Annotated in this window: 49 protein-coding genes and 1 pseudogene (2 of these 50 running past the window's edge); 25 read left to right on the plus strand and 25 right to left on the minus strand. The window is 65.6% G+C overall.

The genetic code is table 11. From position 1 onward, the window contains the following. Both FHT08_RS11875 and FHT08_RS11880 read right to left on the minus strand, forming a co-directional pair. Window positions 1–12 carry the 5' portion of a CoA-transferase subunit beta gene (locus FHT08_RS11875; protein ID WP_166775170.1) on the minus strand. 777 nt of this gene lie to the left of the window's left edge, so 12 of the gene's 789 nt are visible here — the first part of the coding sequence; its start codon is at window positions 10–12; its stop codon lies beyond the left edge, outside the window. Then, entirely contained in the window at window positions 9–872 is an 864-nt protein-coding gene (locus tag FHT08_RS11880; RefSeq protein ID WP_104538768.1) for a CoA-transferase, read from the minus strand. Before FHT08_RS11880 ends, FHT08_RS11875 begins: the two co-directional genes overlap by 4 nt. Window positions 873–1,128: 256 nt before the next feature. Between FHT08_RS11880 and FHT08_RS11885 the strand changes: the two genes are divergently transcribed. The 7 genes from FHT08_RS11885 (at window position 1,129) to glpK (ending at window position 8,929) form a co-directional block, all read left to right on the plus strand. Beyond that, window positions 1,129–2,205: an aromatic ring-hydroxylating dioxygenase subunit alpha gene (locus FHT08_RS11885; protein ID WP_166775171.1), complete on the plus strand. Its 1,077-nt coding sequence runs from the start codon at window positions 1,129–1,131 to the stop codon at window positions 2,203–2,205. A 269-nt stretch (window positions 2,206–2,474) separates the two neighbouring features. Then, on the plus strand, window positions 2,475–2,699 hold the full coding sequence (locus tag FHT08_RS20030; RefSeq protein ID WP_243849017.1) for a hypothetical protein: 225 nt from the start codon (window positions 2,475–2,477) through the stop codon (window positions 2,697–2,699). Further along, entirely contained in the window at window positions 2,692–3,675 is a 984-nt protein-coding gene (locus tag FHT08_RS11895; protein WP_104538770.1) for a PDR/VanB family oxidoreductase, read from the plus strand. Before FHT08_RS20030 ends, FHT08_RS11895 begins: the two co-directional genes overlap by 8 nt. Before the next feature lie 55 nt (window positions 3,676–3,730). Next, window positions 3,731–4,558: a DeoR family transcriptional regulator gene (locus FHT08_RS11900; RefSeq protein WP_104538771.1), complete on the plus strand. Its 828-nt coding sequence runs from the start codon at window positions 3,731–3,733 to the stop codon at window positions 4,556–4,558. A gap of 224 nt (window positions 4,559–4,782) precedes the next feature. Continuing rightward, window positions 4,783–6,297 (plus strand): glycerol-3-phosphate dehydrogenase, encoded by a 1,515-nt coding sequence (gene glpD, locus FHT08_RS11905; RefSeq protein WP_166775172.1) that lies wholly within the window; start codon window positions 4,783–4,785, stop codon window positions 6,295–6,297. Window positions 6,298–6,474: 177 nt separating this feature from the next. Continuing rightward, window positions 6,475–7,296: an MIP/aquaporin family protein gene (locus FHT08_RS11910; RefSeq protein WP_104538773.1), complete on the plus strand. Its 822-nt coding sequence runs from the start codon at window positions 6,475–6,477 to the stop codon at window positions 7,294–7,296. A gap of 133 nt (window positions 7,297–7,429) precedes the next feature. Next, on the plus strand, window positions 7,430–8,929 hold the full coding sequence (gene glpK, locus FHT08_RS11915; protein WP_104607501.1) for a glycerol kinase GlpK: 1,500 nt from the start codon (window positions 7,430–7,432) through the stop codon (window positions 8,927–8,929). A gap of 137 nt (window positions 8,930–9,066) precedes the next feature. Here glpK and FHT08_RS11920 read toward each other — a convergent pair whose 3' ends face one another. Together FHT08_RS11920 and pobA are read right to left on the minus strand one after the other, a co-directional pair. Continuing rightward, a complete protein-coding gene (locus FHT08_RS11920) occupies window positions 9,067–9,579 on the minus strand; it encodes a nuclear transport factor 2 family protein (protein ID WP_166775173.1) in 513 nt (170 codons plus the stop codon). A gap of 259 nt (window positions 9,580–9,838) precedes the next feature. Next, on the minus strand, window positions 9,839–11,023 hold the full coding sequence (pobA, locus tag FHT08_RS11925; RefSeq protein WP_166775174.1) for a 4-hydroxybenzoate 3-monooxygenase: 1,185 nt from the start codon (window positions 11,021–11,023) through the stop codon (window positions 9,839–9,841). Window positions 11,024–11,121: 98 nt separating this feature from the next. On the opposite strand from pobA, the pseudogene FHT08_RS11930 reads away from it, so the two are divergent. Beyond that, window positions 11,122–12,017, plus strand: a pseudogene (locus FHT08_RS11930) (helix-turn-helix domain-containing protein). Window positions 12,018–12,652: 635 nt separating this feature from the next. Here FHT08_RS11930 and FHT08_RS11935 read toward each other — a convergent pair. From FHT08_RS11935 to FHT08_RS11955, 5 genes are all read right to left on the minus strand, one after another. After that, window positions 12,653–14,134, minus strand: a complete 1,482-nt coding sequence (locus FHT08_RS11935) for a benzaldehyde dehydrogenase (RefSeq protein ID WP_166775175.1) — start codon at window positions 14,132–14,134, stop codon at window positions 12,653–12,655. A 28-nt stretch (window positions 14,135–14,162) separates the two neighbouring features. Next, window positions 14,163–14,930, minus strand: a complete 768-nt coding sequence (locus FHT08_RS11940; RefSeq protein ID WP_104538780.1) for a coniferyl-alcohol dehydrogenase — start codon at window positions 14,928–14,930, stop codon at window positions 14,163–14,165. A 33-nt stretch (window positions 14,931–14,963) separates the two neighbouring features. Further along, the gene (locus tag FHT08_RS11945) at window positions 14,964–15,905 is read right to left on the minus strand and encodes a transporter (RefSeq protein WP_166775176.1); all 942 of its coding nucleotides are present in this window, start codon (window positions 15,903–15,905) and stop codon (window positions 14,964–14,966) included. A 208-nt stretch (window positions 15,906–16,113) separates the two neighbouring features. Further along, window positions 16,114–16,590 carry a MarR family transcriptional regulator gene (locus tag FHT08_RS11950; protein WP_166775177.1) on the minus strand — a complete coding sequence of 159 codons (477 nt, stop codon included), beginning with the start codon at window positions 16,588–16,590 and terminating at the stop codon, window positions 16,114–16,116. Window positions 16,591–17,177: 587 nt separating this feature from the next. Continuing rightward, window positions 17,178–18,422 (minus strand): HD-GYP domain-containing protein, encoded by a 1,245-nt coding sequence (locus FHT08_RS11955; RefSeq protein WP_166775178.1) that lies wholly within the window; start codon window positions 18,420–18,422, stop codon window positions 17,178–17,180. Between the two features lie 1,007 nt (window positions 18,423–19,429). Here FHT08_RS11955 and FHT08_RS11960 point away from each other — a divergent pair. After that, entirely contained in the window at window positions 19,430–19,975 is a 546-nt protein-coding gene (locus FHT08_RS11960; protein WP_166775179.1) for a gamma carbonic anhydrase family protein, read from the plus strand. A 224-nt stretch (window positions 19,976–20,199) separates the two neighbouring features. Here the strand turns inward: FHT08_RS11960 and FHT08_RS20035 are convergent, their stop codons facing one another. Both FHT08_RS20035 and FHT08_RS11970 read right to left on the minus strand, forming a co-directional pair. Next, window positions 20,200–20,364, minus strand: a complete 165-nt coding sequence (locus tag FHT08_RS20035; RefSeq protein ID WP_343204152.1) for a proteinase inhibitor — start codon at window positions 20,362–20,364, stop codon at window positions 20,200–20,202. A 143-nt stretch (window positions 20,365–20,507) separates the two neighbouring features. Further along, window positions 20,508–21,875, minus strand: coding sequence for a cellulase family glycosylhydrolase (locus tag FHT08_RS11970; RefSeq protein ID WP_104607476.1), 1,368 nt, complete (start codon window positions 21,873–21,875; stop codon window positions 20,508–20,510). A 405-nt stretch (window positions 21,876–22,280) separates the two neighbouring features. Here FHT08_RS11970 and ilvD point away from each other — a divergent pair, with 405 nt between their 5' ends. Continuing rightward, window positions 22,281–24,119, plus strand: a complete 1,839-nt coding sequence (gene ilvD, locus FHT08_RS11975) for a dihydroxy-acid dehydratase (RefSeq protein WP_166775180.1) — start codon at window positions 22,281–22,283, stop codon at window positions 24,117–24,119. Window positions 24,120–24,247: 128 nt separating this feature from the next. On the opposite strand, the gene FHT08_RS11980 is transcribed toward ilvD, so the two are convergent. Beyond that, on the minus strand, window positions 24,248–24,715 hold the full coding sequence (locus tag FHT08_RS11980) for a phage integrase N-terminal SAM-like domain-containing protein (RefSeq protein WP_166775181.1): 468 nt from the start codon (window positions 24,713–24,715) through the stop codon (window positions 24,248–24,250). Between the two features lie 701 nt (window positions 24,716–25,416). On the opposite strand from FHT08_RS11980, the gene FHT08_RS11985 reads away from it, so the two are divergent. The 7 genes from FHT08_RS11985 (at window position 25,417) to FHT08_RS12015 (ending at window position 29,731) form a co-directional block, all read left to right on the plus strand. Next, window positions 25,417–25,800, plus strand: coding sequence for a hypothetical protein (locus tag FHT08_RS11985; RefSeq protein ID WP_166775182.1), 384 nt, complete (start codon window positions 25,417–25,419; stop codon window positions 25,798–25,800). Between the two features lie 56 nt (window positions 25,801–25,856). Continuing rightward, window positions 25,857–26,123 carry a hypothetical protein gene (locus FHT08_RS11990; RefSeq protein WP_166775183.1) on the plus strand — a complete coding sequence of 89 codons (267 nt, stop codon included), beginning with the start codon at window positions 25,857–25,859 and terminating at the stop codon, window positions 26,121–26,123. Window positions 26,124–26,343: 220 nt separating this feature from the next. Continuing rightward, the gene (locus tag FHT08_RS11995) at window positions 26,344–26,652 is read left to right on the plus strand and encodes a hypothetical protein (protein ID WP_166775184.1); all 309 of its coding nucleotides are present in this window, start codon (window positions 26,344–26,346) and stop codon (window positions 26,650–26,652) included. Window positions 26,653–27,132: 480 nt separating this feature from the next. Then, window positions 27,133–27,525, plus strand: coding sequence for a hypothetical protein (locus tag FHT08_RS12000; RefSeq protein ID WP_166775185.1), 393 nt, complete (start codon window positions 27,133–27,135; stop codon window positions 27,523–27,525). Window positions 27,526–27,918: 393 nt separating this feature from the next. Beyond that, complete coding sequence (locus tag FHT08_RS12005; RefSeq protein ID WP_243849018.1) at window positions 27,919–28,731, plus strand: hypothetical protein; 813 nt, start codon at window positions 27,919–27,921, stop codon at window positions 28,729–28,731. A gap of 280 nt (window positions 28,732–29,011) precedes the next feature. Further along, the gene (locus FHT08_RS12010; RefSeq protein WP_166775186.1) at window positions 29,012–29,194 is read left to right on the plus strand and encodes a hypothetical protein; all 183 of its coding nucleotides are present in this window, start codon (window positions 29,012–29,014) and stop codon (window positions 29,192–29,194) included. Window positions 29,195–29,392: 198 nt separating this feature from the next. After that, window positions 29,393–29,731, plus strand: a complete 339-nt coding sequence (locus FHT08_RS12015) for a DUF5329 domain-containing protein (RefSeq protein WP_343204145.1) — start codon at window positions 29,393–29,395, stop codon at window positions 29,729–29,731. Between the two features lie 213 nt (window positions 29,732–29,944). Here FHT08_RS12015 and FHT08_RS12020 read toward each other — a convergent pair whose 3' ends face one another. The 3 genes from FHT08_RS12020 to FHT08_RS12030 form a co-directional block, all read right to left on the minus strand. Then, window positions 29,945–32,044 carry a methyl-accepting chemotaxis protein gene (locus FHT08_RS12020; protein WP_243849019.1) on the minus strand — a complete coding sequence of 700 codons (2,100 nt, stop codon included), beginning with the start codon at window positions 32,042–32,044 and terminating at the stop codon, window positions 29,945–29,947. Then, entirely contained in the window at window positions 32,041–32,538 is a 498-nt protein-coding gene (locus tag FHT08_RS12025) for a hypothetical protein (RefSeq protein WP_166775187.1), read from the minus strand. The genes FHT08_RS12020 and FHT08_RS12025 overlap by 4 nt, the downstream gene beginning before the upstream one ends. A gap of 498 nt (window positions 32,539–33,036) precedes the next feature. After that, window positions 33,037–33,471 (minus strand): helix-turn-helix domain-containing protein, encoded by a 435-nt coding sequence (locus FHT08_RS12030; protein WP_046345376.1) that lies wholly within the window; start codon window positions 33,469–33,471, stop codon window positions 33,037–33,039. A gap of 134 nt (window positions 33,472–33,605) precedes the next feature. On the opposite strand from FHT08_RS12030, the gene FHT08_RS12035 reads away from it, so the two are divergent. Further along, complete coding sequence (locus tag FHT08_RS12035; protein ID WP_166775188.1) at window positions 33,606–34,493, plus strand: SDR family oxidoreductase; 888 nt, start codon at window positions 33,606–33,608, stop codon at window positions 34,491–34,493. A gap of 539 nt (window positions 34,494–35,032) precedes the next feature. Next, window positions 35,033–36,478: an OprO/OprP family phosphate-selective porin gene (locus FHT08_RS12040; protein ID WP_166775189.1), complete on the plus strand. Its 1,446-nt coding sequence runs from the start codon at window positions 35,033–35,035 to the stop codon at window positions 36,476–36,478. A gap of 152 nt (window positions 36,479–36,630) precedes the next feature. Here the strand turns inward: FHT08_RS12040 and FHT08_RS12045 are convergent, their stop codons facing one another. From FHT08_RS12045 to msuE, 3 genes are all read right to left on the minus strand, one after another. After that, the gene (locus tag FHT08_RS12045; RefSeq protein WP_166775190.1) at window positions 36,631–37,662 is read right to left on the minus strand and encodes a methionine synthase; all 1,032 of its coding nucleotides are present in this window, start codon (window positions 37,660–37,662) and stop codon (window positions 36,631–36,633) included. 28 nt (window positions 37,663–37,690) lie between these two features. Continuing rightward, on the minus strand, window positions 37,691–38,674 hold the full coding sequence (locus FHT08_RS12050; RefSeq protein WP_166775191.1) for a DUF1852 domain-containing protein: 984 nt from the start codon (window positions 38,672–38,674) through the stop codon (window positions 37,691–37,693). Between the two features lie 165 nt (window positions 38,675–38,839). Beyond that, window positions 38,840–39,433: an FMN reductase gene (gene msuE, locus FHT08_RS12055; RefSeq protein WP_166775192.1), complete on the minus strand. Its 594-nt coding sequence runs from the start codon at window positions 39,431–39,433 to the stop codon at window positions 38,840–38,842. A 97-nt stretch (window positions 39,434–39,530) separates the two neighbouring features. Here msuE and FHT08_RS12060 point away from each other — a divergent pair, with 97 nt between their 5' ends. The 4 genes from FHT08_RS12060 (at window position 39,531) to FHT08_RS12075 (ending at window position 44,333) form a co-directional block, all read left to right on the plus strand. Further along, window positions 39,531–40,445, plus strand: coding sequence for a LysR family transcriptional regulator (locus FHT08_RS12060; protein ID WP_166775193.1), 915 nt, complete (start codon window positions 39,531–39,533; stop codon window positions 40,443–40,445). Beyond that, window positions 40,445–41,110: an epoxyqueuosine reductase QueH gene (locus FHT08_RS12065; protein WP_166775194.1), complete on the plus strand. Its 666-nt coding sequence runs from the start codon at window positions 40,445–40,447 to the stop codon at window positions 41,108–41,110. The genes FHT08_RS12060 and FHT08_RS12065 overlap by 1 nt, the downstream gene beginning before the upstream one ends. Before the next feature lie 113 nt (window positions 41,111–41,223). Then, window positions 41,224–42,099 carry a methylenetetrahydrofolate reductase gene (locus FHT08_RS12070; protein WP_208408973.1) on the plus strand — a complete coding sequence of 292 codons (876 nt, stop codon included), beginning with the start codon at window positions 41,224–41,226 and terminating at the stop codon, window positions 42,097–42,099. 275 nt (window positions 42,100–42,374) lie between these two features. Continuing rightward, window positions 42,375–44,333, plus strand: a complete 1,959-nt coding sequence (locus tag FHT08_RS12075; protein WP_166775195.1) for a choice-of-anchor X domain-containing protein — start codon at window positions 42,375–42,377, stop codon at window positions 44,331–44,333. Between the two features lie 1,239 nt (window positions 44,334–45,572). Here the strand turns inward: FHT08_RS12075 and FHT08_RS12085 are convergent. From FHT08_RS12085 to FHT08_RS12095, 3 genes are read right to left on the minus strand one after another with little or no spacing between them, the layout of a single operon-like run. Then, window positions 45,573–47,021, minus strand: a complete 1,449-nt coding sequence (locus FHT08_RS12085) for an efflux transporter outer membrane subunit (RefSeq protein WP_166775196.1) — start codon at window positions 47,019–47,021, stop codon at window positions 45,573–45,575. Further along, window positions 47,021–50,170: an efflux RND transporter permease subunit gene (locus tag FHT08_RS12090; RefSeq protein WP_166775197.1), complete on the minus strand. Its 3,150-nt coding sequence runs from the start codon at window positions 50,168–50,170 to the stop codon at window positions 47,021–47,023. Before FHT08_RS12090 ends, FHT08_RS12085 begins: the two co-directional genes overlap by 1 nt. Window positions 50,171–50,179: 9 nt before the next feature. Further along, window positions 50,180–51,424: an efflux RND transporter periplasmic adaptor subunit gene (locus tag FHT08_RS12095; protein WP_166775198.1), complete on the minus strand. Its 1,245-nt coding sequence runs from the start codon at window positions 51,422–51,424 to the stop codon at window positions 50,180–50,182. A 260-nt stretch (window positions 51,425–51,684) separates the two neighbouring features. Here FHT08_RS12095 and baeS point away from each other — a divergent pair, with 260 nt between their 5' ends. Beyond that, complete coding sequence (gene baeS / locus FHT08_RS12100; protein ID WP_166775199.1) at window positions 51,685–53,064, plus strand: sensor histidine kinase efflux regulator BaeS; 1,380 nt, start codon at window positions 51,685–51,687, stop codon at window positions 53,062–53,064. Next, complete coding sequence (locus FHT08_RS12105; RefSeq protein WP_166775200.1) at window positions 53,064–53,774, plus strand: response regulator; 711 nt, start codon at window positions 53,064–53,066, stop codon at window positions 53,772–53,774. Before baeS ends, FHT08_RS12105 begins: the two co-directional genes overlap by 1 nt. 85 nt (window positions 53,775–53,859) lie before the next feature. Here FHT08_RS12105 and FHT08_RS12110 read toward each other — a convergent pair whose 3' ends face one another. The 4 genes from FHT08_RS12110 to FHT08_RS12125 all read right to left on the minus strand — a co-directional run. Continuing rightward, the gene (locus tag FHT08_RS12110; protein ID WP_104607081.1) at window positions 53,860–54,999 is read right to left on the minus strand and encodes an MFS transporter; all 1,140 of its coding nucleotides are present in this window, start codon (window positions 54,997–54,999) and stop codon (window positions 53,860–53,862) included. Between the two features lie 133 nt (window positions 55,000–55,132). Then, window positions 55,133–55,984 carry a formyltetrahydrofolate deformylase gene (purU, locus tag FHT08_RS12115; RefSeq protein WP_166775473.1) on the minus strand — a complete coding sequence of 284 codons (852 nt, stop codon included), beginning with the start codon at window positions 55,982–55,984 and terminating at the stop codon, window positions 55,133–55,135. 68 nt (window positions 55,985–56,052) lie between these two features. Beyond that, window positions 56,053–56,445, minus strand: coding sequence for an XVIPCD domain-containing protein (locus tag FHT08_RS12120; RefSeq protein ID WP_166775201.1), 393 nt, complete (start codon window positions 56,443–56,445; stop codon window positions 56,053–56,055). 395 nt (window positions 56,446–56,840) lie between these two features. Next, window positions 56,841–57,671, minus strand: the 3' portion of a protein-coding gene (locus tag FHT08_RS12125) for an NAD(P)-dependent oxidoreductase (protein WP_166775202.1). It continues 45 nt past the right edge of the window; only the last 831 of its 876 coding nucleotides appear in the window; the start codon falls outside the window, past its right edge; it ends in the stop codon at window positions 56,841–56,843.

Consider the following 57,671-nt stretch of genomic DNA (forward strand, 5'->3'; position numbering starts at 1 on the left):
GACCTCGCTCATGCGGCCACCTGCAGCAGCGAGTGCGCGTACACGCGCTGGAACGCAGCAAAGTCCTCGGTGTCGAGGATGTGCGTCTGGATCCAGGCCTGGAAGCGTGCACGGTCGCGCGCGATCGCATCCCAGGCCAGGTAGAAGCGGTTGTCGCGGGCGTAATAGCCATGCGCGTACGACGGTGCCGCACCACCGGGCACGTGGCAGACCGCATCGACCACCCAGCGCGGCAGGATGCAGGCGTTGGGCGGCGCATCCAGCGTGTCGACGATCGCTTCCACCGTCACGATCACCTTGCGCGCTGCCAGCGCGGCTTCCTTCTGCACGCCCAGGATGCCCCACAGCAGCACGTTGCCGCGGCGGTCGGCCTGCTGCGCATGGATCACGGTGACATCGGGCCTGACCGCCGGCGTGGTGGCCAGCGTCTCGCCGGTGTACGGGCATTGCAGGAACCTGATGCTGTCGTTGACGCGCGGCAGGTCCGAGCCGACATAACCGCGCAGCACCGCGAACGGCAGGCCCGAGGCACCGGCCACGTACGCGTTGGCCATGTCGGCATGGCTGTGTTCGCGGATCTGCAGCGGCTGCGGCCACGCATGTTCGACCGCATCGCGCAGCCGGTGCAGCGAGCCGACACCGGGATTGCCGCCCCACGAGAACCGCAATGCCGATGCACAACCGGCACCGATCAGCTGGTCGTAGATCAGATCCGGGGTCATGCGCACCAGGTGCAGGTCGCGCTTGCGCTGGCGGATCACCTCGTGGCCGGCCGCATGCGGAATCAGATGGGTGAAGCCTTCCATCGCCACGCAGTCGCCGTCGGCGATCAGCTGGGACACCGCTTCTGAAAGGGGGACGATCTGGGCCATTGCTTCGGTCCTGCACAGCGAGCGTGTGGTCACGTTAGGCGCAGCTGCACGGCCCGGTCAATTCGATTATCGGTTCATCAATTCGATAATCGCACAATTTCGGCGAGCAACCGACGCCTCAACATTGTCTCCGGTGTATACATAACTCCACTTGCAGGCAGACGCCAGCGCCGGCATGCGCGTCAACTGGTCGCCAGCCGGCGCACCGCTGCCGATCCGCACCCCAGGTTGTCTACAAACCCCAGGAGCCACGGTCATGTCCCAGTCCAAGCAGCTGTTTCCCCGCAACGCGTGGTACGCCGTCGCCTGGGACCACGAGATCAGGCACGCGCTGACCCCGCGCAAGGTCTGCAACCTGGATGTGGTGGTCTATCGCACCACTGCCGGGGCGGTGATCGCACTCGAAGATGCGTGCTGGCATCGCCTGGTGCCGCTGTCGATGGGCAAGCTGCGCGGCGACGATGTGGTGTGCGGCTATCACGGGCTGGTCTACAACAGCCAGGGCCGCTGCGTGCACATGCCCTCGCAGGAGACCATCAATCCCTCCGCGTGCGTGCGCAGTTTTCCGGTGGCCGAAAAGCATCGCCATGTATGGATCTGGCCGGGCGACCCGGCGCAGGCCGATACCCGCCTGATTCCCGACCTGCACTGGGCGCACGATCCGGCCTGGGCCGGTGATGGCCGCACCATCTATGCCAAGTGCGACTACCGGCTGGTGCTGGACAACCTGATGGACCTGACCCACGAGACCTTCGTGCACGGCTCCAGCATCGGCCAGGACGAGATCGCCGAAGCGCCGTTCGAGGTGATGCATGGCGACCGCTCGGTGGTGGTGTCGCGCTGGATGCGCAACATCGACGCACCGCCGTTCTGGGCCAGCCAGATCGCGCGCCATCTGGACTACCGCGGCAAAGTCGACCGCTGGCAGATCATCCGCTTCGAAGCGCCCGGCACCATCGCCATCGACGTCGGCGTGGCCATCGCCGGCACCGGTGCGCCGGAGGGCGACCGCAGCCAGGGCGTCAACGGCTACGTACTCAACACCATCACGCCGGAAACCGACACCACCTGCCACTACTTCTGGGCGTTCATGCGCAACTACGCGCTGCACGATCAATCGCTGACCACGCTGACCCGTGCAGGCGTCACCGGCGTGTTCGGCGAGGACGAGGCGGTGCTGGAAGCGCAGCAGCGCGCCATCGACGCGCATCCGGATCACACCTTCTACAACCTCAACGTCGATGCCGGCGGCATGTGGGCGCGCCGCGTGATCGATCGGCTGATCGCCCAGGAGCAGCGCGCGCAGGAACTGTCGCTGCGCATGGTGGGCTGAGCACCGCATCGGAGGTGTCCATGTCACCCGCCACCCCGTTTCGCAGCAGTGCCGCGCAGACCACGCGCGCGCTGCTGTCGCTACGCGAACTGATCCGCGACGGCACCGCCGGCCGGAACGCGCTTGCCCGAGCTGGCGGTGGGGCAGCGGCGGGGCATGTCGCGCACTCGGTGGCACGGCGTTGCAGCGGCTGTGCGAACAGGGCCTGGCCAGCGCACTGCCGGGCGGCGGCTAGGCGGCGCAGGCCTTCGGCGAACGCGAGGTGCACGATGCGATCGAACTGCGCGGCACGCTCGATCGAAGACCGCCAGGGCGCGTGCGCCGAAGCGCTGATGCGCGAACACGCACGGCTGGCCCATCGCAATCTGCGCCACGTGCTGCAGACCCCGGCGGCGATCACCCAGGTGCGCGGCGGCGCGCTGATCGGCCGCGCCCATCCCGCCACTGCCGGCAGCACCCGGCCCACCCCTCTGCCTGGAGTTTCCCATGCGTAAAGACACCCGGTGGCACCGCGCCCATGTGGTCAGCATTGCCGACGCCTGCGAGGGCGTGCGCGAAATCGTGCTCGACCCGGGCACCGCGGCGCGCGGCTTCGAGGTCGGCAGCCATCTGGATTTTCGCGTGCAGCTGCACGGCCGCGCCGACGTGCGCTCGTACTCGCTGGTGGGCGAGCCGCGTGCCGATGGCTACTACCAGATCGCGGTACGGCAGATGCCCGACAGCCGCGGCGGCTCGCGGCACATGTGGACGCTGCAGCCCGGCGACGTGGTGGAGATCTCCCCGCCCAGCAACAACTTCGCGCTGGACGAGGGCGGCGAGGAGATCCTGCTGATCGCCGGCGGGATCGGCATCACCCCGATCATCGGCATGGCGCAGCGGCTGGCGCGCCGCCACCGCGCGTTTCGCCTGCTGTATGCCGGGCGCACGCGCCGTGCGATGGCCTATGTCGACGAACTGGAAGCGCTGCTCGGCGAGCGCCTGCAGCTGCAATGCGACGACGGCGCCGGCCCGGCGGATCTTGCCGCCGCGCTGGCGCGGCTGTCGGCCAATGCCGAGGTGTACGTGTGCGGCCCGCTCGGCATGCTCGAAGCGGTGCGCCAGCACTGGCATGGCGCCGGGCGTCCGCGCGCGCGGCTGCATTTCGAAACCTTCGGCAACAGCGGGCGGGTGCCGGCGCAGGCGTTCGTGGTCAAGCTGCCCGGGCTCGGCCTGGAAGTGCCGGTGGCCGAGAACGAATCGATGCTGGATGCGCTGGCCGCCGCCGGAGTCGAGCTGATCGCCGAATGCCGGCGTGGCGAATGCGGGCTGTGCGCGGTCGAGGTGCTGGACAGCGCGGCCGATATCGATCACCGCGATGTGTTCTTCAGCGACGAACAGCGCCGCGAGAACCGCAAGCTGTGCGCCTGCGTCTCGCGCGCGGTGGGCGGCAGCATCAGCATCGATACCGGCTACCGCGGCGCGCTGGGCTGAGCGCGGCCATCGACACGCCGACGCGCGTGCAGCGCGTGTTTGCATCCTCACGCGCATGCGCGATCATCTGCGCATGGAGTCGACTCACTACAGGACGGTCCCGGCGCCGGCACTCAACCCGCGCCAGGAACAATTGGTGGCATTGGTGCGGCAGCAGGGCTTTGCCGAGGTGGAAGGGCTGGCGACGCGCTTCGAGGTGACGCCGCAGACCATCCGTCGCGACCTGACCCTGCTGTGCGATGCCGGCGTGCTGCGCCGCTATCACGGTGGCGTCAGCATGCCCTCGAGCGTGGAAAACCTGGCCTACACCGCACGCAAGGCACTGCAGGCGCGCGAGAAGCAGCACATCGCCGCGCGGGTCGCCCGCTTCATTCCCGACGATGCCTCGTTGTTCATCAACCTGGGCACCACCAACGAAGAGGTCGCGCGCGCCTTGCTGCAGCACCGCGGCCTGCGCGTGATCACCAACAACCTCAACGTGGCGGTGATGCTCAGCGCCAACCCCAGCTTCGAGGTGATCGTGGCCGGTGGCGTGGTGCGCGGGCGCGACCAGGGCGTGACCGGCGAGGCGACGGTGGAGCTGATCCGGCAGTTCAAGGTGGACTTCGGGGTGATCGGCATTTCCGGCATCGATCTGGACGGCACCTTGCTGGACTTCGACTACCAGGAAGTGCGCGTGGCCCAGGCCATCATCGAACACTCGCGGCAGGTGCTGCTGGCGGCCGACCACAGCAAGTTCGGCCGCAACGCCATGGTGCGACTGGGCGCGATCGCCCAGGTGCACGACTGGTTCACCGACCGGCCGCCACCGCAGGAACTGGCTGCCGTGCTGGCCGAGGCCGGCACCCGCGTGCATCTGGCCGAGCCTGGCGACGCCGGCTGAGCCAATTGTTCGTTTTTGTGCGTTTGCGGCATGGGCATGTCGATCGGGCTGCTTTCATGATCCTCCTTGACTATCGAAATGCCGGCTTCGATAGGCACTTCTATTTCCCAAGTGCTTGATTCCCACGTCTAACGGCTCTTCACGCCCCGAAAAGGTTTGATGTTCGAATATGTTCGAACATGACAACTTGGGTTCGCTGCTGGCGCGCCCGGACGGAGACACCGATGGGCGAGACATACGATCTTCTGGTGATAGGCGGCGGCATCAACGGGGTCGGCATCGCCCGCGATGCGGCCGGGCGCGGCCTGTCGGTGTGCCTGTGCGAACAGGACGATCTGGCCGCGCATACTAGCAGCGCCAGCACCAAGCTCATCCACGGCGGCCTGCGCTACCTGGAGCAGTACGAGTTCGCGCTGGTCGGCAAGGCGCTGGCCGAGCGCGAGGTGCTGCTGCGGCTGGCCCCGCACATCATCTGGCCGCTGCGCTTCCTGCTGCCGCATCAACCGCATCTGCGCCCGGCCTGGATGATTCGCGCCGGGCTGTTCCTGTATGACCATCTCGGCGGCAGCAAGCGCAGCCTGCCGCGCTCGCGCCGGCTGTCGCTGCGCACGCACCCGGTTGGCCAGCCGCTGCAGGAATCGCTGCGCACCGGCTTCGTGTACTCCGATGCCTGGGTGCAGGATGCGCGGTTGGTGGTGCTCAATGCGATGGACGCCGCCAGACGTGGCGCACAGATCCACACGCGCACGCGCTGCGTCGGTGCCTGGCGCGATGCAGGCTTCTGGTACGCCGAGCTGGAAGACCGCGACGGCCGCCGCCGCACCGTGCAGGCGCGTGCGCTGGCCAATGCGGCCGGCCCATGGGCGGTGTCGTTCCTGGACACGGTCGCCGCAGTGCCGCACACGCACGCACTGCGCCTGGTCAAAGGCAGCCACATCGTGGTGCCCAAATTGTTCGACCACGACCATGCGTACATCTTCCAGCAACCGGATCGGCGCATCGTGTTCGCCATTCCGTACGAGCATGACTTCACCCTGATCGGCACCACCGACGTGGATTACCAGGCCGACCCCGCCGCGCCCAGGATCGATGCGGCCGAGGTGCAGTACCTGTGCGATGCGGTGAACCTGTATTTCCAGCAGCAGATCGCTCCCGGCGATGTGGTGTGGAGCTATAGCGGCGTGCGTCCGCTGCTCGACGATGCCGAGGACAACGCCGCCGAAGTCACCCGCGATTACCAGCTGGAAATGCTCACCGATGGCGCACCGTTGCTCAACGTCTTCGGCGGCAAGCTCACCACCTATCGCAAACTGGCCGAAGAAGCGGTCGACCGCCTCACCCAGGCGCTGGGTGCACGCAAGCCGGCATGGACCGCGCGCGGCGATGCATTGCCCGGCGGCGAACAACGCGATATCGCCAGCCTGCTCGAGCGCGTGCGCAACGCGTACCCGTGGCTGCCGGCGCCCACCGCGCAACGGCTGGTACGCAACTACGGCACCTGTGCGGAACAGCTGCTGGGCCAGGCGCAGGACATCGCCGCCCTGGGCACGCACTTCGGTGCCGACCTGTATCAGGCCGAGGTGGATTACCTGCGTGCCCACGAGTGGGCCGTGACCACCGACGACATCCTGTGGCGCCGCAGCAAACTCGGCCTGCGCATCGACGCAGCCGGGCGCGAACGCCTGGAGGCATATCTGCAGACACACTCGGTCCGGCAGGCGGACGGCGTGCCGGCCTGATCGAACCACGCTGCCGGCGAGGACGGGTCGCGCGGCAACGTATCCTGGCGCATTTGCCGGCATCATCCTGAGTCACGTGGAGGGCACCCTGATGAGCATCACCGAAGACCCCTGCGCGCCAATGCGCGCATCGCACCACCCTGGCTGCGTCATCGCCATCGGCACGAGGACGCGCGCATGAGCCGCCAACTCGTGGGTGAGTTGATTTCCGAGGCGGTGGCGATGTTCATCATCATCGCGCTCGGCGATTCGGTCGCGGCGATGTACGTCCTCTACGACCCCAGCCCGTACCAGAACGCCTACTGGGGCGTGTGCATCGCCTGGGGCCTGGCGGTGACGCTGGCGATCTATGTCACCGGCTCGGTGTCCGGCACGCATGCCAACCCGGCAGTAACGCTGGCGCTGGCGTTGTTCCGCGGTTTCTCATGGAAGAAGGTGCTGCCGTACTGGGGTGCGCAGGTGATCGGTGCATTCCTGGGCGCGGCCATCGTCTACCAGTTGTACGGCCCGGTCATCGACCACTACAACCAGGTGCAGCAACTCACCCGCGAAGCCGGTGGCGCCGCCGGGGTGTTCTTCACTGCACCCGGCCTAGCGGTGACGCCGATGCATGCGCTGGTCGACCAGATCATCATCACCGCGTTCCTGATCTTCGGCATCTTCGCCATCACCGAACAATTCAACGAAGCCGCGCCGACCGCCAACTCCGGCGCGCTGATGATCGGCCTGCTGGTGGCGACGCTGGGCGCGTCGATGGGCTATCTGGAAGCCTGGGCAATGAATCCGGCACGCGACTTCGGCCCGCGCCTGTTCGCCTACCTTGCCGGTTGGGGCGAGGCCGCGTTGCCGGCCAAGGACAACTACTGGTGGATTCCCATTGTCGGGCCGTTGATCGGCGGCCCGATCGGCGCGCTCGCCTACCAGTGGCTGATCCTGCCGTTCCTGCCGGCACGCGTGCGCCATCTGCAGGGCGGCAAACCGCCGCTCGATCCGCGCTGATCGTACTGCGGCACGACTGACAGCACGGCCCCGCTGCCGGGCAGGCCATGGGGTTATCGGCCTCTCCAGCAGCGGCGTGCACCGCCCACTTTCTCGCCGTGCGCCAGCGCCGGCATTGTTCGAGGAATCTCCGATGGAAAAGCAATACGTCCTTGCGATCGATCAAGGCACCACCAGTTCGCGCGCGATGCTGTTCGATCGCAACGGCAAGGTGGCCGGCGTGGCGCAGCGCGAGTTCGGCCAGATCTTTCCGCAGCCGGGCTGGGTGGAACACAACCCGCGCGAGATCATGACCAGCGTCTACACCACGATCACCGAGCTGCTCAACAACGCACAGATCGATGCGCGCTCGATCGCCGGTATCGGCATCACCAACCAGCGCGAGACCGCGGTGGTGTGGGACAAGGCCACCGGCCAGCCGATCTACAACGCCATCGTCTGGCAATCGCGGCAGACCAAGGACATCTGCACCCAGCTCAAGGAGGCCGGGCACGAGCAGATGGTGCGCGACAAGACCGGATTGCTGATCGATGCATATTTTTCCGGCACCAAGGTCAAGTGGATCCTCGACCACGTCGACGGCGCCCGCGAACGCGCGCGCAACGGCGAACTGGCCTTCGGCACCATCGACAGCTGGCTGATCTGGAATCTCACCGGCGGCAAGGTGCATGTCACCGACTACACCAATGCCTCGCGCACGCTGATGTACAACATCCACACGCTGGAGTGGGACGCCGAGCTGTTGGCCATGCTCGACGTGCCGAAGGAAATGCTGCCGGAGGTGCGCTCGTCCAGCGAAATCTACGGTATGACCCAGACCCAGTATTTCTACGGCGAGCAGGTGCCGATCGCCGGGATCGCCGGCGACCAGCAGGCGGCGCTGTTCGGCCAGGCCTGCTTCGAACCGGGCATGGCCAAGAACACCTATGGCACCGGCTGCTTTGCGCTGATGCATACCGGCGACAAGGCGGTTGCGTCCAAGGCCGGTCTGTTGACCACCATCGCCTGGGGCATCGACGGCAAGGTCGAGTACGCGCTGGAAGGTTCGATCTTCGTCGCCGGCTCGGTCGTGCAGTGGCTGCGCGACGGCCTGCGCATGCTCGGCAAGGCCAGCGACTCGCAGGCCTATGCCGAACGTGCCGGCGACAACGACGGGGTCTATCTGGTGCCGGCCTTCGTCGGTCTGGGCGCGCCGTATTGGCGCAGCGATATCCGCGGCGCGGTGTTCGGGCTGACCCGCGGCACCACCAAGGAGCACTTCGTGCGTGCGGCGGTGGAATCGATGGCGTACCAGACCCGCGACGTGCTGACTGCGATGCAGGCCGATTCGGGCATCGAGCTGAAGGAGCTGCGGGCCGACGGTGGCGCGATCGCCAACGACTTCATGGCGCAGTTCCAGAGCGACATGCTCAACGTGCCGGTCCTGCGCCCGGAAGTGGCCGAAACCACCGCGCTCGGTGCGGCGTATCTGGCCGGTCTGGCGACCGGCTTCTGGAGCAGCCGCGAAGAGATCGCCAAGCAGTGGGCGGTGGATCGCCGCTTCGAGCCGGCCATGGCCGACGACAAGCGCGAACAACTCTATGCCGGCTGGCAGCAGGCGGTGGAAGCGACGATGGGCTTCCGCATCAGCTGACCCCGCTGCCTCAAAAGACGACGCCCGCCACCACGCGGGCGCTGTCCTTTTTCGTCAACCGCTTGCATGGTTGCCGACGACCTGCATGGATCACGCATTGCAGGGCTGCACGCTGCAGCCCTGCAATGCAGCAGCGATTATTGTCCGCCGGTATTGGCGCGGCCGGCAATCGTGTCCGGATCCCAATGCTCCTTGATCAGGCCTTTTTCGATGCGAAACATGTCGAACCAGGTGGTGGTATAGGTCTTGCCGGGATCACGCGGATCCGGCAGCGTGCGCACCGACACCAGCGTGACCAGATCGCGATCTGCAGTGATGGCCACCAGCGGCAACTGCACACGTGCCTGTACCGGCGTCGGCGGCACGAACGCGGTCAGGAACGCGATGAAGGCGTCGCGACCGTTCGCCACGTTCGGGTTGTGCTGGATGTAGTTCTTGTCCATGTATTTCGGCGCTTCCTGCACCTGGCCAGCCTCGAATACGATGCGCCAGAAATCGTAGACCAACCGCTTGTTGACGGTTTCGGGCCAGGTGGATCCGAGCAGCATCTTCTGGTGGTCGGGATTTTCAGTCACTGCGGTCTGCGCGAAGGCAGCCACCGGCGCCACCAGCATGACCAGCAGCAAGGCGCGGGAAAACAGCTTATTCATGGAGGAATCCTTACGTGGAGACGGGCGCTGCGCCGGCCGGAATGCCAACACGGTGCACCGTTGATTGAGGGACGACGCGCCTTGCACACAGGGTTTTTCCACGCGTCGCCGCCAGCCTAACGGCCGCGTCCGCTCGCCCGCTAGCCGCCCTGGCGTGCACCAGGGCACCTGCAGTATTGATGGTAATCAGAAGATAACCACGGCAGTCGATTTTCTCTCCCGCACGCATGTGGCATCTCGACGGCGGCCAATGCTGCGCTCAATCCGGCAGCTCCACCAACGGCAACCCCGCATAGTTTTCCGCCAGGGTGGCGCGCCCGGCCTCGCTGCCCAGCAGATAATCCAGCTCTGCGGCATGAATGCGTGCGGTGAACGCGTCCTGGTCGTCGAAGGTATGCAGCAAGGTGGTCATCCACCATGAAAACCGTTCGGCCTTCCACACCCGCTGCAGCGCCAGCGCCGAATACTGCTGCAGCACCGTGGTATCGCCGTGCGCGTTCCAGCGCTCGAACAAGTGCGCCAGCAACCCGACATCGGCCAGCGCCAGATTCAGGCCCTTGGCGCCGGTGGGCGGCACGATATGCGCCGCATCGCCAGCCAGGAACAGGCGCCCGTACTGCATGGGTTCGGCGACGAAGCTACGCAACGGCGCGATGCTCTTTTCGATCGATGGAGCGGTGACCAGTTGCGCAGCCAGCGCCTCAGGCAACCGCGCACGCAACTCGTTCCAGAATGCCTGATCGCTCCATGCCTCCACCCGCGCATCGGCCGGTACCTGCACGTAGTAGCGTGAGCGCGTGGGCGAGCGCATCGAACACAAGGCAAAGCCGCGTGGGTGCTGCGCGTAGATCAACTCGTCGTGGACCGGCGGGGTGTCGGCAAGCACGCCAAGCCAGCCGAACGGATACACCCGCTCGAACAGGCGCAATCGCGCGGGCGGAATGCTGGCGCGGCTGATGCCATGGAAGCCGTCGCAGCCGACGATATAGTCGCAGTCGATACGCAGGCGCCGGCCGTCGTGGGTGAATTCCACTGCGGGCGCATCGCTGTCCACCGCGCGCAGCGTCACGTCCTGGGCGCTGTAATACGTCGGTGCAGCGCTGCGCGCACGGGCGTGCATCAGATCGGCGGTGACCTCGGTCTGACCGTAGACGGTGACACTACGCCCGCAGCCGCGCAGCAGATCGATGCGCTCCCGCCGGCCATCCAGCGACAGTTCGAAGCCGTGATGCGGCAAGCCTTCGCGCTGCACGCGTGCGCCAACGCCTGCTTGGTGCAACAGCTCCACACTGCCCTGTTCCAGCACGCCGGCGCGGATACGCCCCAACACATGCTCCGGGGTCTGTCGCTCGATTACCGCGGCATCGATACCGGCCCGCAGCAACAGCTCGCCCAGCAACAGGCCGGAGGGGCCGGCGCCAATGACCGCGATCTGGGTTCGCATGCAATGCTCCTGCCTCAGCCGACGGATGCAGGCCAGTGTGGGTAGCCAAGCACGTGCTTTGAAGGGATGATTGCGCGCAGTGCTTGGACTTTTCGACGATGCCCACACGCGCGCACGCCAACGCCGCAGCCACAGCGGTCCCCGCCTTCGGCCTGTATGGCGAGCAGCACGCCGACACCCGGAGTTGCTGCACTGGGAGTCGATTGCCGCACGCAGCCGGCTGCATGACTGGCGCATCGCTCCGCACCGGCACGAAGACCTGGCGCAACTGCTGTACGTGCAACGCGGGCCGGCGACGCTGCAGCTGGATGGCCGCAGCCAGCGCGTGCGTGGCGCACGCGTGATCTGGCTGCCACCGCTGTGCGTGCATGGTTTCAGATTCGATCCACAGGTACGTGGCCACATCATCACCTTGTGCATGCCGTTGGTACGTAGTGCGTTGAGTGCCGCGCCGCTATTGCAGCGTGCACTGACCATCCCCCAGGTCCTGCAGGCACAGCACGCACGCGGATTGCTCGACGCGCTGTTCGCCAGCATTGCCGACGATCACGCATACCGGCGCATCGGCCACGAGGCCGCATTGCACGCCGCCGCAGCGCAACTGTTGATCTGGACCGCCCGCACGGCGCTGGAGCACGCGCAGGATGCGGCTGCGGTGAGCCCGTACGCCGACCCGGCATTACGCCATCTCCGTGGCTATCAGGCGCTGATCGACCAGCACTACCGAGCGCATTGGCCGATCTCCCGCTATGCCGGGCAGCTGGGCCTGACTCCGGGTCATCTCAACGCGTTGTGCCAGCGGCTGGCCGGCGCCTCGGCGCTGCAATTACTGCAGCGCCGGATCATGCTCGAAGCACGCCGCAGCCTGCGCTACACCAGCCTGAGCGTGCAGCAGATCGCCGCCAGCCTAGGATTTTTCGACGCTGCATACTTCAGCCGCTACTTCGCACGCCATGCCGGCTGCTCGCCGACGCAATTCCGCGCTGGCGATTAAGAGCGGCTGACAAAAACCACTGAAGCGCGAGATCTCGATCGTCTTGAAAGATGATTGAACGATGGGGATGCGTTGGTTGAAGAGCGGCTGGTCTGGAGATTGGCTGCAGGGCCCGCCCGCCCACCATCGCGGGACACGCCGCAAGTACGTCCTTGTAGGCTCTGGCGCGGCATCCATGCCGCTCAAGGTCCTGCGACGGTGGGCGGGCAAGGACCCGTCAAGATGGTCGGTGCGCACAGTTAAGAACAGTAAGAGCAGTACGTGATGCGCGTTGTTTCGATAGTGATGCGCTGGCTCGAGGTCCGACACATGTTCGACAAGCGGCTTTTCACCCAGCCACCGACCAACTCTCTGGCGCGGTGTCCTTGCCGATTGCGGGACCCTTGGCGGCATGGATGCCGCCAAGGAGCCTCCACGGACGGATTCACGGCGTGTCCCGCAAGCGATAAGGGCACCGCGCCCTCGACCAACCAGGCTTTAGACGTAAACGTCTGACTGTCTCGAAACAATAAAGACACTCGAACGCTTGGTTGCTTTGCCTAAAAGTAATTGAACATTGCGGATAGATCGGCCCCGGAGCGGCTGATCCACGGCTCGCCTGCACCCCCACCGCCCAGTATGTTGCGCCGCACCGGTCAAAACGGGTACTGCGGTACTTCGTTCTTGATCGTCAGCCATTGCCAGTGGGTGTACTGCTCCCAATCGGCCGGTCCGCCGACACTGGTGCCGTTGCCCGACGCACCGGTCCCGCCGAAGGGATTAATGACTTCATCGGCCACGGTCTGATCGTTGATGTGCAACAGGCCGGTGTGAAGCTTGTCGCCCAGGCGCATCGCACGCGACACCGACGCCGACAGGATGCCCGCAGCCAGACCGTACTCGCCATGGTTGGCCAGGTCCGCGGCTTCTTCGTCGGTATCGAACACGGTGATGTTGATCACCGGCCCGAAGACTTCTTCGTCGAAGGCACGCATGCCCGGGCGCACGTTGGACAACACCGTCGGCGCATAGAACAGGCCTTCGTTGCTGGCACCGGCTTCCACCACCGCACCGGCGGCAACGCTGTCTTCCACGATATCGATCACGCGCTGCAGTTGGCGCTGGTCGATGATCGGCCCCAGTGCCACGGTGCCGCTAACCGGATCGCCGACCGGCAGATGCCTGGCTTTTTCGGCCAGCCGCTGCGTGAATGCATCGGCAATCCCGCGCTGGACCAGCACCCGGCCGGTGGCCATGCAGATCTGCCCCTGATGCAGGTAGGCGCCGAATGCCACTGCAGAGGCGGCCTTGTCCAGATCCGCGTCGTCGAGCACGATCACCGCGTTGTTGCCGCCTAATTCCAGCGACACCTTCTTCAAATGCCGGCCAGCGATCTCGCCGATGCGCCGGCCGGCCGCGGTGGAACCGGTGAAAGCAATCATCGGGACATCCGGCGACTCGACCAGCGCCTGTCCGATGGCTGCATCGCCGTGCAGTACATGCAGCAAACCCTTCGGCAAACCTGCTTCTTCCAGTACCTGCGCGATGACCACGCCACCGGTATACGGCGTGCGCGGGTCGGGCTTGAGCACCACCGCATTGCCCATCGCCAGCGCCGGGGCGACCGAGCGCAGCGACAGGATCAGCGGGAAATTGAACGGGGAAATCACTGCGATCACGCCCAGCGGCAGGTGCCGGGCCAGGCTGAGCTGGCCGGCGCCCGTCGGCAGCACCTGGCCAACCGCCTGCAGCGGCAGCGCCGCAGACTGCTGGTAGATCACCACCGACTCGTTCACTTCGCGCTGGGCCTTGGGCAGGATGCCGCCGGTTTCGCGCGCGATCAGCAGCGCCGCTTCGGCACTGCGCGCTTCCATCAGCTGCGCGGCCCGGTGAAACACCGCAGCGCGCTCGCGCGGCGCAGTGGCTGCCCAGGTACGTTGCGCTTTCTTGGCCAGCGCCACGGCAGCGGCGACATCGGCCAGGTCGGCCTTGCCGATTTCGTGCAGCAGCGTGCCGGTGGCCGGCTCGATGATCTGCACGGTGCCGCCGTTGCCGGGCACCCAGTCGCCATTGAAGATGCAGCCATGCCACGCCGGAGCGGCGCTTGCGGCAATCGCGGTATTGGGGAGAGCGTTCATGGTCTAGCCTCCTGCTGAGGGGGTGGTGTTACAGAGTGGTGGACGCCAGCCCGCCATCGACCGGCAGGGTGATGCCGTTGATCCAGCGCGCCGCATCGGAAGCGAGAAACACGATGGCCTCCGCCACTTCGTCGGCATACGCCGGCCGCGTCATGCGCCTGGCATCTTCCTTGACGCGCTCCTCGCCGAGCATGCTGACGAAGTCGCCAAGAATCGGCGTAAACACCGGCCCCGGCGAGACGTTGTTGACGCGTACGCCGTGCTCGGCGAACCAGGGCCGCGACTGCAGCAGCGTCCACACGATCAGCGCTTCCTTGAAGTACTGGTAGCAGGTGGCGTGCGCCACCGGATGCGCCTGCAGCCATGCATCGCCAGACGCAAAGCTGTCGGTGGCGGACAGTTGCTTGTGCAGTTCCAGGCGCTGCGGCCACTCGGCACCCAGGATGGAGGCCACATTGATGATGGAACCGCCGGGCGCCATGCGCGGCAGCAGCGCCTGGCTCAAATGGCGCAGGCCCAGATAGTTGACGCGCGCCACCGCCTCCAGCGGCGCGGTACCGGGAACGCCAGCCACATTGGCCAGCGCATCGACACGCGCCGGCAAGGCCTGCACCAGCGCATCGATGGACGCCGGGTCGCCGAGATCGGCCTGGTGGAACCCGTGCAGCGACATCTGCACCGGCGTGCGATCGACGCCGATCACCGTGGCGCCATGGAAGCGGGCCAGGCGCGCGACTTCGGCACCGATGCCCGATGCCACGCCGGTGACCACGATCGTCTTGTTCTGCAAATTCATTGCCACTCTCCGAAGAGGCCGGATGTACCGGCGCTAGAACACATGGACGTACTGCAGGTTGACGTTGTTGCCGGAGGCGGCGTTCTTGACCTCCACCGGCAGATACACATTGGCAAACAGCATGTTGTTGGCATCCATCCGCCACACGCCACCGGGCCCCGCATAGAACACGCTCTGGCGGGTGTCGGCCACGCGTTGCCCATTGGTGCGGTTATCGCGGAACTGGGTGAGGTAATAGGCATTCACGCCAAGCCGGATATTGGGTACCACTTCCCAGGAGGTGGCGACGTTGATCCAGCCCGCGTCGCCGGCCTGACCGTTGCGGAACTCGAAGCCCGGTGGCAGGTTCGGCCGCCGCTCGCTGCGAAAGTTGTAGATGTAGTTGATGCGTGCGCTGACTTCCCAGTTGGGCATCGGGAACACGGTGAACGCATATTGCGGCACCAGCGACCAGTAGCCGGCGCCCTGATTGAGGTCGCGATCGCGGTCGAACTTGCCGATCGGCGCGATCGCATCGATTTCGAAACGCTGCGAAAACACCGGCCTGCCATTGCGGATCACCGGCAGCATCTGCAGATACGGGCCGAAGGTCAGGTCGCCCACGCCGGCGCCGTTGTCGCGCAAGCTGGCAATGCTGTTGCGCCCGAACGAAGCATCCAGGTTGATCAGCGGCAGCAGCGTGTTGATGCCCAGTGCGCCCCGGAAGAGCTTGTACGGGGTGACATAGGCGACCTGGGTCAGCAGCAGCGTGGAATCGATGCGTGGGCGGTCGAACACCGGCACGTCGTTGCCGCGGGAATCCTTGATCGCGTCCAGTGAGCTCTGGCGCAGATAGGTGATCACCGCCCAGCCGGGCGTGGTGCGGGTGAAGCCGTCCAGATAGCTGGTGCCGCCGGTATTGATGCCGTTGGTCAGCGTCGTAATCTGGGGCAGGCTCTGTGCGCCGGCCGTGCCGGCAGCAAGCAGCGACAGCATGCCAAGCGCTGCACGGCGCAGCGCCGACGCGCGGGAAGACAACCCAGACAGGACCGATCGATAGCTCACTGCGAACATCTCCAGCATTGGGAGGGACAGCGGGAACTGCGGCGGAACAACGGTCAGGCAGGCGCGATCGACACGCCGGCAACGGCGCGTGCGCAGGTCAACAGGAAAGCTGGCCGTGCGCCTGCACGGCAGCGGCGGGTTACGCGGTGTCCAGACGGTCGAGCCGGTCGAGTGCGCGCAGCAACGGCGCCTCGCTGCTGCCAAGCACCGCGCTGAGTTGCTGTTCCATGCGCAGCACCTCGGCCTCGGCAGCGCACAGCAGGGCCACGCCGGCGCTGGTCAGCGACAGATGCTGCATGCGCCGGTCCTGGCGCCCCCGTACCTGCCGCAGCAGGCGGCGCTTGACCAGGCGTGCCACCACGATCGCCAGGTTGGGCGCCGACACGTGCAGCACGTCGCCGATCTGGCGCTGGTTGATGCCCGGGTTGCCGTCCACCAGCATCAGCAGCGAGAAGTCGACCGGCTTGAGATCGAACGCAGCCACGCAGTCCTGAAACATCCGCCGTACCAGCAACTCGGTGCGGGTGATGCGGTAGCCCAGCAGCCGCAGCAGGCGTGCCTGATCCACCGTGGTGACGGCATCCTGCAGCGATGCGGCAGTGGCAGTGACGGACATGACGGTTCTCGCAACGAAGACAACGGACGAACCGGTGCGCGCAACGCTCGCCGCCCGCAACGCCGATCCGCGGCATGAGCTGCATTGTAGACGCGCGCAGGCATGCCGATGTGGGCGTGGCCGCCAACCGCGTGGCACCGCCGTGCAGGCAGGCCGCCACAGGCTGACGCCAGTCCGGCGCTTGCACATGGCGGCCGCATGCGACGGCAGGCAGGTGTGAGAAGCGACGGTCATCCAGGCAGAGCTGAGGCATGGGGTCCGGGGCCGGCAGGTGATTGCGTTGCACAATAGTTATGGATCATAACTATATTGCCAAGCTGCAGCGCAGCATGGTCGTGCTCGCCAGGTTGACCAGGTGGGCCGATGGGCCTGGCGGGCGTGGCGGCAACCGCCTGTGACCGGCGAGCCTGGCGCAGGTGCGCGCGGGGTATGCCGGGCCTGGCAGCGATGGTGGCAATTACGACGGCAAGGCTGCCGCCGTCGCCAGACGACGCCTGCGGACCCAGCCCACTCGCCCAGCGCATCTCCGCGCCAGGTAGGCCGCGTGCATGCGCGCGGCCTGTGGCCAGCGGATTACGGACTACGGATTACGGCAGCCAGAGCTTCTCAAGATCGCGGAAACCCCAGTCGGTGGGGCTTTCCATCTGCGCGATGCGGTCCTGGCAGTCCGGGCGCGACAGGTCGATGTCCTGCACCAGCACATGGCTGCGCAGCTTGGCCGAATAGAACACGCGCACCCTGGGCTTGAGCAGCGCATCGGGGGTCTGCTCGATCACCACTGCCAGTTTCTGCGACTCCAGCCGCACCAACGAGCCGACCGGATAAATCCCCAGCCGGCGCACGAAGGCCTGGAACACTGCCGGATCGAAATGTCCCTGCCACGACGCCATGCGCTTGAGCGATTCGGCCGGATCCCAACCGCGCTTGTAGGGACGGTCCGAACTGATGGCGTCGTACACATCGCACACCGCGCCCATCCGCGACATCAGCGCGATGTTCTCGCCCGCCAACCGGTTCGGATAGCCGCTGCCGTCCATTTTTTCGTGATGGTGCAGCGCGATCTCCAGCACCACCGCGTTCTGCACGCCGCCGGCCAACAGCAGGCGATGACCGTCCAGCGGGTGCTGGCGCATGATCTCCATTTCTTCGTCGGTGAGCTTGCCGGGCTTGTTGAGGATGTCCAGCGGCGTCACCGCCTTGCCCATGTCGTGCAGCAGGCCGCCCATGGCCGCCTCGACGACCTGCCCTTCGGGCAGACCGAGCTGACGCGCCAGCCCGCTCATCAGGCCGGCCACGGCCATCGAATGCAGATAGGTGTAGTCGTCGGCGGTCTTGAGCCTTGCCACGCTGATCAAGGCCTGCGGATGCCGCAGGACCGAATCGTTGATGGCTTCCACCAGCGGCATCGCCGCCTCGGTGTCGACGGTGCGTCCCAGCCGCACATCGCGGAACATCGCCTCGACCATGTCGCGGCCGTCTTCGAAGATCTTGCGCGCGCGCACCACTTCGGACTCGATACCGACCTGTGCGGTGACGCTATTGGTTCGCGCGGTGCGCGCGGTGGTGGCCGGCTCGGGGGGTTCCGGTGCCGGCGGCGGCGGTTGCTCCGGCTCAGGCTGCGGATCGAGTGCGCCCGGCGCTGCCGTGTCCAGGTCCAGCCCACGCGCGGTGTCGATCACCAGTTGCTCGATCCGGCTGCCATGGATCTTCTCCACGTCGTCCGAATCGACCAGGAACGAGGTCTTCCAGAACGGATGGTGCACCCACGCGCCCAGCAGCTTGTAGACATACATGCCGGGGCGGAGTTGATCTGAGTCGATGGTTCTGAGCATGCCGGCGCTGATCTGCAAAGGGTCCGCGGAAGAGCCCGCCATGACGATGGAGGGTCTGTCGGGTTATCGGCAGTGCGCGGGATTTCTTTGGTAAGGTCGACTTCGCTAGCGCCATGCGACGACCGCCGGCCGAGCAGTTCAGCGCACCGGCTGGCGCATACCCAGCACGGCGATGGCCGCACGCATCGGCGACACACTGCAGGCCAGATCCGGGGCCGCCGGCAACCGGCCAGCGTCCACCAGTACGCCCCCCGCACAGCGGCGAGGCGATCGCGCCGAAGCGGCCCACCCCGATCTCCCATTCTCTACTTGAAACGGCGTGATGCACTCCAGCACGAACTTGCAGGTGTCATGGCGCGCTGGGTCAACGGATGATGCTGGTGCAGGAAGCGCAACGGCATTGGCAGCCTCACGCGTGACCACGCGACCACGCAGCGCCACCACGATCAAGACGCAAGCACGCTCGCAACTGCGACGGCCTTCGACAGTGCATCGGCACTGCAACACAACAACGACCACCGTCCTGCAAAAACGCACCGGCACGCTAGGCCGATCGCAGGGGCGTTCAAGACAGCGGCATGCATGGCTGTGCGCTTGTCGGGCAAGGCGGCAGAGCGCTTCGCCCGGCTCTCCAGGCATTCGTTGGCCTGTCTGCACAACGGCATTTGCGGTGTGCGCATTGCCTGCGCGGAAGCGATCAACCTTGCGCGTCGTTCAACAGCATATAACTGTTGGTGGCAGTGCGTTGAACGCCGCTGGATGCGTATGACTGCAAATCGCCACGCGCAGTGCTGCAACGCGATCCATTCGAAGCTGCAGCAAGAGTGCCGGCGTAGCCTCACAGATTCTGGCGCCGGCTGTTCCAACACGCTGGGCCGCTGCGTCATGCAGGGCCACAGCCAGATGGTTCCACTGCCACGCCAGCGCCTCCCGCGTGCCGGCGCTCGCCCGCTATCATGCAGGCAGTGCCCCGCACCGGGCGGCCCGCCGACATGCCGGAGATCATCGTGACCCCGATTCGCTCGTTCCTGGAACATACCCCGCAACTGGGCGCACGCGTCTATGTCGATCCTGCCTGCACCATCATCGGCAAGGTGAGCCTGGGCGATGACGTGTCGGTGTGGCCGGGCACGGTGATTCGCGGCGACGTCAATCATGTGCAGATCGGCGCACGCACCAACGTGCAGGACGGCACCATCATCCACGTCAGCCACCACAGCCCGTTCAATAAGGCCGGCTACCCGACCGTGATCGGCGCCGACGTCACGGTCGGCCACGGCACCATCCTGCATGCCTGCACCATCGAAGACCTGTGCCTGATCGGCATGGGCGCGTGCGTGCTCGACGGCGCCACCGTCAAGCGCTACGGCTTTGTCGGCGCCGGGGCGGTCGTCGGCCCGGGCAAGATCGTCGGCGAAGGCGAGTTGTGGCTGGGCAATCCCGCACGGCTGGCCCGCACGCTCAGCGACAAGGAAATCGAGAGCCTGCATTATTCGGCGCAGCATTATGTGCGGCTCAAGGACCAGTATCTGGGCCTCTCCAGCACCGACTGAATCCTTGTCCCTGCGCTACGGCTGCAGACCGGCACCGGCATCGTGCGATGCGGATGCGCCGTCATGCGCCTGCTGCATACACTCTTGTCTGACGCGGCCGGCATGCCGGCGCGCAGAGGTGACGGCAGGAACACGCGGCAGGCCGCGCCGCCCTGGCAGCGCGGACCCGCAGCCAGGCGCAATTCACGTGGCGCCAGTCAGGGGCGCCGGTGACCTGCCGCGGCTCACGGCCGCGTGGCGTGCTCCAGTGCCGTCAACGTGATCAGCACCTGGGCGCGCGATGCGCCGCACATGTCCTCGGACGGACGCAGGCTGGCGCACACCGCCGGCCGCGTCGGCAACCCGAACAGGCGGCAACGGCCCTGGCCGTCGAGCTGCACGCAGGGCACGCCGGCTTGCCCTGCGGCATGCCGGGGATGGCCGAGCTGATCGACGGCGCGATGCAGCAGGCCGCGCAGCCGGCGCGGCACGGGATGTTCTTGCGCATGCCACCAGTGTAAACCGCCGCCACCTGCCGGCAGCGGCAGCGTGGCTAGCGCGGAGGGATGTAGCTGGACAGGCGCACGTCGAAAAAGGCCTGAACGGCAGCGAGATTGCTCTTGGCCTGGATGTCCGCGCCCACGTCGCGGCTCATGCCGAGCACGTCGTCATCCGGCCAACCGGGGCCGAAGCACCATTGCGTGCTGGGGATATTGTTCGCCTGCAGATGGGCCAGCATGCGCGTGGTGGCGACCTCCGCGCTGCGGTTGCCGGCCGGGTAGCCGTGCTCGCCGAGATAACCGCGCTTGCCGGCATCCCGCAGGGCGTCGATGAAGGGCGTCACCATCGTGATGCCGGTATCGGGCTGGATCACTTCGTTGCGCCCGCCCGGTCCGACCCAGTTGCCGCCGCCAGCCCCGTTGTTGTCCAGATAGTTGTGCGCTTCGTAGACGATGCGGTTGTAGGGATCGGGGATGTCGAACAGGCCCATCGAATCCTTCTGCCAGAGCCGGGCACTGGCATAGCCGTTGCCGCACACGAACACGAAGTGGTCGCGGTCGCGATCGATGATGGTCTTGCAGCACGCGGTGGCGGTGTTCTGCCAGTGCGCCGCCATCGACAGCACGCTGCCGTCGGCGGCGCGCTCGTCGCCCTGATAGGGCTCGTTCATCACGCCCCAGCCGAACACCGCCGGGTGCTGCCGGAACCGGTTGACGATGCGTGCCCACAGGTCGGGCAGGCCGGACGCGTTGTAGAGCGTGCACCCCGGCGTGCCGATCACGCGGTACTCGTACAGCTTGAGCAGCCCGTCGCGGCGATCGAAATAGCCCTGGTAGCCGAAGTTGCGCAGCGGATAGGTGTCGGCCCAGACCGCGGCGGCCGCCGCATCGTCGATGCGGTTGCCGCGCGCATCCACAAGCGCGCCGCTGGCGTCGCGCCGATAGCCCGACTTGACGGCCACCCGCTGCGGCAGGCGCATGGAGTCGTGCAGCTCCACGATGGCGCGCTTGCCGCGGGCGGCGATGTGGTCCAGCGCATCCTGGACCTGGCTGCAGTAGGTCTCGTTCAAGGCCAGGCCCTGCCCCCGCGTGAAGCGCGCGGCGGTGGTCGGCAGCCGGAACAGCGGGCAGGCGCCGGCGGCAGCCACGTGCTGTGCGGTAATGGCGCGGTAGTGCGTGCCGATCTCCGCATTCTCCACATAGCTGTTGGAGGCCAGGCCCGACAGGTTCAGGCCCGCGAACGGCAGGGTGGCGCTCTGCGCAGCCGCGCGGCCGCCCCACCCGAGGCCAGCCAGTGCCACCGCGCCGGCTGCGCCCTGCAGCACGCGACGGCGGGTGATGCCGGCTATTGCTGCCGGCGTCTGGTCGATGGGGTGCGAGGCTGCCGGTGCCGTGCGGCGTGGGTGTGGATGGTCGGACATGGGCGCCTCCTGCGGTGCCGTTGGTGGAGATCCTTGGCGGTGGTGCTCCCCTCTGCCGCACCGGTCTGACGGCGATGGTGCAGGTGTGGCAGCGGCGCGATCTGCGCTCCGGTTTGCACTCCGGGCACTGCATGCAACCCCGCATACGTTTACATCGCATTACATGCCACGCCGACGAGCGGGCGCCGCGTGCGGGAGGCGCGTGTTCGAGCGCCGTGCCGGCGAACGCTCCGGCGCTGCCTGTGCAATGCGCGCCCTGCCCGCGCCCTCCCCACCGGCACGGCGTGCCATCGCTCGCGTGCTACCGTGCCGGATCACCGGAGCGCGCCGCGACCGTTGCAGCAGCAACAGTCACGACGCGGTCTAATTGCCAGCCACCGCTCGCCGATCACCGCTGAATTCGCCATGCCCGAGTACCGCTCCAAGACCTCCACCCACGGCCGCAACATGGCCGGCGCCCGCGCACTGTGGCGCGCCACCGGCATGCGCGATGGCGACTTCCACAAGCCCATCATCGCCATCGCCAACTCGTTTACGCAGTTCGTGCCCGGGCACGTGCACCTGAAGGATCTCGGCCAGCTGGTCGCGCGCGAGATCGAACGCGTCGGCGGCGTGGCCAAGGAGTTCGACACCATCGCCGTGGACGACGGCATCGCCATGGGTCACGACGGCATGCTGTATTCGCTGCCCAGCCGCGAGATCATCGCCGACTCGGTCGAATACATGGTCAACGCGCATTGCGCCGACGCGCTGGTGTGCATTTCCAATTGCGACAAGATCACCCCCGGCATGTTGATGGCCGCGCTGCGGCTCAACATCCCCACCGTGTTCGTCTCCGGCGGGCCGATGGAAGCCGGCAAGACCAAGCTGGCCGAACACAAGCTCGACCTGATCGACGCGATGGTGATCGCCGCCGACGACAGCGCCTCCGACGAAAAGGTGGCCGAGTTCGAGCGCAGTGCCTGCCCCACCTGCGGCTCGTGCTCGGGCATGTTCACCGCCAACTCGATGAACTGCCTGACCGAGGCATTGGGCCTGTCGCTGCCGGGCAACGGCACTGTGGTAGCCACGCACGCCGACCGCGAGCAATTGTTTTTGCGCGCCGGACGCGTGGCGGTGGAGCTGTGCCATCGCTGGTACGGCGGCGAAGACCCCACGGCGCTGCCGCGCGGCATCGCCACCTTTGAGGCCTTCGAGAATGCGATGACGCTGGATATCGCGATGGGCGGCTCGACCAACACCATCCTGCATCTGCTCGCCGCCGCGCAGGAAGGCGACGTGCCGTTCGGCATGCGCGATATCGACCGCCTGTCCAAGCGCGTGCCGCAGCTGTGCAAGGTCGCGCCGAACACGCCCAAGTACCACATCGAAGACGTGCACCGCGCCGGCGGCATCATGGCCATCCTCGGCGAGCTGGCACGCGGCGGGCTGCTGCATACCAACGCGGCCACGGTGCACGCACGCACGCTGGCCGATGCCATCGCGCAGTGGGATGTCACCCAGACCGACGCGGAAACCGTGCACACGTTCTACAAAGCCGGCCCGGCCGGCATCCCCACGCAGATTGCCTTCAGCCAGGCCACCCGCTGGGACAGCCTGGACACCGATCGCAGCGAAGGCTGCATCCGCGATGTCGCGCATGCGTTCTCGCAGGAGGGCGGCCTGGCCGTGCTGTACGGCAATATCGCCCGCGACGGCTGCGTGGTGAAGACCGCGGGCGTGGACGAATCCATCCACGTCTTCGAAGGCAATGTGCGCGTCTTTGAGAGCCAGGATTCGGCGGTCAAGGGCATCCTGGCCGACGAAGTGAAAGCCGGCGACATCGTGGTGATCCGCTACGAGGGCCCCAAGGGCGGCCCCGGCATGCAGGAAATGCTCTACCCCACCAGCTATCTCAAATCCAAGGGCCTGGGCAAGCAATGCGCCCTGCTCACCGACGGCCGTTTTTCCGGCGGCACCTCGGGCCTGTCGATCGGCCACGCCTCGCCGGAAGCCGCCGCAGGCGGCGCGATCGGCCTGGTACGCGACGGCGACAAGATCCTGATCGACATCCCCAATCGTTCGATCAATCTGCTGATCTCGGACGAGGAACTTGCTCTTCGTCGCGCAGAGCAAGATGCCAATGGCTGGAAGCCGGTCGAGGTGCGCCCACGCAAGGTCACCACCGCGTTGAAGGCGTATGCGTTGCTGGCGACCAGTGCGGATAAGGGTGCGGTGCGCGACAAGGCGTTGTTGGACGGCTGAGGCGTTGCGATGAAGACTGCGGATTCTCAGCGGTCTTCATCGCATCCGGGCATCGGACTGTGGAAGGCCTTCAGTCCCGACGCCTGACCGCAACCGCCACAGCGGGTTGGCTTTGCTTGCCCGCAGCGTCATCCACCGCCGATGCGCAGCCCATCCACTGGGCTGCGCATCGCCGACGCCCCGCGCCCCAGCACATGCGTGTGGATCTGCGTGGTCGCCACATCCTGGTGGCCCAACAGCTCCTGCATGGTGCGCGCGACATCCTTGGCCGAGAGCACCACCGGAATGGGCCGCGCTCGCTTGGCGCGCTGCAGTTTCTCCATCCAGGGCAACTCCGCCCCCAAGACCTCGCGATACAGGAACAGCAGCGCCGCCAGCGCCTGATGTTGCGTGCCGGCCGACACCTTGCCCTGCGTCGCCAGTTCGGTGAGAAACGCCTCGACCTCTAACCGCCGCATCTGTCCTGGATTCCGTTTGCCGTTTTCCAGAATGAAGCGTCGGATCCAGCCCACAGACGCCTGCTCGGTACGCAGGCTGTAGTGAAGCCGCAGCCGAACACGGACCTGATCCAACAGCTTCGGAGTCAGATGCGTCATTGCGCTTGCATCGCCACGGGTGTAACGCATACGCCTGCGCAAACGTCGGATCACGCTACCAGCATCGGCGCAAGGACTGCCGGTGGCCATCCGGCAAGTTATTGCCGCGGAATAGGAATCCTCCTTCCCAGACCTCCGGCCTTAGTCGATACTTGGCGCAACACCGCTCTCAGGCGGTCCAATCGTGGTTAGGCACCGCATGCAGCTAATTGGCTTTTCAATTGCTGAAGACTTTATCGCGCTTGAGCGCGGGCTTGACCGTTTTGACCTACACAACAACTTTGACTTTCAGGGCATGTCATACGCCCCAGCGCAACAGACGTTAGAGCTACATTGGCACCGTGGCACCGGCGATTGGGTAAAGCCATCAGACCCGCCTGAGCTCTCACTCAGCTTTGCGGGGGTGTACTTGTTCAAAGCCCAGGAGCGAGACCCGACAGTTCCATTCTCCGAGGATAACTGCTTGGACTCCCTTGGATTCATGTGGGACGACGTATTGGCTGAGATGCGTGCATTCGCCTCAAGTAGACCGTCTGAGGGCTGCAACCACCTTACGGCCAACTTCATGAGCGGCTTTAGCATCAAAGTGGGCGCCGTATCAGCGACTCTGCGTGTTTCGGGAGGTGCCTAACAATTCATTCAAGCTGACGCCGCTTCGCGGCGCGGCTTAACTCAGGTGTTAGGCCTCACAGGGGACTCTCTTGCAAGCTCTCAAATTCTTCGCGCTATCGTGTTTGGCAGTGATCGTGTTTGATGCGATCGCATCTCTCGCGTCCCTCGTCCTCGGCTTTCCTTACACCTACGCAGCGTTGGGATCCGCTATCCTCTACATCGCATTTTCATTCTTCGCTGCTCGTAAGTTTGGGTTCTGGGCTGCAGTTTTTCTCGGTGTAGCTATGGGCATGACTGATGCAACGCTTGGCTGGGCCATCTCTTGGGCCACTGGTCCAGGCCGCCTTGCCGCAGGTACTCTTACCCTGTCAACTTGGCTCTACACTGCAACATTCGTCGTAGTCTTGGGCGCAATTTACGGGCTTATTGGCGGCGGCGTTGGTGCGTTCACGGGGCGGCGGCGTGCGGCCTGACAATTCATTCAAGCCGAACCGCTTCGTGGGTTGGCTTAACTCGGGCGCTAGGACGCATGAGCAAGAAAGTTTGGCCCCCAAAATTCTGGAAGCTCGCGCTAGTTCAACTGGCGATGGTGATTGCTTGTGCAGCCATTTGGTTCTACTTCCAAGCGAAGGCCTTGCTGGCTGGACCGCCAATCGGCGACCTCTACGTTTACACTTGGCAATTCCAATTGACGATCTTTTTCATGTTCTGGCTTCCGGCCACTGTTCTGGCCTGCGGCTCTCTTCTTGGCGTTGAGTATTGGCTCTCAGATCACACTACAAAGTGCAGCAGCTAGAGGGCGCGCGGCACGCGCGCTAACATTCGTTCAAGCCGAACCCGCTTCGCGGGACCGGCTTAATTCAGGCGTTAGCCCTCGGGAAAAAATGCCGACGGACCCATCATTTTTCAGCTTGCCCACCGTTATTTGGTCGGGAATTGTCGCCGCCGTGATCTCGCTGGGCAGCGTTCGCCACACGGGTAGCCCCGGTAATAGTCAGGCGACTTTGGAGGCTTGGATGGAGTTGATACTTCTATTGGGTGTGGTACTTGCTCTTGGCAATATCGTCGCATCGGTTGCCGTGCTTCGCGTTTCGGTGCTGTCGCCATCACAACGCGCATTGCAAGTTGCCCTCATCTGGCTTGTTCCAGTCATTGGCGCGGTGGTTTGTGCGGCATTTGCTTCTTCTCAGGCAGCTGGCTCCACGTCGTCCGATACAAGTGACCCGCTCTATCTGTCATCCGATGGTGGCGCATCGGGTGGTCAGGACGCTGGTTTTTCCGGTTGCGATGCGGGGGACTCTGGCTGTGCCGGGAGCAGTGACTAGTGGCGACGCCTGGCAAGTCGTTCAAGCCGGATCCAGTTCGCGGTTCTGTTTAATCCAGTTGCTGGACCGCTAAGGATATTTCGAGAGAGACAGATGATTCTTTGGGGATGGGGCGAGCGTGTGCTGACCTTCGACCTAGCAGAGCATGAACACTGCCAGAGATGCGAGCAAGAGCAAGTCTTTACACTGCGTCTCAAGTACACGTACGGACACTTCTACCATCTTTTCGGATGGGTTATCTCCAAGCAGTACCAGCTCATTTGCCCCGTTTGCTCCCACGGCTGGATAGTTAACGCTTCGGCGGCGGAAGCGCAGATTGGGTGCAACCCAGTGCCGTTCCATCAGAGATCAGGCTGGATTGTCATGCTTGTCCTTGCAGCAATCATTGGATTTGCCGCCGTGACGTATCAGCATGCGGCCTGACAATTCATTCAATCCGAAGCCGCTTCGCGGACCGGCTTAACCCAGGTGTCAGTCCCTATGAGAAAGATCGTTGCAGCTGTTGCTTTCCTCCTCTTCGCATCAGGCGTAGCCTGCTCGGCATCCACTCCGACGCTTGACGTCTCTGGCCTCTCCGAGGCTTCCATGAACTTCGATCAAGACGGAGTTGGGCCATTCCTGCATGAGTTGTCTAGCTCCGTCAGTACCAGCCTCGACCCCGACGCACTCACAAATGCAATAGATGCGTTGCCGGTTGAGACAAGCGGAAACTGGGAGTTTTCTGTCAACTTGAATGGCAAGCACGAGCGCTTGGTGATCGTTGCGTTCAAGGATGACGTGGACGCTCCTGATCTTGCGTTCTACACGTCACCCGAGCTAGCTGCCAAACTTCAGCGACACCTTGAGTCATTTGCCCAGGCTCAGGGGTGGTAGGGCCCAACACTTCATTCAAGCGTTAGGCCGCTCTGCCCATGCGCGCACATCCGAAATCAACAAAGACGTCAGTTGGATATCGCGCGCTTCGGCTATTCGTTGCGCTACGCGTGTTCTTCGGTGTATCCGTCGCTCTCACCTAGTGGCATCACACCAGGACTCTCTTGCCCTGCGCCGCCGCTGCCTCCATCGCAAGAGACCCAGTCGCATGTCATGCTGGCTTTTGGCTATTCGGCATATCTTGGGCCGGGCTTGCCACCTTTTTGTTTACGCTCTTTGGCGTCTGCTTGCTCCTTTCATGGGGATGGTCTCTGACTCGCCGCAAGCGGAGCTAAAGCTTTAAAATTTATCCAGTTGCCAAGCGCTCCGATCTACTACTCACGCACTGCCGCCATGGAAAGCATGTTCTCCATCTTCAAGAAGAAAGCCGCTCCGTTATTGATCGTTCGCGCCGATGGGCGAGAGTTGTGCCGCGTTACCGAGAGCGATGTCCCGTGTGAGATCAAGCCTTCCGCACGGTTGAAGGCCAATAGCGTCCTGGAGTTTGCCGACTCGGCGGGAGAGGTGCATCGGCATGAGCTCGGTGATGCGACGGGGTGGTTCCACTTCTCCGTTCGTGTGCATCCCAACCTCGGGTGCCAGGCAGACTGCGTCATTTCGCAAACCGAGCAGCTTGATCCGGATGCGTTTGCGAATGGCCAAGCATCCGGGATCAGGTTTCAGCCGTTCTTTCTGCCGGGCGCCAGCGTCAGCAGTGCCGCGCTTGCAGGCAAGGGGTTGTTTGCCAGGGGGCTGCACTTCAATGGAATCGTCACCAGTGGCAATGTGGTGCTTTCCTGTGAGTGCGACCACTGCAAGCGTTCGTTCCTGATCCGCTCCTATCACGCGGGCTTTAGCGACGCGGGATACTTCTACTCGGGGTCCGGCAAGTACACCATCACCGTCGATAGCCACCTGCCTGGCAGCCCTGCAGCGCTGTCCGAGCCGGATGCCGAAGCGCTTGCTGCGCTGGAAGACGCATTACCGTTGGCGCCGGATAGGTCCAGCTACGCCTACCTCAATCCGTTCCGCTGCCCGCATTGTTCCGAGCCTTACATCGATTTTGAGGCGAACCCGGGGTTGAGGGCGAGCGAGTACTACGGGAATTACTTCGAGGGCTCGACGCTGCTGCGATACGCGCCGCCCGATGTTCAACATCCTTCCTGATGACTCCATTGTTGCGTTGCCGCTGGTCTGTCCGAGGTCGCAAAGCAACGCTTTTATAACGAGCCCGAATGCGCTTGAGCAGGCGTGCATTGCCGTCTCACGTGCTGAAAATCAGCCCTGTCTGTTGGCGTGATGTCACGCTTCCGCTACGCAGCGCGGAGTTCCGGAGTTGCATCGCGAGTCCAAGACATTAGAACCAGTACGCGTAGTACGGGTCAGTATCCGCCTGCGCAATGCAATCGCCAGGTGGATCGGTTCAACTATCAACGAAGGAATGCTCATGTTGAAGCCAGCAGATACCAAGCTCTATTCCAAATTGGTCGGCACCAGCATTGCCATCGGCGCAGGCATGGGGTCGGCCCTCGGGGCAGCATTGGGCAACCTGCCTCAAGGCATCGGCCTGGGTCTGTCGCTTGACTCCGTGTTCGGCATTGCCTGGGCGCGTCGGCGTGGTGCCATCTGACGCCTGCATGACGTGACACGCGCATGTCGTTCGTTCGACTGCGCTTCGCCGCCGGAGCCGACGTTAATACCGCATGGTACCAGCTGTGAAATGCAGCCTTGGCAGCCGATTCGCAGCTTTTGTCCCCCCCTCCATGCGGTCGGCAAGGCGCTGTCATGCGCTACCAGTCGGTCGATGAACGTTAGATCGTGTCTTGCAGTGTTCCTGCTCAGTGCCTGCGCATCAGTTTCAGCCCAGGGGATTTCGTCCGCCACCACGCGCGAGGTCGATCAGCTTTTCAAGGTTCTTGCGCAATCCAACTGCGAGTTTTCGCGCAATGGGTCGTGGTACGCGGCTCCGAAAGCCAGTGAACATTTGCAGCGAAAGTACGACTACTTGCAGAAGAAGGGGCTGGTGACGTCTACCGAGTCCTTCATCGAACTTGCCGCTACCAAGAGCAGCATGTCGGGCAAGCCGTATCAGGTGCGTTGCGGCAACGCTGCGCCGGTATCCAGCCAATCCTGGTTCACTGGCAAGCTGCGGGAGCTACGCAAGTAATCGGCAGGCGTCGGCATCAGGCCCCGCGCTGCAGCACCTGCCTTGCAGCGTTGCCTGATGAAGGCGCTGGCAACTGCCGCTGGACCGCTTCTGTGGATTGGCCAGCCGAGCGCGCTGATTGCACTATCGGCTTTGGAAAATCACGCGTCAGTTCCAGCGATCAGGCAAGATCATCCGTGACACTATCGCGCGCCAACGATGCGCGAGTGTAGATCAGGCAACGCGCAGCCTCTGCACTGCCTCAGCGCTGCCATTGCGCTCATCGGCCACAAACGCACTCACTGCATCTTCCAGCTGCGCGGCATGGTCGCCCATGGCGCGTGCGGCGGCGCTGGCGTCCTGCATGCGGGTGACGCCGTCGCGCATGTCGGCGTCTACGCCGGCGAGTGTGTGATGCACCTGCGCGATGCTGCCGGCTTCCTGTTGCGAGGCGACGGCGATCCTGCTGAGCGTGCTGCTGACCTGGCCGATGGTGGCGACGATGTGCTGCATGCCTTCGCCGGCGTGGCGCACCTGCTGCACGCCGGCCTGCATATGCGTGACCGATTCGCCGATCAGCGTCTTGATCTGGCTGGCGGCGGCGGACGAGCGCAATGCCAGCGCGCGTACCTCGCCGGCAACCACGGCAAAGCCGCGGCCTTCTTCGCCGGCGCGTGCGGCTTCGACGGCGGCATTCAGGGCCAGGATATTGGTCTGGAAGGCGATGCCGTCGATGACCGAGACGATGTCCTGGATGCGGCGCGAGGCCTGTTCCATCTGCTGCATGGTGCCCATCGCCTGGTGCATTGTGTCGCCGCCGCTGCGTGCGGCCTCGGATGCGGCGGCGGTGAGCTTGTCGGCGTCGGCCGCCTGCGCGGTGTGCTCCTGCATGGTGCCGAGCACGGCCTGCATCTGGGTGGCGGTGCGGCCCAGGGTGGCCGACTGCCGCTGCACCTGCTGCTCCAATGCATCGTTGCGGGTCAGGATGTGGCCAGCGGCGTGATTGATCGCGGTGCTGGAGCTGCGGATCTGCGCGATGATGCGCGCCAGCTCGTCGGCGGTGGCGTTGGCGTCGCGCTTCATCTGCTCGAACACGCCTTCGCAGTGGCGGTCGATGCGCTGGGTCAGATCGCCACGCGACATCGCCGCCAGCATGCGGCGCATGTCCTGCAGGCTGTCGTCGGTGATGGCCAGGAACTGGTTGACGCCCTCGGCCAGCTGGCCGAGCGTGCCGCTCCTTGCATCCCCCTGCAGACGGGCACCGAGCTCGCCACGCGCAGCCTGGGCAATGACGGTGGCCAGTTGCTCCTCCAGCGCCAGGTCCTGGGTGCGGTCCTGCCACTCCACCACCACGCCCAGCGAGGCGCCGCCGTCATCGCGGACCGGGGTGATGTTTTCCTGCAGTTGCAACGCCGCCAGCGCGCGCGTTGTGCTGCTGCCTGCGTCATGCCCCAGCTGCACCGCATCGGCCAGTGCGGTGTGCAGCACGTGCGCATCGACCTGCGTGCTCAGTTGCTGGAACGATTGATTGCGATAAATGGCAGCGCCCTGCCCGTCGACGATGGCCACCGCCATTGCCGATGCATCCAGCGCCAGGCGGATACGGCGATTTTCCAGCAGCAGTTGCTGCTGTTGGGCGATGCGCTCTTCCACCTGCACGCTCATGCGCACCAACGCCTGCGCCAGCGAGCCGCTGCGGAAGGGCTGCTGCAGGATGGCCGGCGGCAAGGTGGCGCCGGTGGCAAGGGTGTCGGCCAGTTCGGCCAGCGATTCGGCCTCGTGGTCTAGGGCATCGACCTGGCGGCGCAGCTGGATGGCCATCACACAGACGAAGGCGGTTTCGACGATCACGTAGCCGGCATGCAGCACCACGATGCCGAAGCCGCTGCCGACGGTGAACGCCTGCACCGGCATGCCACGCGATTGCAGCCAGTAGAACGCCAGGTGATGCACGGCGATGGCGCCTGCGGCGACCACCACCGGCAGCCAGTCGCGGTAGTACAGCAGCAGCGCCAGGATCACGAACACGCCGAAGTGCATTTCCACAAGGCCATGCGCCTGCTGGATGGTGGCCGCGACCAGGGCCATCAGCACCAGCGCGTTGGTGATGCGGGTCAGGCGCGTGCCGGGGTTGGCCTGCACTTGCCAGGCCATCAGCAACAGGCTGGGCAGCGTGACCGCCGCAAACGTGGTCCATTGGCCCTGGTACCAGGCCAGGCCCAGCGAGCCGACGCTCTGCAGCACGGCCAGCCACAGAAACAGCCGGTCCGCCTTGATCGCCAGGCGGGTGGCGTAGGTGGAGGTCGGCGGCGCCGATGCGGACAGTTCCATCATGACAGCGACTCCACGGCACAGGGACAAGGGGACACCAGCGCGGCACCTGGGGTGCGCGCCAGGACATCGGGTAACCAGCGCGACCAATCCGCCGCGCCGGCGGTGCCGCACACCGCGCCGCCGTCTGCGGGGCCGGCATAGCGCGGTTGGCCGTCGGCGCCGAGCAGCCACACGGCATAGCCGCTGCCACGCAGTGCGGGGGTGTCGAGCATGCGCACCTGGCCGCCAAGCGCACGTACCACGCTGCTGAGCAGGGCCCAGGCGCGATCGGCGGCCAGGTCGGTGCAGGCGCAGGCACCTGCGACGCCGATCAGCATCGGCGCCCGCTGCGCGGCCGGCAGGCTGGCCTGGACCTGCGTCCATGCACTTGCGACGTCGGTGGCTTGCGCACGTGGCGTGGTCCAGGCCACGGCGATCCAGCCGCACCACAGCGCGAGCAGGGCAGCGCCCAGGGTGCGTCGCGTTGAGGCGGACAAGGTGCCGAAGACAGGCATGGCGCAGCGGATTCGCGAGATAAGGTGAGCCCCTTATCGGATGCCGGTGCATACGCTTGAGCCGGCTTGCGATTGAAATTAGCGATGGCAGCGATAGCACACGGCAGGCCCGTTACGCCGCAAGGGTTTGCGGGCGACGCGTGGCGTGGTTGCACTGGCAGACGTTTATCCGGCGCGGGATTTTGTGAGCACGCGTTCACAGATCGACGGCGGCTCCACTGCATGCGCGGCAGGCCTTGGTTGCCGCGATGTCGTCACTCTGGAGTCGGACCCAGGTGTCGGGTCGTACTCTCGACAGCAGCGATGCATGGCGAACTCACCACAGCGCCGCCCACGCTTCCGACCCGAGCACCGATGCCTCAACAAAGCACCCTTGGCGAACATGGAATCCATCCACCGCTGCGCCTTGTGCACGCGCCTATGCAATCCACCAACGCGCCGAGGCGCCCACCTGCAGTCAGCGCCGTCAGCTCGCTTACCGATGCTGCAGGCCGACGCTTACGCCAGCGCTTCGTCGGCATCCAGCGCAACCGCCGGCTGCTGGGCATGATCGAAACGTTCGCGTGCGGAGCGGATGGCCGCATGGTTTTCGCCTGCCCAGTTGAGCAGCTGCGAGATCGGCCCAAGCAGCGCCACGCCGAGCTTGGACAGGGCATATTCCACGCTGGGCGGCTTGGTCGCGTAGACCTTGCGGGTGATCATGCCGTTACGCTCGAGGTTGCGCAGGGTCTGGGTCAGCATGCGCTTGGAGATGTCCGGCACGGCGCGCTGGATGGCGCTGAAGCGGGAAGGGCCGGGAATCAGCGTCAGCAGGATCAGCATGGTCCATTTGTCGCCGATCTGATCGAGCACGTCGCGCACCGGGCACTTGGTGGCGTCGAACGGCATACCTTGCAGGGACGGCGGCGGTGGAAACAGAGCAATCGCGTTCACTGGGAGATCTCACGGTAACCAGGGGGTGAAAAACTGCCTCCTTGCGGAGGTTCGAACGGCCCTGACAATAGGTGCGCGGACCAAGAGTCTAAATAGTAGACCACACCTCTTATCAATACCTACTGGAGTTCACCATGGCACACACCTCCCCCCTGATCCTCGTCACCGGCGCCAGCGGGCAGCTGGGCGCATTGGTGGTCGACGCATTGCTGGCGCGTGTCCCGGCCGCTCGGATCGTAGCAACGGCCCGCGACACTGCGTCACTCGCGCAGTTCGCAAAACGCGACATCACCGTGCGTCGCGCCGACTACGCCGACCCCCAGAGCCTGGATCAGGCCTTCGCAGGCGTGGGCCGGGTGCTGCTGGTGTCGTCCAATGCGGTGGGCGAACGCGTGCCGCAGCACCGCAACGTGATCGAGGCCGCCAAGCGGGCCGGCGTGGACCTGCTGGCCTATACGAGCGTGCTGCATGCCGATACCAGCACGCTGGCGCTGGCACCCGAGCATGTGGCCACCGAGGCGCTGCTGCGCGAGAGCGGCGTGCCGCACGTGCTGCTGCGCAATGGCTGGTACACCGAGAACTACACCGGCTCGATCGCGGCCGAGGTGGCGCATGGCGCGGTGATCGGCAGCGCCGGCGAGGGCAGGATCAGTGCGGCCACGCGCGCCGACTATGCCGAGGCCGCCGCAGCCGTGCTGGCCGCCGACACGCCGCAGGCCGGCAAGGTCTACGAGCTGGCCGGCGATACTGCCTTCACGATGGCCGAGTATGCCGCCGAGGTGGCGCAGCAGTCGGGCAAGCCGGTGGCCTATCACGACCTGCCCGAAGCCGATTACGCGGCGGCCTTGGTGCAGATCGGCCTGCCGGCTGCATTCGCACAGGTGCTGGCGCAGTGCTCGGCATCCTCGCGCGGCGGCAGCCTGTTCGACGACAGCCACACGCTGAGCCGGCTGATCGGCCGCCCGACCACCCCGCTGCGCGATGCGGTGGCGGCGGCACTGCAGGCGACGCCGGCCGGCTGAGCCCTGGCACGGTGTTGCGCGACACCGTGCAGCCGCACCGGCCCGGCGCTACGCCACACGGTGCGTGATCCGGCAAAGGCGGGCGATGACCCGCCTTTGCCACGTGTTGATTCATCGTCCCTCGCCCACACGTTGGCGACGACGACAGCACGCCATGGCCGTGCCAAGCACGCGCTTCGGCCTTTGCGTCGGCAGCTGCTCCTAGCGGCACCATCTGCCCATGGCACCGCAGGCCGATGGCCGGCGGCAGCAACCAAAGCGTCACATCGGCGCCCCGTGCCCACGCCGCGCGCCGCTGGGCCCGCCTTCTGCGCGTCGCATAACTGACACGCGTCAGACATGCAGCTGACACAGCGTTGCGCTGTGCGGGGCCGCCGATGTCACCAAACTGACATCAAATCTAAATATAACTGCACGCATTGCCGCACCGTCAGGACGACCGGGCGCCTGGTGGGCGTGCCGGCGCCGTGTTCGCCGCCCGCCGGGCAGCGCCGGCCTGACGCTGCCGCCGACCCGTTTCCCTTGCACGAGCCGGACCAATGAAAAAACGCAATCTCGCCACCGTCCTGTGCGCCCTCAGCGCGACCGCCAGCGGCAGCACGCTGGCCGCCGAGCTGGAGCTGTACGTCGACCGCAAGACCAAGCAGATCTTCGCCGAGCCGGCCCCGGGCCGCGACAAGCTGGGCACCTTCGTGCAGGTGGACGAGAACGGCAAGCTGCCGGCGTCGGCGATGCCGGCCGCACCGGCACTGCCGCCCGCCCCTGCGGCGCCGGTGCCTGCCGACACCGCCATTGCCCAGGCCGCACCTGCACCCGTACCGGCTGCGGCACCGGCCAAGGCGGGCGAGGCCGGCAAGAAGTGGTACGACAAGCTGAGCCTGCGCGGCTACACGCAGATCCGCTACAACCAGGGCATCGGCGGCGACGCGCAGGATCTGCGCGCACCCGGCGACCGCTTTATCGGCAACGACCAGAGCCTGGGCATCCGGCGTGCGCGCCTGGTGCTGAGCGGCGATCTCAATGAGCACGTGTCGCTGTACTTCCAGCCGGATTTTGCGAGCACGCCGACCGGTTCGACCACTTCCAACTTCGCGCAGCTGCGCGATGCGTATGCCGACATCTACTTCGACAAGAAGCGCGAGTACCGCGTGCGCGTGGGCCAGTCGAAGATGCCGTACGGCTGGGAGAACCTGCAATCCAGCCAGAACCGTCTCACCCTGGACCGCGCCGACGCGCTCAACTCCGGCCTGCGCGACGAACGCGATATCGGTGCGGTGTTCTACTACAGCCCCACCGTGGCCAAGGGCCGCTTCCAGGACCTGGTCAAGTCGGGCTTGAAGGGCTCGGGCGACTACGGCGTGATCGGTGCCGGCGTGTACAACGGCCAGGGCGCCAACCGTGCCGAGCGCAACGACAGCATGCATGCGGTGGTGCACGCCACCTACCCGTTCAAGTTCGCCAACGGCCAGTACCTGGAAGTGGGTGCCGATGCCTACAGCGGCCGCTTCGTGCCGACCGCGGCGGCAGTCAACATCGGTGGCCGCAGCTTCACCCCGGCCATCACCGACCCGAACGGCTACACCGACCAACGCGTGGCCGCGCACATCATCTACTACCCGCAGCCGTTCGGCCTGCAGGCCGAATGGACGGTGGGCCGCGGCCCGGAGCTGGATGTCGCACAGCGGCGCATCCGCACCCGTTCGCTGAGCGGCGGCTACGTGCAGGCGATGTACAAGCACGATGGCAGCTACGGCACCTTGCTGCCGTACCTCAAGTGGCAGACCTACCGCGGCGGCTCCAAGTTCGACACCAATGCGCCACGCATGCGCCTGGACGAAGTGGAAGCCGGCGTCGAGTGGCAGCCGATGGATGCGCTGGAACTGGTGTTCGCCTATTCGAAGATGAAGCGCACCGACGTCACCGCCGCGCCGTATCCGGTGGTGGAAGGCGACTTGCTGCGGCTGCAGCTGCAGGTCAATTACTGATCCCTGCACCATGATGGAAGACCAACAGGCTCCCGCATGCGGGGGCTTGTTGGTTGTTGTGTCGCTAGCCGTGGTGGCGACTTGCGTCGGCAGGATGGCGCTCGCCGCGGCCCTGCTGCTTCGGCCGCCGACCCAGCGCCAGCACCGGCGCGCTAGCGGGCTGCCAGTTCTGCGCGGATGATGTCTGCGCCTGCGCTCAGGGCCTTGAGCTTGCCTCTTGCAACGTCCCGGGCCAGAGGCGCCATCCCGCAATTGGTGGACGGGTAGAGCTTGTCGGCATCGACGAAGCGCAGCGCCTTGCGCAGCGTATCGGCCACTTCTTCCGGCGTTTCGATCGTGTTGCTTGCCACGTCGATGGCTCCAACCATCACCTTCTTGCCGCGTACCAGTTCGATCAGGTCGATCGGCACGTGCGAGTTGTGGCACTCCAGCGAGATGATGTCGAGCGTGGATGTCTGCAGCTTGGGAAACGACTCTTCGTACTGACGCCACTCCGACCCCAGGGTCTGCTTCCAGTCGGTATTGGCCTTGATGCCGTAGCCGTAGCAGATATGGACGGCGGTCTCGCACTTGAGCCCTTCGACCGCACGCTCGAGGGTGGCAACACCCCACTCGTTGACCTCGTCGAAGAAGACATTGAAGGCCGGCTCGTCGAACTGGATGATGTCCACGCCGGCCGCTTCGAGCTCCCTGGCTTCCTGGTTGAGGATGACGGCAAATTCCCACGCCAGCTTTTCGCGGCTTTTGTAGTGCGCGTCAAAGAGGGTGTCGATCATCGTCATGGGGCCAGGCAACGCCCATTTGATCGGCTGGCGGGTCTGCTGGCGCAGGAACCTGGCATCGTCCACGAATACCGGCCTGGGGCGGCTCACCGCGCCAACGACGGTGGGGACGCTGGCGTCGTAGCGATTGCGGATCCTGACGGTTTCGCGCTTTTCGAAATCGACGCCGCTGAGGTGTTCGATGAAGGTGGTGACGAAATGCTGGCGGGTCTGCTCGCCGTCGCTGACGATATCGATGCCGGCGTGCTGCTGTTCCTGCAGCGACAGGCGCAATGCGTCCTGCTTGCCTTCGATCAGTTCTTCGTCCTGCAGCTTCCAGGGAGACCAGAGTTTTTCCGGCTGTGCGAGCCAGGACGGCTTGGGCAGGCTGCCGGCGGTGGAGGTAGGGAGCAGCTTTTTCATGATGAGTGGTGTCTTGCGTTCTTGTTGATTAGACAGCGTGGTGGGAAACCCACTGCGCGAGAATCTTGCCGTAGGGCCTGATGAAGTGCTCCTCGGTGAACTTGCCCTGCGTCACCGCGAGCTGGCTGCGCTCTTCCCGGTCGTAGACGATCTGGGTAGCCGAATAATCCTGGTGCTTCAGGCTCGGCTGGTAGATGGCCCCCGCCGCGGAGTTGGCGTTGTAGATTTCCGGCCGGTAAATCTTCTGGAACGACTCCATGGTGCTGATGGTGCCGATCAGTTCCAGATTGGTGTAGTCGTTGAGCAGGTCGCCGAAGAAGTAAAAAGCCAACGGGGCGACACTGTTGGGAGGCATGAAATAGCGCACCTGCAGGCCCATCTGTTCGAAATACCGATCGGTCAGGGAAAATTCGTCCTGCCGGTACTCGATGCCGAGCACGGGGTGCCGGTTGCCGGTTCGGTGATAGACCCTGCTGCTGGAGACGCTGATGCAGATGACCGGTGGCTTGGCGAAATGCGCCGTGTAGGCGTCCGAGCCCACGAAGTGCTTGAACAACTTTCCGTGCAGGCTGCCGAAATCGTTCGGGATGCTGAAGCCGGATGCATCCTGATTGTGCGCCGGCAGCAGCACGCTGAAATCGTAGTCGCGCACGTAGGAGGAAAAATTGTTCCCTGCAATGCCATCGATGCGCGCGCCGCTCGTCTTGTCGAGGATGCTGGGTTTCAGTATCTCGATCAGCGGAAATGCATCGCCGCTTTCGTTCTCACCGATGTTCATCTCGACAGAGATGATGTCCAGTTCCACCGCGTAGCGGTCGCGGGCGGGGTTATCCCAATGCGCCAGGTCGTTGCAGCGGTTGTCGATCATCGCAAGCGTGTTGCGCAGGTTTTCCTGACGACGCTGCCCCCTGGCCAGGTTGGCAAAGTTCGTCGTGTTGCGCGTGTTGGCCGCGGGACGGTAGTCCTCGTCGAACCGCTGACGTTTGATGCTGAAGGTGAATTCTTGAGTCATTGCAAGCTGACGCCTTGTTTGCGAAATTGAATACGAGCGCAGGTCTGGGCGCAGGGGTGGGTCCCTGCTGGATGGATGCCGGAACTTTGGATCTGCGGACAGTTGCCAACCGATCCTGTAGCCGGCGCGCACTGTTGACCCGCCGAGCAACCGTGGCCGGGTGCCTCAGGCTGCGGCCACGTTTTCTGCGGCGGTGGCACCTGCCTGCCGCGTCACTGCGATCAGCGGCAATGCACGCTGCACCGCCAGCCTGGCCCGCTCGGCCAGGGCCTCGTTGTGCACGCGGTAGTCCAGGAAGTCGCGGTCGGTGGCGTAGACGCCCAGCGGCAACGTGCGCGCCTGGAAGAAACTGAAAAGCGGCCGCAATTGGTGGTCGATCACCAGTGCGTGGCGCTCGCTGCCGCCGGTCGCCGCCAACAGCACCGGGGTGTCGATCAAGGCATCCTGGTGGATGAAGTCGAAGAAGTGCTTGAACAGCCCGGTGAAGGAGCCGCGATACACCGGCGTGGTCACCACCAGCACGTCCGCCTGCTCCACGGCCGCAAGTTCCTGCTCCACCGTTGCCGGCAGCTGCGAGCGCCAGACCGCACCGGCGAACTGCGGTGCCAACGCCCCGAGTTCGACCAGCTGTTGCTCGCACGGCACCGCATCAGCGATCAGCGCAAGCAGGTGTTCGGCCAGGGCGACGGCCCTGGAGGGGCGCTGCAGCCCGCCGGAGACCGCGACGACGCGGAGGGGGTGTGGCACGTTGACAGTCATGTGGGTTGACCTGAAGCGACGAACCCCGATGCTAGGGCTCGCATTCAATGAAGTAAAATGGTGTTATTTCAACAATCCATGAATTCGGATCATCTGAATGCTTGAGCGCATCCATCTCACCATCGTCCAGCAGGTCGAGCAGCAAGGCTCGCTGACCGCCGCCGCCGGCGTGCTGAACCTGACCCAGTCGGCGCTGAGCCACAGCATGAAGAAGCTCGAGCAACAGCTGGGCACCGACGTGTGGCTGCGCGAGGGACGCAACCTGCGCCTGACCCAGGCCGGCCAGTACCTGCTGGCGGTGGCGAACCGGGTGCTGCCGCAACTGGATCTGGCCGAAGAGCGCCTGGGCCAGTTCGCACAGGGCGAACGCGGTGCGCTGCGCATCGGCATGGAATGCCATCCCTGCTACCAGTGGCTGCTCAAGCTGGTGGCGCCCTATCTGGCCACCTGGCCGGATGTGGATGTGGACGTCAAGCAGAAGTTCCAGTTTGGCGGTATCGGCGCGCTGTTCGGCTACGAGATCGATCTGCTGGTCACGCCCGACCCGCTGTACAAGCCCGGGCTGTGGTTCGAGCCGGTATTCGACTACGAGCAGGTGCTGGTCGTGGCCAAGGGCCATGCGCTGGCGTCGGCCGCCTACGTCAAGCCCCAGCAGCTGACGCGGGAGGTGCTGATCAGCTATCCGGTGGACCTCGAACGCCTGGACATCTACAGCCAGTTCCTGCTGCCGGCCGGTGTCACGCCCAGGCGCCACAAGGCCATCGAAACCACCGACATCATGATGCAGATGGTGGCCAGTGGCCGCGGCGTGGCCGCCATGCCACGCTGGCTGGTGGAGGAATACGCCGCCAGGATGGACGTGGTGCCGGTGCGGCTGGGTGCGCGCGGCATCCCCAAGCAGATCTTCCTGGGCGCACGCGAGGCCGATATCGGCGTCGACTACCTGCGCGCCTTCATCGAACTGGCCCGCCAACCTGCCAATGGCACCTCCACGACATCCGGAGCCCACTGATGGACACCACCGCAACGCGCACGCCACTTCCACTGCCTGCCGGCCACGACAAGATGTTGCTGCATTCGTGCTGCGCGCCATGCTCCGGCGAGGTGATGGAGGCCATGCTGGCGTCCGGCGTCGACTACACCATCTTCTTCTACAACCCCAACATTCATCCGCGCAAGGAATACGAGCTGCGCAAGGACGAGAACATCCGCTTTGCCGAGCAGTGCGGCGTGCCCTTCGTCGATGCCGACTACGATCGGGACAACTGGTTCGAGCGGGCCCGCGGAATGGAGAACGAACCCGAGCGCGGCGTGCGTTGCACCATGTGCTTCGACATGCGCTTTGAACGCACCGCGCTGTATGCGCACGAGCACGGCTTCCCGGTGATCACCAGCTCCCTGGGCATCTCGCGCTGGAAGAACATGCAGCAGATCAACGACTGCGGCGTACGCGCTGCGGCCAGGTATCCGGGTCTGATGTACTGGGAATACAACTGGCGCAAGGGCGGCGGTTCCTCGCGCATGGTCGAGATCAGCAAGCGCGAGAACTTCTACCAGCAGGAATACTGCGGCTGCGTCTACTCGCTGCGCGACACCAATCGGCACCGCGTGGAAAGCGGGCGCAGTCGCATACAACTGGGCGTGAAATTCTACGGCGATGCGGAACAGGACGATTGAGTGCCGGCTGGGCCACGACGCCACCGGGATTTCAACGTTCTCCCTGGCCCTGCCCGCTCGATCAGGGCTGACGCAGCGGCGCAGCCACTCACCACCACAGGACGGCAACACCCTTGATCGATCCGGACACGCCCAGCCTCGCCAGTACCATCACCGAGGCCTATTCGCTGGAGGTCGGCGCAAGGCACATTGCCGGGCTGGCTGCAGCGGCGCCCCGGATCATGCGTGGCGCAACCATTGCCATCCCCTACCTGCCCAACCAGGACGACGACGCGCGGCTGGCCGCGGCACGGATGGTGCGCACACTCGGCTTTCAGCCGATGCCGCACCTGTCCGCGCGCCGTGTCGCCTCGCGCGAGCAGCTCCACGCCTTCGTCAGCCGCGCCGTCGAGGAAGCCGGCGTCGAGTGCTGCCTGCTGATTGCGGGCGATCCGCCTGCTCCGCTCGGGCCGTTTCCGGACAGCTTGTCGCTGATCGATACCGGGGTGTTTGAGCGCTCCGGCATCCGGACCATCGCCGTGGCGGGGCATCCGGAAGGGCATCCGAGCATGCCTGCAGCCGATCGATGGGAGGTGCTGCAACGCAAGTGTCGCAGCATCGCCGAGCGCGGCATGGCGCCGCTGATCGTCACCCAGTTCGCGTTCGATGCCGACATCGTGCTGAGGTGGCTGCAGGCGCTGCGCGCGCACGGCATTGCACATCCCGTGCGTGTGGGCGTACCCGGCCCTGCCGGCGTGGCGGTGCTCGCACGCTATGCCGCTAGCTGCGGTGTCGGCGCATGCGCATCGATGTTGTCCAAATACGGCATCTCGCTCGGCAAGCTATTGGGCATCGCCGGGCCGGATCGTTTTGTGGAACGGCTGGCCACTGGCCTGACTGATGCGCACGGCGAGGTCCGCATGCACTTCTATCCGTTTGGCGGCATCGCACAGACTGTCGCGTGGGTGGAGCAATACCGCACCCTTACCGCGCGCGTCCAGGCGGACTGACACTCGCCGAACCCTGCGCTGCACAGCGACCGCAGACCTTTGGCTTTCATCAAGCAATGCGTCGTGGACCTCGACATATCCACGACCCCGATCACAGTCTCTACTTCTTACTTCTGGCGTTTTGTTCGCTGCGCGTGAGGTGCTGCAGCGCACAGCAGACCTGTCACACGCGCGCGGTATAACCATCGGCGAATCGCGGCGAGGGGGCGCTGCATCCGATGCCGTTGCCATGCGCGGCGGCATCGCTTCTGCAACGTTCAAGGAGAGATGTCGCCATGCCGAAGCCGTCGCTGTTGTCCTTGCTGTGCACCCTGTCGCTGGTCTCCACGCCGCTTGCCGCGGCCGAGCTGCAGCCCAAACAACTGGCTGGCCCACCGGAGGAGTTCGCGCAGATGCGCGTACCCGATCCGGCCGAGTCGGCGATCCTGTCCAAGAGCGCCTTGCTGCCGGTGGAGTTGGCGCCGGCCGGCAAGTCCGCACGTTGGCAAGGCACCTTGCCGGTGGAAAACGGCCATCTGCGTTTCATGGTGCTGGCCGGCGACCAGCCGTGGGAGGCGGCGGTGACTGCACCACGCACGGCCGGCGCGCGCACGGCGGCCGTTGCACCGCAACTGCAGGCACAACGCACGCTGCTGGGCAGCGCCGAGAGCGGCACTGGCGGCATGCGTTACGCGGTGGACTCCGCGCAGAACGGCAACTGGGCGCTGACCCTGCAATCGGCGGCACCGGTGGCGCAACGCGGGTATGTGCTGATGGAAGGCGATGCGCGCACGCAGCTGGCGTCGTACCCGCGCCATCGTCGGCAGCAGGTCGGCCAGTCGCTAACGCTCAACGCCTTGCTCAGCGGCAACGATGCAGCCGGCGCGAGCTTGCTGGCCGCGCAGGCGGGGCAGATCGAGACAGCGAGCCTGCGTGTGATCGACCCGCAAGGTGGCATCCGCATGCTGCCGATGGCCGATGACGGGCAGCACGACGATGGTGCTGCCGGCGATGGCGTGTATGGCGGCACGTTCCAACCGACGGCCGAAGGCACCTGGATCGCACAGGTGATCGTGCGCGGTCGCGACCAGGCCGGACAGCCATTCGTGCGCACCAGCGAGCATGTGTTGCCGGTGCTGGATACGTCCCTGCGCCTGCTCGGCAACGCGCTCAGCGCACGCGCTGCCGACGGCACCCGGCTCAGCATCGCATTGCCGGTCGCCGCACGCGGCAAGGCACCATCGCATTACCGCGTGTTCGGCCAGGTCTGGGGCACCGATGCCAAGGGCAAGGACGTGCCGGTGGCGTGGATCGGCGGCATGCTGACGCCGCAGCAAGGCCAGCTGCCGCTGAGCCTGGACGAACGCTGGGTCGCGCGTGCGGGCGCGCGTGCGCCGTTCACGCTACGCGGGCTGCGCATCGAAGACCCGGACCATTACATCCCGCTGGTACAGGCCGACACGCTGCCGTTGCAGCTGCCCACGTTGCGCCGCGCCAGCATCGCGCGCTCTGCCGCTGCGATCGACGAGAGCATGCGCATGGGGCCGCGTCCGACGACGCTGGCCCGCGCCAGTGCGATGGCGCAACCGCAGGCCACGGGGTCGCAACTGGTGCTGGTGCACGGCTATTGCTCCAACGGCGTGTGGCCGCAGGCGCAGTTCACCAACGCGTCCTCTTTCATCGATGCCAAACAGAACCGCAGCAACGACCAGTTCGCACAGCGGTTGGCGCAGTTCGCCAGTCAGTGGTCCTCGTTCGCGACAGTGGCGCACAGCCAGGGGGGCATGGCCGCGCTGCATCTGTACACCTACTACTGGAGCGGGCTGGATAACGCCACAGGGGGGCGGGTGATGCAGTCGGTCGGCACGCCGTACCAGGGCACCAATCTGTCCGGCATTCTGGCGGCGGTGGGCTCGTGGTTCGGCGTGGGTTGCGGCACCAATGCCGACATGACCTACGACGGCGCCAAGGCCTGGCTGGCCGGCATTCCGGCCGATGCGCGCGCCAAGGTCAACTACTACACCACCTCGTTCGCCAAGACCAACTGGTACACCAACGACTACTGCAATGCGGCTTCGGACCTGGTGTTGAACGATCCGGAAGACGGCACCGTGGAGCAGGTCAACGCGCAGCTGCCGGGCGGCGTCAATCGCGGCCACACCACCGGGCAATGCCACACCACCGGCATGCGCGACCCGGCGCAGTATCTGGATGCCAGCCGCAATGCGGTGATGAACGCCAACGCGGCGAAGTGATGCGGTTTCAGCAATGTGCAATGCGATGGCCGGCGTCTGCGTCGGCCATCGCAGCATGCGTGGGAACACCGATCTATTGGTTGTAGTCAACGCGGCGAAAAACTGCTGCGTTCACCGATAGGTGGGTGCGGCGCGATGTCCTTATCGCTTGCGGGACACTTGGCGGCATGAAGGTGGTCGAACGTGCGTACACGTCGGTCGCAGAGCGGATGACCTGTGGCTTGGCTGCAAGGTCCTTGCCCGCCCACCATCAAGGGACACACGGACGTACGTCCTTGTACGACATCGAGGCTCGGATCGCGCCTTAACGACGCTGCGGTTCGAAGTCTTGGTTGCTCTATGGGTCGTGTCTCAATGCATTTGGACAGCGCGGATAGATCAGGTGTAGAGCTGCTGATCTGCGGCTTGGCTGCAAGGCCCTTGCCCGCCCACCATCGCAGGACACGCCGCAAGTACGTCCGTGTAGGCTCTGGCGCGACATCCATGCCGCTCAAGGTCCCGCGACGGTGAGCGGACAAGGACCCATCGAGGTGGTCGGTGTGCATGGTTGCAAGCGGTGCATGACGGGCGCTGGTCGGATCACCGTGTGTTCGGTCAACCCCTCACCCTTTTTCCATCCCAACACGAGCAGCAGGCGGGCTTTCAACACACAAGCTACAGACTGTTGATTTGCCACCGCAAGCCGAGCAACAAACTCTCAAGAAAACATCCGACCAACTCTCTGGTGCGGTGTCCTTGCCGGTTGGGGACCCTTGGCGGCATGGATGCCGCCAAGGAGCCTCCACGGACGGATTCACGGCGTGTCCCGCAAGCGGTGAGGGCATCGCACGCTCGACTCACCTAGCTTTTGATTCAAGACTCGGAGCGCGCCTTGACGACGCTAAGGTTCGAAGACTTGGTTGCTTTATGCGTGGTGTTTCGATGCACTTGGGCTATGCAGATAGATCAGGCGCAGAGCAGACGATCCACTGCTTCGCTGCAGGGCCCTTGCCCGCCCACCATCGCAGGACACGCCGCAAGTACGTCCGTGTAGGCTCTGGCGCGGCATCCGTGCCGCTCAAGGTCCCGCGACGGTGGGCGGGCAAGAACCCGTCGAGATGTTCGGTGTGCATGGTTGCGGGCTGTGCGCACCGCGTGGCTGTCTGATGAGATGCGATCTGGTCCGCTCCTTTGACCTTGGCAGTTTCACTGCCGTTGCGGATCTGGCGGCTGCGCTTGCGCTTGCGCATCCGTACAGGGCTACTGTTGCGCAAGCGGTTGCGATTGCGCATCGGCGCCGCCGCCGAGCACCTTGTACAAGGTCACCCGGTTGCTCGCTTCGGTCAGCCGCAGGCTAATCAAGGTCTGCTGTGCGCTGTAGAGCGAGCGCTGCGCGTCCAGCGCCACCAGATAACTGTCCACGCCATTGCGGTAGCGCGCATCCGACAGGGTAAAACCGCGTTGTGCCGCGTCCACCAGGGCGCGCTGCGCGTCCATGCGTTCGTCCAGCTGGGTGCGTTCGGCCAGCGCGTCGGCCACTTCGCTGAAGGCGGTCTGGATGGCCAGTTCGTATTGGGCGATGGTGATGTCCTTCTGCAGCTTGGCCACGTCCAGTTCGGCCTTCAGGGCGCCGGCCCGGAAGATCGGCAGGCTCACGCTGGGGGTGAACGACCAGGTGTGGTCGCCATCGAACAGGCTGGACAACGCATCGCTGCCGCGCCCGACATTGCCGGTCAGCGAGATGGACGGGAAGAACGCCGCACGCGCCGCGCCGATGTCGGCATTGGCGGCCTTGAGCGTGTGCTCGGCCGACAATACGTCCGGGCGCTGCAACAGCACGCGCGATTCCAGCTGCGCCGGCAACGGCGCCAGCGCCACGCCGGTCTCGATCGCATCGGCAGCCGGCAATAACGCCGCCGGTACCGGCGCGCCCACGACCAGATTCAAGGCATTGCGCGACTGCGCCAGCTGGGTGGTGAAGCTGGCCACGTCGGCGCGCGCGCTTTCCACGCTGGTCTGGATCTGCGCCAGATCCAGCCCGGAGACGATGCCATTGTCGTGCTGCAATTCGGTCAGGCGCAGCGTCTTGCGCTGGCTCTCCAGGGTCTGCTGGGCAAGTGCCAGCCGCTGCTGATCGGCAGCCACGGTGAGCCAGTCGCTGGCCACTTCGGCCACCAGGCTCAGGCGGGTGCTGCGCTGGGTCTGCTCGCTGGCCAGATAGGTCTCCAGCGCTTCATCCTTGAGGCTGCGGATGCGCCCGAACAGGTCTAGCTCCCAACTGCTGATCCCCACCTGCCCGGTGGCGCTGCGGATGATCTGCGGCGCGCCGGTGAAACTGGTCGCGGCCGCAGCACGTTGCGCGGTGTGCGACACGGTGGCGTCCACTGCGGGAAACAGGTCCGCACGCTGGATGCGGTACTGCGCGCGTGCCTGCTCGATGGTGAGCACGGCCACGCGCAGGTCGCGGTTGTTGTCCAGCGCCAGTGCGACCACCTGTTGCAGGCGCGCATCGACCAGCACCTGCCGCCAGTCCAGTCCAGCCGCAGCGATAGTGCTGCCATCGGCACTGCCGCCGTGGGGCGCGCTGCCGGTGTCGCCGACCACGCCGGGCACCGGTGCGTCCGGGCGCGCATACCGCGGCGCCATGCTGACGCAGCCGCTCAATGCGATGGCGCAGGCCACTGCCAGACCAAGGGTTGTCGTGCGCATCATGGAGTCACCTCGGAGGTGGAAACGGCGGTGGGGTGCGCGGCAGCCTTGCCGGGAAACAGGCTGCGCACCATCACGTAGAACAACGGCACGAAGAAGATGCCCAGCACGGTGGAGGCCAGCGTGCCGCCCAACACGCCGGTGCCCAGCGAATGGCGTCCGCCGGAGCCGGCGCCGCTGCTGATCACCATCGGCAGCACGCCGAGCATGAAGGCCAGCGAGGTCATCAGGATCGGGCGCAGGCGCATGCGTGCGGCATGCAGGGTGGCCTCGATCAAGGGCTGGCCCTTCTCTTCCAGCTCCTTGGCAAATTCCACGATCAGGATGCCGTTCTTGGCAGCCAGGCCCATCGTTGCCAGCAGGCCGACCTGGAAGTAGATGTCGTTGGACAGCCCGCGCATCCAGGTCGCCAGCAGCGCGCCGACGATGCCCACCGGCACCGCCAGCATCACCGAGATCGGAATCGACCAGCTCTCGTACAACGCGGCCAGGCACAGGAACACGAACACCAGCGACACCGCATACAACATCCAGGTCTGGGTGCCGGCCGCCTGTTCCTGATACGACATGCCCGACCAGGCGTAGCCCACGCCCTTGCCCATGCTGTCCACTTCGCCGGCGACCGCGGTCATCGCATCGCCCGAGCTGATGCCGGATGCAGCGCTGCCGGTGACTTCCATCGATTCGCTGCCGTTGAAGCGGGTCAACACCTGCGGTGCATAGGCCCAGGCGCTGCTGGCGAATGCCGAGAACGGCACCATGGCGGCGTCGCTGTTGCGCACGTACCAGCGGTCGATATCGCCGGGCAGCATGCGCGCGGACGCTTCGCCCTGCACGTATACGCGCTTGACCCGGTTGTTGTTGAGGAAGTCGTTGACGTAACGCCCGCCCATCACCGTGGAGAGCGTGGTGTTGATGTCGGCTGCGGCAACGCCCAGGGCGCCGGCCTTGGCATCGTCGATCTGCACGCGATAGGTCGGCGCATCGTCCAGGCCATTGAAGCGCACCGCCGTCAGGCTCTGATTGCCGTTGGCCAGCTGCAGCAACCGCTTGCGCGCTTCCACCAGCGCCTCGTGGCCGTTGCCGGCAGCATCCTGCAGCTGCAGGGTGAAACCGGAACTGGTGCCCAAGCCATTGATTGCCGGCGGCGTCAATGCGAACACCTGTGCGTCGGGCAGCGTCATCATCATCGCGCCGGTGATGCGCTGGGCCACCTCCTGCGCCGAGCCCTCGCGGTCGGCCCAATCCTTCAGGCGGATAAAGCCCATGCCCGAGTTCTGGCTGCTGCCGGCCAGGCTGAAACCGGAGATGGTCATGATGCCCTGCACTTCCGGCTGCTTGAGGATGAACGCGGTGGCCTGGTCGATCGACTGCTGGGTGCGTTGCTGGGTGGCACCGGCCGGCGCGCTGAACATCACCATCAGCATGCCCTGGTCTTCTTCGGGCAGGAACGCGCTGGGCAGACGCCAGAACAGCAGGCCCAGTACCACCAGCAGCAGCGCATAGACCAGCGAGCCGAGCTTGCGATGGCCGACGATGCGCCCCACGCCACGCCCGTAGCCCTCGGTGCCGCGATCGAAACGCGTGTTGAACCAGCCGAAGAACCTGCCCAGCACGCCCTTGCGCGAGACATGGCCGCCCTTGTCGATGGGCTTGAGCAAGGTGGCGCACAGCGCCGGACTCAGGGTCAGCGCGACCACCAGCGACAGGATCATCGCCGCGGCAATGGTCACCGAGAACTGCCGATAGATCTCGCCGGTGGCGCCGCCGAAGAAAGCCATCGGCAGAAACACCGCCGTGAGCACCAGCGCGATGCCGACCAGGGCACCGGTGATCTGGCCCATCGAGGTATGCGTGGCCTCGCGCGGCGACATGCCCTGCTCGGCCATCAGCCGCTCGACGTTTTCCACCACCACGATCGCGTCGTCCACCAGCAGGCCGATCGCCAGCACCATGGCGAACATGGTCAGCGTGTTGATCGAAAAGCCCAGCAGCGACAACACCCCGAAGGTGCCCATCAGCACTACCGGCACCGCGATCACCGGCACCAGCGTGGCGCGCCAGTTCTGCAGGAACAGGTACATCACCACGACCACCAGCACGATCGCTTCGATCAGGGTCTTGACCACTTCCTCGATGGAGATGCGCACGAACGGCGTGGTGTCGTAGGCCACCTCGTACTTCAAGCCAGCCGGGAAGTACGGCTTGAGTGCATCCAGCTTGGCTTCCACCAGCGTGGCCGCGTCCAGCGCATTGGCGCCGGTCGCCAGCTGCAGGCCCATGCCCGAGGCGGCCTTGCCGTTGAACTTGGAACTGGAACCGTAGGATTCCGAGCCCAGCTCCACCCGCGCGACATCGCGCAGGTAGACCGTGGCGCCGCCGGCATCGGACTTGAGCACGATGTTCTCGAACTGCGCCGGCGTGCGCAGCTTGCTGCGCGAGGTCACCGTGGCGTTCAACTGCTGGCCCTGCAGCGCCGGCAACGCACCCAGCGCACCGGACGAGACATCGGCATTCTGCGCGGCGATCGCGGTGCTGACATCCGAGGGCATCAATGCGTAGGTGTGCAGCTTTTCCGGATCCAGCCAGACCCGCATCGCGTACTCGGCACCGAACACGTTGACGCTGCCGATGCCGTTGAGGCGGCTGATCGGGTCCTGCAACGAGGACACCATGTAGTCGCCGATATCGGTGCTGTCCATGCTGCCGTCTTCGGATGTGAAGGCCAGCACCATGAACATGCTGCCGCTGGCCGACTTGGTCACGGTCACGCCGTTGGTCTTGACCTCGTCGGGCAGCAGCGCCTCACCTTGCGACACCTTGTTCTGCACCTGTACCTGCGCGGTATCCGGGTCGGTGCCGGAGTCGAAGGTCAGCGTGATCTGCGCAGTACCCGCCGAGCTGCTGCTGGACGACATGTAGAGCAGATTGTCCAGGCCCGTCATCTGCTGTTCGAGGATCTGTGTGACCGAGTTCTGCACGGTCTCTGCGGAGGCGCCGGTATAGGTCGCGTTGACCGTGACCGAGGGCGGTGCGATGTCCGGATATTGCTCCAGCGGCAGCGAGAAGATCGAGATCGCGCCCGCCAGCGTGATGACGATGGCGATGACCCAGGCGAAGATGGGGCGGTCGATGAAGAAACGTGCCATGGGAGTTCCTCAGTCGGCCTTGGTCGTGGCGCTGGCCGGCGCTGCGGGCGTCGGCGTGGCCGCACGCGCAGCGGCGGCAGGTGCACTCGGTGCGGCTGCAGCAGCTGCATTCGGCGCTGCCGCTGGGGTAGCTGTGGTGGCGGCCACCTCGCGCGTCTTCACCGACATGCCGACCTGGATCTTCTGCAGGCCCTGCACGATCACGCTCTCGCCCGCAGACAGCCCTTCGCTGACCACCCAGCGATCGCCCACCGCATCGCCGGTCTTGAGCACGCGTTGCGCCACCTTGCCGTCGGCGCCGACCACCATCGCCACCGCCTCGCCCTTGCTGTTGCGGGTGACGGCCTGCTGCGGCACCAGGATCGCCTGTTCGTCGACCGCCATCGACAGTACCGCCTTGACGTACATGCCGGGCAGCAATAGGTGGTCGGGGTTCGGAATCACCGCACGCAGTTTCACCGTGCCGGTGGTGGCATCCACCGCGGTGTCCACCACCTCCAGCGTGCCGGTGCGCGCGTAGGCAGTGCCGTCTTCCAGCAACAGCTGGACCTGGGCCTTGCCATCGACCGCCTTGAGCTGGCCGGCATCGAGCTTGCGCCGCAACTGCAGCAGCTGCGCGCTTGACTGGCTGACATCCACATAGATCGGATCGAGCTGATTGATGGTGGTCAGCACATCGGTCTGATCGGCGGTGACCAGCGCGCCGGGGGTAAAGCTCGAGGTGCCGATGCGGCCGCTGATCGGCGCGGTGATGCGGGTGAAATCCAGATTGAGCTTTGCGGTCTGCAACGCCGCCCTGGCTGCGGTGACTGCGGCCTCGTTCTGGCGCAAGGTGGCGGTGGCGTCATCGCCGTCCTGCTGGCTGACCGCATCGAGCTGGACCAGCGTCCGGTACCGCTGCGCCTTGGGCCTGGCCGACAACACCGCCGCTTCGGCCTGCGCCAGCTCGCCTTGCGCGGACGCGTAGGCGGCCTGGAACGGCGCCGGCTCGATCTGGTACAGCACCTGCCCGGCCTGCACCTGCTCGCCTTCGGTGAACAACCGCTTGCGCAGGATGCCGCCCACTTGCGGGCGCACCTGCGCGCTTTGGTAGGCCACGGTACGGCCGGGCAGCGTCTGGTCCAGCGCCAGGCGCTGCACGTCCACGCGTTGCACGCCCACTTCCACTTGCTGCTGCTGCGGCGCTTGCGCAGGCGAACACGCCGCCAGCGCGACGGTGATCATGGCGGCCAGCAGCCACTGACGCGGCACCATGGCAGAACGGGAGGAAGCAACGCAACGCATACGGCGCACCCGGAAGTGATCGGAGGATACGCACGCTACGCTGCGAATATGGAGCAAATTTGAAGATTTGCGTCGGCAGACAGCAGGCGCTTGCTTTCGGGGTTTAATGAAGTCCCAATACGGTTGTGCACGACACGCGCTGCACCCGCAGTCGCCGCTGCTGCAACCTGGCGCAACTGCAGCAAGCGCCCGTGCATGACCTCATTCGCAACAAGGTTGTCCCAGCCTCGATGAAACTCGGAATCACCGCCAAGCTCTTCCTCGCCATCCTCAGCGCCTGCATTGCAGTGCTGCTGATCAATGGCCTGGCCGGGCAGCTCTTGCTCAGGAAGCAGTTTCTCGATTATCTCAGCGAGCAGGGCGTCGAGCGGATGCTGGAAGTGTTGCCGCGCGTGCAGGCCGACTATGCCAAGCACGGCGACTGGAACTTCATCCGCGACAATCCCGACGCCTGGTTCGTGCTGATGCGCCCGGAGCTGCCGCAGAACCTGCCGCCGTACGCACCACCGATCTCCGATCAGACCGGCGCGGTGTTTCGTTTCGCGCTGCTCGATCGCGACTACCGCGTGATCATCGGCAACCCCAACGTCAGCCGCACCGACACGCTGCGCCCGGTGGCGGTGAACGGGCAGACGGTGGGCTGGATGGGCATGCTGCCCTTCGAGAAGGTGCTGACCGCCAACGACGCGCGCTTCTACCAGGCCCAGCAACGTCTGTGGTGGACCGTCGGTGCGGCGTCCATCGGGGTGGCCGCGCTGTTCGGCTGGTTGCTGTCGCGCACCTTGCTGCGGCGCGTGCGTAGCCTGACTGCGGCAACCCATCGCCTGGCGGCCGGCGACTACGGCACGCGACTGGAGGCGCGCATGCGCGATGAGCTCGACCAGCTCGCGCGCGACTTCAATCAGCTGGCGCAGGCGCTGGACAACAACGAACGCGCGCGTCGCGATTTCATGGCCGATGTCTCGCACGAGTTGCGCACGCCGCTGGCAGTGCTGCGCGCCGAGCTGGAAGCGCTGCAGGACGGCATCCGGCCGATGACGCGGGAATCGCTGACCTCGTTGCACCAGGAGGTCGGCCAGCTCGGCAAGCTGATCGAGGATCTCTACGATCTGTCGCTCACCGATGTCGGCGCACTGGCCTACCGGCGCGCACCGATCGATCTGAGCGTGGTGCTGCAGTCCACGTTGGCCGGCATGCACACGCGCATCGCCGCAGCCGGGCTCACGCTGCAGGCCCACGGCATCACTGCGCCCTTGCATGTCGACGGCGACGAGCGTCGCATGCAGCAGCTGCTGTCCAACCTGCTGGAAAACGCGTTGCGTTATACCGATGCCGGCGGCCAGTTGCGGGTGCAGTGCGCACGGCGCGCGCACCTGGTGGAGATCGTGATCGAAGACAGCGCGCCCGGCGTGCCGGCAGACAAGCTCGATCGCCTGTTCGAACGCTTCTACCGCGTGGAAGGCTCGCGCAATCGCGCCAGCGGCGGCAGCGGGCTGGGCCTGGCGATCTGCCGCAATATCGTCGGCGCACACGACGGCGAGATCCACGCCACGGCTTCGCCCCTGGGCGGCCTGCGCGTGACGCTGCAGCTGCCGGCCCTGGAGGCCTGATGGACGACACCGCCACCACCACAGCACCGAACGCACACGTGCTGATCGTCGAAGACGAACCGCGCCTGGCTGCAGTGCTGGGCGAGTATCTGCACGCGGCCGGCTATTCGCATCATTGGGTGGCCGATGGCGCGCTGGCGATTGCGGCGCTTCGCGCACAGGCGCCGGATCTGGTCCTGCTGGACCTGATGCTGCCCAATCGCGACGGTATGGACATCTGCCGCGAGCTGCGCAGCCTTGGCGCGGTGCCGGTGATCATGGTGACCGCGCGCGCCGAAGAGATCGACCGCCTGCTCGGGCTGGAGATCGGTGCCGACGACTACATCTGCAAGCCGTTCAGCCCGCGCGAGGTGATTGCCCGGGTGCGTGCGGTGCTGCGCCGCCACCGGCACGATCCCAACGCGGTGCCCACGCATGGATTGCTGATCGATGACGCCGCCTGCCGCGCCAGCGTGGCCGGGCGCGACCTGGACCTGACCCAGGTCGAGTTCCGCCTGCTGCGCACGCTGTGCGCGGCGCCGGGGCGTGTGTACTCGCGCGAACAGTTGATGGACCACGTGTATGTGGACCACCGCATCGTCACCGACCGCACCGTGGACAGCCACATCAAGAACCTGCGCCGCAAGCTGGCCGAGGTGGACGGCGAAGAATGGGTGCGCTCGGTCTACGGCGTGGGCTACCGCTTCGAGTATCTACCCACCGAAGCGTAATCAATATCAACCCCCTCGTAGGAGCGTGCCTGCGCGCGACGCATGACCGACACCCCAGCAACCACAGGCGCGCGACCACCAACACTCACACCTTCAACCAACGCGTCGAGACCGCCACCGCCACCATCAGCACCGCAACACCGAGCAAGGCGCCGACCAGGCCGATGCCATGCGCGGCGAATCCGATCAATGCCGGCCCGGCCAGGATGCCGGCGTAGCCCAGGGTGGTGACCGCGGTGATGGCGATGCTCTCCGGCATGCGCGTCTGGTTGCCGGCCAACGAGAACAGGGCCGGCACGATGTTGGCGCAGCCCAGGCCGACCAACACGTAACCGGCCAACGAGGCCTGCCACGGGCTCACCAGCGTGAGCACGCAGAAGCCCGCGCTGGCCAGCAGCGCGCCCACCACGATCGAGCGGATGCGCCCCAGGCGCTCCACCACCGCATCGCCCAGCAGACGCGTCACCGTCATGGTCAATGCAAACACCACATAACCCACGCCGGCGGTGCTCGGGTCGACCTGGTGCACATCGGCCAGGAACACCGAGCTCCAGTCCAGAATGGTGCCTTCGGCCAGGAACACCACAAACGCCAGGATGCCGATGAACAGCACGATACCCCTGGGCAGCGCCAGCAACGGCCCCTGTTGCGCCACGCGCTCGGTCCGCCAGTGGCGCACCGACGCCACCCCGACCAGGAGCATGGCGATCACCCCGGCGAGCGCCGCGCCCGGCGGGGAGACCTGCGCCGACAGCAGCAAGGTCATCGCGCCGGCACCGACGAAACCGCCGATGCTGAAGAACGCATGGAATCCCGACATCATCGCGCGCCCGGCATCGCGCTCGACCACCACCGCCTGCATGTTCATCGCGCAATCCATCGCGCCCACGCCGGCGCCGAACACGAACAGCACCGCACCCAGCAACCACGGATCGGCGACAACCGCCAGCAACGGCAGGCTCAGGCAGATCAGCGCCGCCGTCACCGCCATGACCGCACGGAAACCGAAGCGCGCCGACACCGCGCCGGCCAGCGGCATCGCCAGGAACGAGCCTGCTCCCAGGCACAGCAGGATCAGGCCAAGCGCGCCATCATCCACGCCGGTCCTAGCCTTGGCGAACGGCACCAGCACCGCCCAGACCGCGGCAGCAAAGCCGGGAATGAAGAACGCCGCGCGGGTGGCGTGCTGTTGCGCGCGAGCGCTGGAGCCGGGGACAAGCGACATGCAAACAATTCCAGGAGGAAGCGGCGAGGAGAGTGCGACGGTGGCACCAGGCCGGCGCGTGCGCTGGCCGGACCTGGCCCGGCCACCGCTCCATTGCGCGTGCTGCAACCGTCCGTGGGGATGTGCGACGGCGCTAGCGAAACACCACCGTGCGATGGCCATTGAGCACGATGCGGTGCTCGACATGGCGACGCACCGCACGCGCAAGCACCAGCGACTCGGTATCGCTGCCCAGCCGCACCAGATCGCGCGGTGTCATCGCGTGATCCACGCGTGCCACGTCCTGTTCGATGATCGGGCCTTCGTCCAGATCTTCGGTGACGTAATGCGCGGTGGCGCCGATGATCTTGACGCCGCGTGCGTGCGCCTGGTGATACGGCTGCGCGCCCTTGAAGCTGGGCAGGAAGCTGTGATGGATATTGATCGCCCGCCCCGCCAATGCGCGGCACACCTCGGGCGAAAGAATCTGCATGTAGCGCGCCAGCACCACCAGATCGATCTGCAGCGCCTCGACCAGCGCAAGCAACTGCGCTTCCTGCGCGGCGCGCGTGTCGGCGCTCACCGGCAGATGGTGGAAGGCGATGCCGTAGGAGGCGGCCAGCGGCGCGAAGTCGGCGTGGTTGGACACCACCGCCGCGATATCCACCGGCAATTGCCGGCTGTGCATGCGGAACAGCAGATCGTTGAGGCAATGCCCCTGCTTGCTCACCAGCACCAGCAAGCGCGCGCGGCGGCGCGCATCGTGCAGCTGCCAGTCCATCCGGAATTCATCGGCCAGCTGCGCAAAACGGCGTTCCAGCCCGGCAATGTCGGTGCCCGGCGGCTTGTCGAAGTGCACGCGCAGGAAGAAGCGGCCACTTTCGTCGTCGCCGAACTGCTGTGCGTCGAGAATGTTGCAGGCCAGGTCGAACAGCAGCCCGGTCACGCGATAGACGATGCCGGTGCGGTCGGGGCAGGACAGGGTGAGGATGTAGTCGGAGCGCATCGGCACAATGATAGCCAATGCGCCTGGCTGCGGGCGCAGTGCTTGCGCCCGTAACTTTCCGCTGCGACTCAGCGCGGCGGCAGGCGCAGCATCAGCCGCCGATTGATCTCGTCCAGTTGCGCCATCGAGGCCTCCACCGAGGTCTCCATCGCTTCCTGGGTGGTGATGTGCGCGCGCAGATGCGCCGGGTCGGCCAGTTCGCCACGCACCAGAAACACGTTCTCGCCCACCTCGCCGACGTGCCGGCTGAGCACCACGTAATCCACCTGGTCAAAGCCATGCTGCTTGGCCAGCGGCAGCAGGCGCGCGGCCATGCGGACGCTGGCTTCGTCGGTGGGTTTGTTCAACTCGGCATCGAGCGCGGCCACCGCTTCGCGGATCTGCGCGAACAGATAGTGGTCCGGATGGTCGGGGTGGTCCGGGCCCACCGGGCCCTGGTCGACGACCGGTACGGCGGTCATCGTGTACCACCGGCGCAGGTCGGTGCGCGCGGTGTGCGCGCGGTCGAACCGCGCGTGTTATGCAGGTGTCGCATCGCATCCTCCCTGGAGCGGCGGCTGTCACGAGCCGGCATTTTAGAAGGTCTGCTGCATGTTGGGGTGAGCACGAGGTGGGCTGTGTTGCTGTGAAGCGAAGGGGCCTGAGAGCGGGTAGCAGATGTAGCTGACGGTGTGCGAAATCTGCTGCACGTGTGCGTCGCCTCGTCCGCTCACCCCAACCCCTCTCCGCGCCCCTCTTCGCGCGCCGGCCTGCGCTGGCAGCGCGGGCGCTCCAAGGCGCGCGCGCCAGTGACGCGCAAGCCGTGTCGTCCCACCCCGCCGGGGGAGCGGCTAGCTCCGCTTTGCGGAGGCTGCGATCAGGCCTGCCCGGCCCGCCGCGCCGACACCTCTGCCAGCACGGCCCAGTCGGCGTTGCCGTCGCCATGCGCGATGGCCTCGTCCAGGCCGGCGCGCAGCAACTCGCCCAGCGGCATCGGCACCTGCTTGTCCGCGCCGGCCTGGATTGCCAGATCCACGTCCTTGCGGCCCAGGGTGGCGGTGAAGCCGGCCGGCAGGTAGTCGCGCTGCATGATCAGGCGGCCGTAGCCCTGGTATGCAGGCGCAGCGAACAAGGTGCTGGTGAGCATGCCCAGGAACTGGGTGGCGTCCACACCGTGGCCGCGTGCCAGCGCGCTGGCTTCGGCCATCGCGCCGATCGCGCTGGCCAGGCAGAAGTTGGCCGCCAGCTTGACCGCGTTGGCCTGCTCGGGGGTGCGGCCGATCTCCCAGGTGCGTTGACCGAGCACATCGAACATCGGCTGCACCCGCGCCAGCGCCGCCTCGTCTCCGGCGGCCAAAATGTTGAGCTTGCCGGCTTCGGCCACATCGACCCGGCCGAGCACCGGTGCGGCCACGTAGGCCACGCCGCGCTCGGCATGCAGGGCGGTCAGCTCGTGCGCCAGTGCCACCGAGATGGTGGCCATGTTGACGTGCACGCTGCCGGCCGGCAGCGCGTCCAGCACGCCTTGCTCCAGCACGGTGGCACGCACCGCGTTGTCGTCGGCCAGCATCGAAAACAGCAACGGGCCGTGCGCGGCGTCGCGCGGCGCATCCATCACCGTGGCACCGGCCTCGCGCAGCGACTGCGCGCGCTGCGGCGAGCGATTCCACACACTCAGTTCGAAACCGCCGCGCAGCAGGTTGTGCGC

The sequence above is a fragment of the Xanthomonas sp. CFBP 8151 genome (assembly GCF_011761885.1).
In the GTDB taxonomy this organism is placed as follows: Bacteria; Pseudomonadota; Gammaproteobacteria; order Xanthomonadales; family Xanthomonadaceae; genus Xanthomonas; species Xanthomonas arboricola_B.

Excerpts from the sequence above, each read along its gene's own strand:
- FHT08_RS12040 (WP_166775189.1), top strand. The coding sequence starts at position 35,033 with ATGAAAAAACGCAATCTCGCCACCGTCCTGTGCGCCCTCAGCGCGACC.
- FHT08_RS20030 (WP_243849017.1), top strand. The coding sequence starts at position 2,475 with ATGCGATCGAACTGCGCGGCACGCTCGATCGAAGACCGCCAGGGCGCG.
- FHT08_RS11940 (WP_104538780.1), bottom strand. The coding sequence starts at position 14,930 with ATGAATTTGCAGAACAAGACGATCGTGGTCACCGGCGTGGCATCGGGC.
- FHT08_RS11950 (WP_166775177.1), bottom strand. The coding sequence starts at position 16,590 with ATGTCCGTCACTGCCACTGCCGCATCGCTGCAGGATGCCGTCACCACG.
- pobA (WP_166775174.1), bottom strand. The coding sequence starts at position 11,023 with ATGCGAACCCAGATCGCGGTCATTGGCGCCGGCCCCTCCGGCCTGTTG.
- FHT08_RS12065 (WP_166775194.1), top strand. The coding sequence starts at position 40,445 with ATGGACACCACCGCAACGCGCACGCCACTTCCACTGCCTGCCGGCCAC.
- baeS (WP_166775199.1), top strand. The coding sequence starts at position 51,685 with ATGAAACTCGGAATCACCGCCAAGCTCTTCCTCGCCATCCTCAGCGCC.
- FHT08_RS12050 (WP_166775191.1), bottom strand. The coding sequence starts at position 38,674 with ATGACTCAAGAATTCACCTTCAGCATCAAACGTCAGCGGTTCGACGAG.
- FHT08_RS12035 (WP_166775188.1), top strand. The coding sequence starts at position 33,606 with ATGGCACACACCTCCCCCCTGATCCTCGTCACCGGCGCCAGCGGGCAG.
- FHT08_RS12110 (WP_104607081.1), bottom strand. The coding sequence starts at position 54,999 with ATGTCGCTTGTCCCCGGCTCCAGCGCTCGCGCGCAACAGCACGCCACC.
- FHT08_RS11910 (WP_104538773.1), top strand. The coding sequence starts at position 6,475 with ATGAGCCGCCAACTCGTGGGTGAGTTGATTTCCGAGGCGGTGGCGATG.
- FHT08_RS12025 (WP_166775187.1), bottom strand. The coding sequence starts at position 32,538 with ATGCCTGTCTTCGGCACCTTGTCCGCCTCAACGCGACGCACCCTGGGC.
- FHT08_RS12075 (WP_166775195.1), top strand. The coding sequence starts at position 42,375 with ATGCCGAAGCCGTCGCTGTTGTCCTTGCTGTGCACCCTGTCGCTGGTC.
- FHT08_RS11900 (WP_104538771.1), top strand. The coding sequence starts at position 3,731 with ATGCGCGATCATCTGCGCATGGAGTCGACTCACTACAGGACGGTCCCG.
- FHT08_RS12105 (WP_166775200.1), top strand. The coding sequence starts at position 53,064 with ATGGACGACACCGCCACCACCACAGCACCGAACGCACACGTGCTGATC.
- FHT08_RS11935 (WP_166775175.1), bottom strand. The coding sequence starts at position 14,134 with ATGAACGCTCTCCCCAATACCGCGATTGCCGCAAGCGCCGCTCCGGCG.
- FHT08_RS11885 (WP_166775171.1), top strand. The coding sequence starts at position 1,129 with ATGTCCCAGTCCAAGCAGCTGTTTCCCCGCAACGCGTGGTACGCCGTC.
- FHT08_RS11990 (WP_166775183.1), top strand. The coding sequence starts at position 25,857 with ATGAGCAAGAAAGTTTGGCCCCCAAAATTCTGGAAGCTCGCGCTAGTT.
- glpD (WP_166775172.1), top strand. The coding sequence starts at position 4,783 with ATGGGCGAGACATACGATCTTCTGGTGATAGGCGGCGGCATCAACGGG.
- FHT08_RS12010 (WP_166775186.1), top strand. The coding sequence starts at position 29,012 with ATGTTGAAGCCAGCAGATACCAAGCTCTATTCCAAATTGGTCGGCACC.
- msuE (WP_166775192.1), bottom strand. The coding sequence starts at position 39,433 with ATGACTGTCAACGTGCCACACCCCCTCCGCGTCGTCGCGGTCTCCGGC.
- FHT08_RS12005 (WP_243849018.1), top strand. The coding sequence starts at position 27,919 with ATGGAAAGCATGTTCTCCATCTTCAAGAAGAAAGCCGCTCCGTTATTG.
- FHT08_RS11995 (WP_166775184.1), top strand. The coding sequence starts at position 26,344 with ATGGAGTTGATACTTCTATTGGGTGTGGTACTTGCTCTTGGCAATATC.
- FHT08_RS12090 (WP_166775197.1), bottom strand. The coding sequence starts at position 50,170 with ATGGCACGTTTCTTCATCGACCGCCCCATCTTCGCCTGGGTCATCGCC.
- ilvD (WP_166775180.1), top strand. The coding sequence starts at position 22,281 with ATGCCCGAGTACCGCTCCAAGACCTCCACCCACGGCCGCAACATGGCC.
- FHT08_RS11980 (WP_166775181.1), bottom strand. The coding sequence starts at position 24,715 with ATGACGCATCTGACTCCGAAGCTGTTGGATCAGGTCCGTGTTCGGCTG.
- glpK (WP_104607501.1), top strand. The coding sequence starts at position 7,430 with ATGGAAAAGCAATACGTCCTTGCGATCGATCAAGGCACCACCAGTTCG.
- FHT08_RS11920 (WP_166775173.1), bottom strand. The coding sequence starts at position 9,579 with ATGAATAAGCTGTTTTCCCGCGCCTTGCTGCTGGTCATGCTGGTGGCG.
- FHT08_RS12095 (WP_166775198.1), bottom strand. The coding sequence starts at position 51,424 with ATGGTGCCGCGTCAGTGGCTGCTGGCCGCCATGATCACCGTCGCGCTG.
- FHT08_RS12060 (WP_166775193.1), top strand. The coding sequence starts at position 39,531 with ATGCTTGAGCGCATCCATCTCACCATCGTCCAGCAGGTCGAGCAGCAA.
- FHT08_RS12120 (WP_166775201.1), bottom strand. The coding sequence starts at position 56,445 with ATGACCGCCGTACCGGTCGTCGACCAGGGCCCGGTGGGCCCGGACCAC.
- FHT08_RS12000 (WP_166775185.1), top strand. The coding sequence starts at position 27,133 with ATGAGAAAGATCGTTGCAGCTGTTGCTTTCCTCCTCTTCGCATCAGGC.
- FHT08_RS11945 (WP_166775176.1), bottom strand. The coding sequence starts at position 15,905 with ATGCTGTCGCTGCTTGCTGCCGGCACGGCCGGCGCACAGAGCCTGCCC.
- FHT08_RS12045 (WP_166775190.1), bottom strand. The coding sequence starts at position 37,662 with ATGAAAAAGCTGCTCCCTACCTCCACCGCCGGCAGCCTGCCCAAGCCG.
- purU (WP_166775473.1), bottom strand. The coding sequence starts at position 55,984 with ATGCGCTCCGACTACATCCTCACCCTGTCCTGCCCCGACCGCACCGGC.
- FHT08_RS12085 (WP_166775196.1), bottom strand. The coding sequence starts at position 47,021 with ATGCGCACGACAACCCTTGGTCTGGCAGTGGCCTGCGCCATCGCATTG.
- FHT08_RS11970 (WP_104607476.1), bottom strand. The coding sequence starts at position 21,875 with ATGTCCGACCATCCACACCCACGCCGCACGGCACCGGCAGCCTCGCAC.
- FHT08_RS12020 (WP_243849019.1), bottom strand. The coding sequence starts at position 32,044 with ATGATGGAACTGTCCGCATCGGCGCCGCCGACCTCCACCTACGCCACC.
- FHT08_RS11895 (WP_104538770.1), top strand. The coding sequence starts at position 2,692 with ATGCGTAAAGACACCCGGTGGCACCGCGCCCATGTGGTCAGCATTGCC.
- FHT08_RS11955 (WP_166775178.1), bottom strand. The coding sequence starts at position 18,422 with ATGCTCAGAACCATCGACTCAGATCAACTCCGCCCCGGCATGTATGTC.
- FHT08_RS11880 (WP_104538768.1), bottom strand. The coding sequence starts at position 872 with ATGGCCCAGATCGTCCCCCTTTCAGAAGCGGTGTCCCAGCTGATCGCC.